Annotated in this window: 41 protein-coding genes, 1 tRNA gene and 7 pseudogenes (2 of these 49 cut by a window edge); 35 read left to right on the top strand and 14 right to left on the bottom strand. The window is 68.3% G+C overall.

Features of this window, described 5'->3' with window-relative positions; genetic code table 11:
* Both GXW83_RS24890 and GXW83_RS24885 read right to left on the bottom strand, forming a co-directional pair.
* A protein-coding gene (locus GXW83_RS24890; protein ID WP_182445291.1) for a hypothetical protein crosses the window boundary here: on the bottom strand, positions 1-195 show its beginning. 1,128 nt of this gene lie to the left of the window's left edge; only the first 195 of its 1,323 coding nucleotides appear in the window; its start codon is at positions 193-195; its stop codon lies beyond the left edge, outside the window.
* Positions 171-1,271: a hypothetical protein gene (locus tag GXW83_RS24885; RefSeq protein ID WP_182445289.1), complete on the bottom strand. Its 1,101-nt coding sequence runs from the start codon at positions 1,269-1,271 to the stop codon at positions 171-173. The genes GXW83_RS24890 and GXW83_RS24885 overlap by 25 nt, the downstream gene beginning before the upstream one ends.
* Before the next feature lie 302 nt (positions 1,272-1,573).
* Here GXW83_RS24885 and GXW83_RS24880 point away from each other — a divergent pair, with 302 nt between their 5' ends.
* The 3 genes from GXW83_RS24880 (at position 1,574) to GXW83_RS24870 (ending at position 4,222) form a co-directional block, all read left to right on the top strand.
* A complete protein-coding gene (locus tag GXW83_RS24880) occupies positions 1,574-2,434 on the top strand; it encodes an acyl-CoA thioesterase II (protein WP_182445287.1) in 861 nt (286 codons plus the stop codon).
* A 290-nt stretch (positions 2,435-2,724) separates the two neighbouring features.
* Complete coding sequence (locus GXW83_RS24875; RefSeq protein WP_182447537.1) at positions 2,725-4,023, top strand: MFS transporter; 1,299 nt, start codon at positions 2,725-2,727, stop codon at positions 4,021-4,023.
* Positions 4,024-4,148: 125 nt separating this feature from the next.
* Positions 4,149-4,222, top strand: a tRNA-Pro gene (locus tag GXW83_RS24870).
* Between the two features lie 433 nt (positions 4,223-4,655).
* Here the strand turns inward: GXW83_RS24870 and GXW83_RS24865 are convergent.
* On the bottom strand, positions 4,656-5,753 hold the full coding sequence (locus tag GXW83_RS24865) for an integrase core domain-containing protein (protein ID WP_034090758.1): 1,098 nt from the start codon (positions 5,751-5,753) through the stop codon (positions 4,656-4,658).
* 68 nt (positions 5,754-5,821) lie between these two features.
* Between GXW83_RS24865 and GXW83_RS24860 the strand changes: the two are divergent.
* The 4 genes and pseudogenes from GXW83_RS24860 to GXW83_RS24845 all read left to right on the top strand — a co-directional run.
* Positions 5,822-6,175, top strand: a pseudogene (locus GXW83_RS24860) (IS3 family transposase); the annotation flags it as partial.
* A gap of 75 nt (positions 6,176-6,250) precedes the next feature.
* Positions 6,251-7,309, top strand: a complete 1,059-nt coding sequence (locus GXW83_RS24855) for a site-specific integrase (RefSeq protein WP_182441214.1) — start codon at positions 6,251-6,253, stop codon at positions 7,307-7,309.
* The gene (locus GXW83_RS24850; protein ID WP_225446702.1) at positions 7,306-9,657 is read left to right on the top strand and encodes a site-specific integrase; all 2,352 of its coding nucleotides are present in this window, start codon (positions 7,306-7,308) and stop codon (positions 9,655-9,657) included. Before GXW83_RS24855 ends, GXW83_RS24850 begins: the two co-directional genes overlap by 4 nt.
* A pseudogene (locus GXW83_RS24845) lies at positions 9,611-10,126 on the top strand (IS3 family transposase); the annotation flags it as partial. The gene GXW83_RS24850 and the pseudogene GXW83_RS24845, both read left to right, overlap by 47 nt.
* 67 nt (positions 10,127-10,193) lie before the next feature.
* Here GXW83_RS24845 and GXW83_RS24840 read toward each other — a convergent pair.
* Together GXW83_RS24840 and GXW83_RS24835 are read right to left on the bottom strand one after the other, a co-directional pair.
* A pseudogene (locus GXW83_RS24840) lies at positions 10,194-10,394 on the bottom strand (transposase); the annotation flags it as partial.
* A gap of 76 nt (positions 10,395-10,470) precedes the next feature.
* Positions 10,471-10,947 carry a MarR family winged helix-turn-helix transcriptional regulator gene (locus tag GXW83_RS24835; RefSeq protein ID WP_033532175.1) on the bottom strand — a complete coding sequence of 159 codons (477 nt, stop codon included), beginning with the start codon at positions 10,945-10,947 and terminating at the stop codon, positions 10,471-10,473.
* A gap of 87 nt (positions 10,948-11,034) precedes the next feature.
* On the opposite strand from GXW83_RS24835, the gene GXW83_RS24830 reads away from it, so the two are divergent.
* The 3 genes and pseudogenes from GXW83_RS24830 (at position 11,035) to GXW83_RS24820 (ending at position 13,148) form a co-directional block, all read left to right on the top strand.
* Positions 11,035-11,925, top strand: coding sequence for an alpha/beta fold hydrolase (locus tag GXW83_RS24830; protein WP_182445283.1), 891 nt, complete (start codon positions 11,035-11,037; stop codon positions 11,923-11,925).
* A 92-nt stretch (positions 11,926-12,017) separates the two neighbouring features.
* A complete protein-coding gene (locus GXW83_RS24825; protein WP_182445281.1) occupies positions 12,018-12,170 on the top strand; it encodes a hypothetical protein in 153 nt (50 codons plus the stop codon).
* A 136-nt stretch (positions 12,171-12,306) separates the two neighbouring features.
* Positions 12,307-13,148: pseudogene (locus GXW83_RS24820) on the top strand (IS5 family transposase).
* Between the two features lie 66 nt (positions 13,149-13,214).
* Here GXW83_RS24820 and GXW83_RS24815 read toward each other — a convergent pair.
* Positions 13,215-13,658, bottom strand: a complete 444-nt coding sequence (locus GXW83_RS24815; RefSeq protein WP_034090762.1) for a helix-turn-helix domain-containing protein — start codon at positions 13,656-13,658, stop codon at positions 13,215-13,217.
* 130 nt (positions 13,659-13,788) lie between these two features.
* Here GXW83_RS24815 and GXW83_RS24810 point away from each other — a divergent pair, with 130 nt between their 5' ends.
* Positions 13,789-14,661 carry an aldo/keto reductase family oxidoreductase gene (locus GXW83_RS24810; RefSeq protein WP_304940973.1) on the top strand — a complete coding sequence of 291 codons (873 nt, stop codon included), beginning with the start codon at positions 13,789-13,791 and terminating at the stop codon, positions 14,659-14,661.
* Here the strand turns inward: GXW83_RS24810 and GXW83_RS35445 are convergent.
* Positions 14,635-14,733: pseudogene (locus GXW83_RS35445) on the bottom strand (IS5/IS1182 family transposase); the annotation flags it as partial. The gene GXW83_RS24810 and the pseudogene GXW83_RS35445 overlap by 27 nt on opposite strands.
* 416 nt (positions 14,734-15,149) lie before the next feature.
* Positions 15,150-16,001 (bottom strand): helix-turn-helix domain-containing protein, encoded by an 852-nt coding sequence (locus GXW83_RS24805; RefSeq protein ID WP_081983420.1) that lies wholly within the window; start codon positions 15,999-16,001, stop codon positions 15,150-15,152.
* An 87-nt stretch (positions 16,002-16,088) separates the two neighbouring features.
* Between GXW83_RS24805 and GXW83_RS24800 the strand changes: the two genes are divergently transcribed.
* Entirely contained in the window at positions 16,089-17,033 is a 945-nt protein-coding gene (locus tag GXW83_RS24800; protein WP_331281452.1) for an SDR family NAD(P)-dependent oxidoreductase, read from the top strand.
* A gap of 43 nt (positions 17,034-17,076) precedes the next feature.
* Here GXW83_RS24800 and GXW83_RS24795 read toward each other — a convergent pair whose 3' ends face one another.
* Positions 17,077-17,856 (bottom strand): hypothetical protein, encoded by a 780-nt coding sequence (locus GXW83_RS24795; RefSeq protein WP_034090766.1) that lies wholly within the window; start codon positions 17,854-17,856, stop codon positions 17,077-17,079.
* Between GXW83_RS24795 and GXW83_RS24790 the strand changes: the two genes are divergently transcribed.
* The 4 genes and pseudogenes from GXW83_RS24790 to GXW83_RS35440 form a co-directional block, all read left to right on the top strand.
* Positions 17,845-18,801: a hypothetical protein gene (locus GXW83_RS24790; protein WP_152646345.1), complete on the top strand. Its 957-nt coding sequence runs from the start codon at positions 17,845-17,847 to the stop codon at positions 18,799-18,801. The genes GXW83_RS24795 and GXW83_RS24790 overlap by 12 nt on opposite strands.
* Positions 18,802-19,575: 774 nt before the next feature.
* Complete coding sequence (locus GXW83_RS24785) at positions 19,576-22,356, top strand: beta-galactosidase (RefSeq protein ID WP_052069911.1); 2,781 nt, start codon at positions 19,576-19,578, stop codon at positions 22,354-22,356.
* Positions 22,357-22,614: 258 nt separating this feature from the next.
* Complete coding sequence (locus tag GXW83_RS24780; protein ID WP_160312336.1) at positions 22,615-24,984, top strand: discoidin domain-containing protein; 2,370 nt, start codon at positions 22,615-22,617, stop codon at positions 24,982-24,984.
* Positions 24,985-25,273: 289 nt separating this feature from the next.
* Positions 25,274-25,407 (top strand): annotated as a pseudogene (locus tag GXW83_RS35440) (rhamnose isomerase); the annotation flags it as partial.
* Between the two features lie 31 nt (positions 25,408-25,438).
* On the opposite strand, the gene GXW83_RS24775 reads toward GXW83_RS35440, so the two are convergent.
* Positions 25,439-26,326: an AraC family transcriptional regulator gene (locus tag GXW83_RS24775; RefSeq protein WP_034090769.1), complete on the bottom strand. Its 888-nt coding sequence runs from the start codon at positions 26,324-26,326 to the stop codon at positions 25,439-25,441.
* 162 nt (positions 26,327-26,488) lie between these two features.
* Here GXW83_RS24775 and GXW83_RS24770 point away from each other — a divergent pair, with 162 nt between their 5' ends.
* The 7 genes and pseudogenes from GXW83_RS24770 (at position 26,489) to GXW83_RS24740 (ending at position 37,232) form a co-directional block, all read left to right on the top strand.
* Entirely contained in the window at positions 26,489-28,789 is a 2,301-nt protein-coding gene (locus GXW83_RS24770) for an alpha-L-rhamnosidase (protein ID WP_081982798.1), read from the top strand.
* A 133-nt stretch (positions 28,790-28,922) separates the two neighbouring features.
* On the top strand, positions 28,923-30,161 hold the full coding sequence (locus GXW83_RS24765; RefSeq protein ID WP_225447231.1) for an ABC transporter substrate-binding protein: 1,239 nt from the start codon (positions 28,923-28,925) through the stop codon (positions 30,159-30,161).
* Between the two features lie 104 nt (positions 30,162-30,265).
* Positions 30,266-31,192: a carbohydrate ABC transporter permease gene (locus tag GXW83_RS24760; RefSeq protein ID WP_081982801.1), complete on the top strand. Its 927-nt coding sequence runs from the start codon at positions 30,266-30,268 to the stop codon at positions 31,190-31,192.
* On the top strand, positions 31,189-32,010 hold the full coding sequence (locus tag GXW83_RS24755) for a carbohydrate ABC transporter permease (RefSeq protein WP_034090771.1): 822 nt from the start codon (positions 31,189-31,191) through the stop codon (positions 32,008-32,010). Before GXW83_RS24760 ends, GXW83_RS24755 begins: the two co-directional genes overlap by 4 nt.
* An 18-nt stretch (positions 32,011-32,028) precedes the next feature.
* A pseudogene (locus tag GXW83_RS24750) lies at positions 32,029-33,969 on the top strand (discoidin domain-containing protein); the annotation flags it as partial.
* Between the two features lie 79 nt (positions 33,970-34,048).
* Positions 34,049-34,456, top strand: a complete 408-nt coding sequence (locus GXW83_RS24745; protein ID WP_370466763.1) for a carbohydrate binding domain-containing protein — start codon at positions 34,049-34,051, stop codon at positions 34,454-34,456.
* Between the two features lie 592 nt (positions 34,457-35,048).
* Positions 35,049-37,232, top strand: a complete 2,184-nt coding sequence (locus GXW83_RS24740; protein ID WP_052069915.1) for an autotransporter-associated beta strand repeat-containing protein — start codon at positions 35,049-35,051, stop codon at positions 37,230-37,232.
* A gap of 233 nt (positions 37,233-37,465) precedes the next feature.
* On the opposite strand, the gene GXW83_RS24735 is transcribed toward GXW83_RS24740, so the two are convergent.
* From GXW83_RS24735 to GXW83_RS24725, 3 genes are all read right to left on the bottom strand, one after another.
* Positions 37,466-39,277, bottom strand: coding sequence for a cellulose binding domain-containing protein (locus GXW83_RS24735; RefSeq protein WP_182445275.1), 1,812 nt, complete (start codon positions 39,275-39,277; stop codon positions 37,466-37,468).
* Between the two features lie 138 nt (positions 39,278-39,415).
* Positions 39,416-40,327: a hypothetical protein gene (locus tag GXW83_RS24730; protein WP_034090773.1), complete on the bottom strand. Its 912-nt coding sequence runs from the start codon at positions 40,325-40,327 to the stop codon at positions 39,416-39,418.
* Positions 40,320-40,868 carry a SigE family RNA polymerase sigma factor gene (locus tag GXW83_RS24725; protein WP_182445273.1) on the bottom strand — a complete coding sequence of 183 codons (549 nt, stop codon included), beginning with the start codon at positions 40,866-40,868 and terminating at the stop codon, positions 40,320-40,322. Before GXW83_RS24725 ends, GXW83_RS24730 begins: the two co-directional genes overlap by 8 nt.
* Before the next feature lie 493 nt (positions 40,869-41,361).
* Here GXW83_RS24725 and GXW83_RS24720 point away from each other — a divergent pair, with 493 nt between their 5' ends.
* From GXW83_RS24720 to GXW83_RS24690, 7 genes are all read left to right on the top strand, one after another.
* On the top strand, positions 41,362-42,393 hold the full coding sequence (locus tag GXW83_RS24720) for a LacI family DNA-binding transcriptional regulator (RefSeq protein ID WP_034090774.1): 1,032 nt from the start codon (positions 41,362-41,364) through the stop codon (positions 42,391-42,393).
* Positions 42,394-42,563: 170 nt separating this feature from the next.
* Positions 42,564-43,799 (top strand): extracellular solute-binding protein, encoded by a 1,236-nt coding sequence (locus GXW83_RS24715; protein WP_042439974.1) that lies wholly within the window; start codon positions 42,564-42,566, stop codon positions 43,797-43,799.
* A gap of 56 nt (positions 43,800-43,855) precedes the next feature.
* Positions 43,856-44,821 carry a carbohydrate ABC transporter permease gene (locus GXW83_RS24710; RefSeq protein ID WP_034090775.1) on the top strand — a complete coding sequence of 322 codons (966 nt, stop codon included), beginning with the start codon at positions 43,856-43,858 and terminating at the stop codon, positions 44,819-44,821.
* A 9-nt stretch (positions 44,822-44,830) separates the two neighbouring features.
* On the top strand, positions 44,831-45,646 hold the full coding sequence (locus tag GXW83_RS24705) for a carbohydrate ABC transporter permease (RefSeq protein ID WP_034090776.1): 816 nt from the start codon (positions 44,831-44,833) through the stop codon (positions 45,644-45,646).
* Positions 45,643-45,999 (top strand): L-rhamnose mutarotase, encoded by a 357-nt coding sequence (locus GXW83_RS24700; protein WP_034090777.1) that lies wholly within the window; start codon positions 45,643-45,645, stop codon positions 45,997-45,999. Before GXW83_RS24705 ends, GXW83_RS24700 begins: the two co-directional genes overlap by 4 nt.
* Positions 45,996-48,734, top strand: coding sequence for a hypothetical protein (locus tag GXW83_RS24695; RefSeq protein ID WP_182445271.1), 2,739 nt, complete (start codon positions 45,996-45,998; stop codon positions 48,732-48,734). The genes GXW83_RS24700 and GXW83_RS24695 overlap by 4 nt, the downstream gene beginning before the upstream one ends.
* Positions 48,735-48,973: 239 nt before the next feature.
* Entirely contained in the window at positions 48,974-50,251 is a 1,278-nt protein-coding gene (locus tag GXW83_RS24690) for a trehalase family glycosidase (RefSeq protein WP_042439975.1), read from the top strand.
* Positions 50,252-50,282: 31 nt separating this feature from the next.
* Here the strand turns inward: GXW83_RS24690 and GXW83_RS24685 are convergent, their stop codons facing one another.
* Positions 50,283-51,344, bottom strand: coding sequence for a LacI family DNA-binding transcriptional regulator (locus tag GXW83_RS24685; protein ID WP_042439976.1), 1,062 nt, complete (start codon positions 51,342-51,344; stop codon positions 50,283-50,285).
* A 297-nt stretch (positions 51,345-51,641) separates the two neighbouring features.
* Here GXW83_RS24685 and rhaI point away from each other — a divergent pair, with 297 nt between their 5' ends.
* From rhaI to GXW83_RS24660, 5 genes are all read left to right on the top strand, one after another.
* Positions 51,642-52,808, top strand: coding sequence for an L-rhamnose isomerase (gene rhaI / locus GXW83_RS24680; RefSeq protein WP_034090779.1), 1,167 nt, complete (start codon positions 51,642-51,644; stop codon positions 52,806-52,808).
* An 89-nt stretch (positions 52,809-52,897) separates the two neighbouring features.
* The gene (locus tag GXW83_RS24675; protein WP_034090780.1) at positions 52,898-54,961 is read left to right on the top strand and encodes a bifunctional rhamnulose-1-phosphate aldolase/short-chain dehydrogenase; all 2,064 of its coding nucleotides are present in this window, start codon (positions 52,898-52,900) and stop codon (positions 54,959-54,961) included.
* 108 nt (positions 54,962-55,069) lie between these two features.
* Positions 55,070-56,554: a rhamnulokinase family protein gene (locus GXW83_RS24670; protein WP_034090781.1), complete on the top strand. Its 1,485-nt coding sequence runs from the start codon at positions 55,070-55,072 to the stop codon at positions 56,552-56,554.
* A gap of 40 nt (positions 56,555-56,594) precedes the next feature.
* A complete protein-coding gene (locus tag GXW83_RS24665; protein WP_034090782.1) occupies positions 56,595-57,350 on the top strand; it encodes a (Fe-S)-binding protein in 756 nt (251 codons plus the stop codon).
* Positions 57,347-57,671 carry the beginning of a lactate utilization protein B gene (locus tag GXW83_RS24660; protein WP_034090783.1) on the top strand. It continues 1,115 nt past the right edge of the window, so the window shows 325 of its 1,440 coding nt (coding positions 1-325); it begins with the start codon at positions 57,347-57,349; the stop codon falls past the right edge of the window. Before GXW83_RS24665 ends, GXW83_RS24660 begins: the two co-directional genes overlap by 4 nt.

Raw genomic sequence — 57,671 nt, 5'->3', positions numbered from 1 at the left:
CCCGAGCCGCCCGCCGCGTCCGGTGCGCTGCCAGTAGGCGACCACGACCAGCAGGAACGGCAGCTCCATGCAGCCCGGGTAGCCCATCTCCGCGTAGTTCGGCAGCCAGCCGAAGCCGTAGCAGACGATCACCGCGACCGGCCGCCAGGCGACCGGCAGCAGCAGGAACATCACCAGCGACGCCAGCAGCAGCATGGCCGTCGCGGCGATCCCGGCCGGGGGTGGCTCAGGTGCAGGCCCATCGGCAGGGCCGTGAAGATCGGGCCGAGCGGCGGATAGTCCAGGCCGGTGGCGGCGCCGCCGTTCATCAGCGGCGTGGTGCCGACATGGAACATCTCGAAGATCTGCGGCCACTGCGTGCCGTAGATGCGGCCGCCGTGCAGCAGCGTCCTGGCCGCCATGTGGATCAGCGAGCCCTCGTCCGTGCCGTAGTAGACGTGGGTCGAGTTCAGCGTGCTGGGCGGCTTGGCGGCGGTGACTGTGTAGAAGCGGTTGACGCACTCCAGCGCGGCGACCAGCAGGACCGACCCGTCCACTATCGTCATCGCCCGCCGGGTGCGCACCGACAGGGCCAGGACGCCGAGCACCACGATCGAGCCGAAGTACAGCATGACCACGATGGCGTGGTTGTGCTCGTTGATGACCGTGCGGTTCCACATGTCCTGCGCGCCGATGAGCATGCTGGAGCAGGCCAGTACGGTGAGCATCCGGTTCATCTGCGCGGGCGGACGCCGCAGGCTGCCCGGTGTGGTCTCACCGGCGCCGACCAGCCGCACGACGCTGCGCAGCCGGGCGGTGGTCAGCGAGCTCCGGAGCCGGCCGCCCCAGCGGGCGCTCCCGGGCGCGGCGGGCTCCGCGGTCCGCGCCGGGGCAGCACGGACGGAGCCCTCCGCAGCGTCGGCGGCGGTTTCGGCCCCGGTTTCGGCCCGGGCCTCGGCACGGGTGTCGGCCCCGGCCTCGGCTCTGGCGTCGGCGTCGGCGTCGGCCTTCGCCGGGGCGGCAGCGGCGGCGGTCCCGGCCTTCAGGGCCGCCGCGGCGTTCACCATGGCCGCGACGTCCACAGCGTTCGCGGTGTTCACCGCAGGCGCGGTGTTCAGCGTGTTCGCGGCGTCCGTCGCGCGGCGGAGGGGCTGTTTCGCGTGGTTGCCCGCAGGCGGCCGGTCGTCGTCGCTTTCAGCGGCGGGCGGCGCGGCAGCCGTGGCGGGTTCCACCGGTTCGGTAGCGGCCGTGTCGGCCGTGTCGGCCGAGTCGGCGGGAGAAACAGAGGGCACTGGCGCATTTTGACACGATCTGCCGCGCGATTCGGGAGCGGCGCAGTCTGTTCATACGTCGTTCTCAACCGGTTGACCAGGCCCGACCTGAGTAGAAACCTGTCGGACGGTCATCACCCGTACGAGCGGCTCACACCTGTGTACGGACCTGGCCGGGTGCGCCCGTCACGCCCTGTCAGGCGGGAACCGGCGGGGGAAGAGGAGAATGGCGGCAGCGGGGTTCGCACAGGGATGCGGAGTTCGCTGAGGAGTTCGCAGAGTTCGACGGGGGAGAACACGCAGATGGAAAGGGCGAGAATCGCATGGGCAATCCCGTGGACCACCTGGTCGACCTGCTGGATCTGGAGCGAATCGAGACCAATATCTTCCGTGGCCGCAGCCCGGAGGAGTCGCTGCAACGGGTCTTCGGCGGCCAGGTGGCGGGACAGGCCCTGATCGCGGCGGGCCGCACCGTCGACGACGGGCGGCCGGTCCACTCGCTGCACGCCTACTTCCTGCGCCCGGGCGTCCCCGGCGTGCCGATCGTCTACCAGGTGGACCGGATCCGGGACGGCCGGTCCTTCACCACCCGAAGAGTGCTCGGCGTCCAGCAGGGACGGACGATCTTCGCGCTGACGGCCGATTTCCACCTCCCGGAACCTTCGCCCTTCGAGCACCAGATCCCGGCGCCCCCGGTGCCCGGCCCCGAGGACCTGCCCAGCGCGCTGGACGAGGTCGGCTCGGTGCTGGGGGAGATCCCGCCGTTCATCAGCAGGCGTCAGCCGTTCGACCTCCGCTACGTCGAGCGGCTCCGCTGGACGCAGGAGGAGCTGGCCGGGGTCGAACCGAGCGTCGCCGTCTGGCTGCGCACCAACGGCGAGCTCGGCGACGACCCGCTGATCCATGCGTGCGCGGTGACCTACGCCAGCGATATGACGCTGCTGGACGCGGTCCGGGTGCCGGTGGAGCCGCTGTGGGGCAAGCGGCACTTCGACATGGCCTCGCTGGACCACGCCATGTGGTTCCACCGCCCGTTCCGCGCCGATGACTGGCTGCTCTACCAGCAGGAGTCCCCGGTGGCGGTCGGCGGACGGGGGCTGGCGCGCGGCCAGCTGTTCGACCGCAGCGGCCGGCTGGTGGTGTCGGTGATGCAGGAGGGCCTGTTCCGCCGCATCCCGGACTGATCCCCCGCGCCCGGTGCGGCCCCGGCCTCGGGGCTGCCCCGGCCCCCGGCCGACCCCTGAGTAGACGACCCCGGAGGAGGCGTCGGCGGGGCGGCGAGGGAGGATATTGCGTGCCCAGTGACCAGCTTTCGCCGCCCCCGCCTCCCCGTCGTCCCGATATATCCGGATCCGAGCGCCAAGCGAAGGCCGAGGTCGATGGCCCGGATATCCCGGATATCCGGCTCCCGCAGCAGACTGCTCGCGCCCAAAGATCCGAATCATCCCAACAGTACGACTCATCCCTTGTCTCGCTGACGCCCACGCTGCCGTCCCCGCCCCGAGGACTCCGCAGGCTGGCGGCCACGGCGCTGGCCGACGTCACCCCGCTCCGCAGCAGCGCCCACTTCCGTCGGCTCTGGTTCGGCCAGAGCGTCTCATCCATCGGCCAGCAGATGACGGCCCTGGCGATCTCCATCCAGGTCTACGCGCTCACCCGCTCCACCTTCGCCACCGGCCTGGTCGGGCTCTGCTCGCTGGTGCCCCTGGTGATCTTCGGCCTGTACGGCGGCGCGATCGCCGACACCATGGACCGGCGGCGGCTCGGCCTCTTCGGCGCGACCGGCCTCGCCATCCTGTCCGCCGGGCTGGCGACGCAGGCGTTCCTCGGCGTCCGGCAGGTCGGCGTCCTGTACGCGGTGGTCGCCCTGCAGGCGGTCTGCTTCGCGCTCAACGCCCCGGCCCGGGCGTCCATGGTCCCGCGCCTGGTCCCGGCCGAGCAGCTGCCCGCCGCCAACGCCCTGTCCACGATCAGCATGAACCTCGGCCTGACCGTCGGCCCTATGCTCGGTGGCCTGCTCATCGAGATCTGGAGCTACCAGGCCGCCTACCTGGTCGACGCGATCGCCTTCAGCGCCTCGCTGTACGCGATGTGGCGGCTGCCGTCGATGCGCCCCGAGCCGGCCGACCCGTCCGACCCCACCGCGCCTGCCCGGCGGCCGCGCGCATCCGTCCTGGACGGCCTGCGCTTCCTGCGCGACCGCCCCAACCTGCGGATGAGCTTCCTGGCCGACCTCGCGGCCATGGTCTTCGGCATGCCCAGGGCGCTGTTCCCGGCCCTCGCCGTGGTGCTCTACCACAGCAACACCGGCACCGTCGGCCTGCTCGCCGCCGCCCCGGCGGTCGGCGCGCTGCTCGGTGCCCTGTTCTCCGGCTGGGTCGGCCGCGTGCACCGGCACGGCGTCGCCGTCATCCTCGCGGTCATGGTCTGGGGCCTGTCCATCGCCGGCTTCGGGCTCTCCCGCCACCTCTGGCTCGGCCTGCTGCTGCTGGCCGCCGCCGGCGCGGCCGACACCGTCAGCATGATCTTCCGCAACACGATCATGCAGGCCGCCGCCCCGGACGACATGCGCGGCCGCCTCCAGGGCGTCTTCACCGTGGTCGTCGCCGGTGGCCCCCGCCTGGGCGACTTCGAGTCCGGCACCGTGGCCCAGCTCACCACCCCGACCTTCTCGGCCGTCAGCGGCGGCGTCGCCTGCGTCGCCGCCATGCTGCTCCTGCTCGTCCGCTACCCCGGCTTCGCCCGCTACGACTCCCGCCACCCCACCCCCTGACCAGCCCCTCTGTCCCCACCCCCACCCCCTCGACCTGTGCGCGAGCACCGCCCCATGTGCTGTATTGTTCTTCCTGTGCCCGGGAGACCGGGGACAGGCCGCAAAGCCGCAAGGCACCGCAGCCTCGGGACGTGGCGCAGCTTGGTAGCGCACCTGACTGGGGGTCAGGGGGTCGCAGGTTCAAATCCTGTCGTCCCGACAGAGTACGAAAGCCCTTCGACTGGACGAAAGTCCTGGTCGGAGGGCTTTTGCGTGACTGGGCGTCAGATTTGGACAGTGCGCGCCGGGGGTCCGGTCAGGGGGGTTGGGGACCATCTGGGGACCACGGCGGTCACACGAGGCACGCGGAGACTCACGCTCTGCACGCAAAATGCAGACGGATGTGCGAATTCGGGTGCCATCACGGGCGGATTTCCGGGGCGCGGCGCAAGAATTCGGCAGGACGTGGCTGAAACGATTCCGTTCGCTTCTGGGCGGTCGTCGTCAGGCTGACGAAGCCGTCTGGGCGTGCCCAGATCGCTGCTACGGACAGTGAGATGGGGATCGTCGGCCGGGCGATGGCCATGAGCGGTGCCCGGGCGGCATGCGCGTTCGTCCGACGGTGCGCCTGCCGACAACCCCATCCGTGCAGTTCAGGCGGCATGTTGGTACTCGTGGATCACGCCGCCGAGTCGGTCGTGTCGGCGTATGTCGAGTCGGGCGATGCGATCGGGATCGGTGATCGGTTCGGGTGCTGTGCGGAGCGGGCTTGCTTGGGCGAGGGCTTGATGGGCCCGGTGGGTGTTGTGGTGGGTTTCGAACTCGTGTAGGGCGTGGCGCAGGTGGTGCTCGTTCCAGATGAGGGTGCGGTCCAGGAGTTCGTGGCGGCAGGTCTGCACCCAGCGTTCCATGATGGAGTTCATCCGGGGAACGCGCACGCCGCTGAGGACGGTGGTGATGCCGGCGTCGGCGAGGACCTGGTCGAACAGGGCGGGGAACTTCGCGTCGTGGTCCCGGATCAGGTATTTGACCTTCGCGCCGGCGTCCTCCAGATCCATTGCGAGGTTCCTGGCTGCCTGGGTGACCCAGGCGGCGGTGGGATGGGCGGTCGTGCCGAGGATGCGTACACGCCGGGTGCCGTGTGCGATGACTGCGAGGATGTACTGGCGCTGGCCGGTGAGGGTGACGGTCTCGATGAAGTCGCAGGCGAGCAGGGCGTCGGCCTGGGAACGCAGGAAGTCGGCCCAGGTGGTCGAGGACCTGTCCGGAGCGGGGTCGATGCCCTCGGCCTTGAGGATCTCCCAGACGGTGGAGGCAGCGATTTTGATGCCGAGCGTGGTGAGTTCGCCGTGGATCCTGCGGTAGCCCCACGAAGGGTTTTCGCGGACGAGCCGGAGGACGAGGGCACGGATGGAGCGTACGGTGCGCGGTCGGCCCGGGCGTTTGGGCCGTGAGGCGTTCGCGTGCCGTCGCCTGAGCAGGTCGCGGTGCCAGCGCAGCAGGGTGTCGGGTCGGACCACGAGGCGGAGCCGGCGCAGGAGGCTGCGGGGGAGTGGCGTGAGGAGTGCGGCGAGGAAGGCCCTGTCCTCGGGAGCAAACCTGACCTTCGCTGCGCCGAGTTGCCGTTCGAGGATGGTGATCTGGTGGCGCAGGGCCAGGATCTCGGCGTCCTTGGCCTTGTCGCTCATGGGCAGCAGCCGCAGAGCGGCGAAGGCGTTGACCGCGGTCAGGTAGGCGAAGCGGAGTAGCACGGACGACCATCATGCCGCGCCGTCATAGAGCGACTGCAATGGGGGTTGACCTGCGCGGATGGCATTCTCGGCAGGCGCAACGTCGCAGACGACCAGGCCACCCCCACTCAAGAACACCCCCGACGTGTGCACCCAAGCGCCCCGGCCGGCCGCGTACCCTGCGCTCGATCCGGGCCCTGGTCCTGCGGCTGGCGCGGGAGAACAGCTCGTGGGGCTACCGCAGAATCCACGGCGAACTCGCTGCCCTGGGCGTCAAGGTAGCCGCCTCCACGGTCTGGGAGATCTTGAGGGAGCACGGCATCGACCCCGCGCCGCAGCGGGAGCGCACCACCTGGGCGGCGTTCCTGCGCTCCCAGGCTGATGCGCTGCTGGCCTGCGACTTCCTGGAGACCCGCACCCTGACCGGTACCCGGATGTACGTATAAGTTACGTGGAATCACGCTGACGGATGGATCTGCCGTCTGGGGCGGCACGGCGGGCCTGCTGTCGCGTTGAGCATGTTCGTGACGGTGTTGTCGGAGAAGTGGCCGGTCTTGGACCGGCATGCGCGGGCGGCCGAGTGGCTGCAGATCTGGTCGGACCTGGGCCGGGCGCCCCGGACGATCGATGCGTACGCCCGTGGTCTGGGCGAGTTCCTGCTGGCGTGCGAGCGGGACGGGAACGATCCGGAGAGAGTCAATCGGAGCCATATCGCTGCTTTTGTACGGGAGTTGAGGACCAGGCCAAGTCGCGGCGGATCGAATGTCCTGGCCCTGGACTCGGGGGCGGGTCTGTCCAATGCCACTTTGCAGCAGCGGCTGGTGCCGGTGAGGCTGTTCTTCGACTTCCTGGTCGAGGAAGGGGTGCGCGAGTCGAATCCGGTGGGCCGTGGCCGCTACACACCGGGGCGGGCAGGCGGCACCGGGGTCGCGCGGGGGCTGGTGCCGCGCATGGTCAAGCTGCCGTGGATCCCGGCCGAGGCCGAGTGGCTGCAGGTCCTGGACGTCTTCCGGGCCGAGCCGATCCGCAACCGGCTGATGCTGGCGGTGGCCTACGATGCGGCGCTTCGGCGGGAGGAGCTGTGCTCGCTGCGGACGGACGACATCGATCCGGCCCACCGCATGCTGCGGGTGCGGGCGGAGACCACCAAGACCCGCCAGGAGCGGATGGTGCCCTATTCGGCGTCCACCGGGGTGTTGCTGGGCGAGTACCTGCGCCACCGTGCCACGCTGTCGCGGGCCCGGGGACCGCTGTTCCTCTCGGAGTCGCGCCGCAATGCGGCACAGCCGCTGACCTTGTGGACCTGGTCGAAGGTCGTGCGCCGGATCGCGCTGGACGCCGAGGTGCCGCGCTTTTCCACCCACACCACCCGGCATCTGTGCCTGACGGACCTGGCCCGGATGGGCTGGGAACTGCACGCGATCGCGACCTTCGCCGGACACCGCAGCCCCGAGTCGACCCTGCGCTACATCCATCTGTCCGGCCGTGAACTGTCGGCTCGGCTGAACGCCTCGATGTCGCATCTGCACGCCTGGCGAATCGAGATGCTCACCGGCACGGAGAGGAACGCGAGGTGACCCTGCCGAAGATCGGCCCGCTTGCCGCCGGCCCGGTCGCCGCAGACGGCCGGCCGCAGTTGTTCGCCCTGGACCGTTTCGACCAGCGCCCGGGGCTGCTGGACCAGGAGGCTGCCGCCCTGGCAGCGCTGGACCTGCGGGCCCTGCGTCGTCAGCGGGCCCACGGCGGCATCCCGCGACGGACCGCTGTGCACTGGAGAGCACTGACCCGCCTGGTCGACCCCCTCGACCAGGCCCTTCACGCCCTGCACCACGACGATGAGGTCAATCTTCGCCGGGCCGGGGCACAGGCTGCGGCCGTCGTCTTGGCCAACTGCCGTGCAATGAACCGCTCGTGGTGGGGCTGGACACCCTGGGACTGGGCACGGTTGTGCTCCACCGGCAGCACCGCGTTCCGCACAGCACAGGAACTCCCGACAGACACTGCGACCCGCCCGTTCCTGATCTCCCTGGGCTATCTCCTCGGCGGCTTCACCGATTTCCAGCACCTGGGCCACTTCAACCGGCTCCACCTGGCCCAGCTCCTCTTCGGCCCCGAAGCCATCGAGGCGGCGATGGGCGAGGTCGCCGTGGTCGCGGACCGCTGGGGATACCGCAGCCACAATCGTGACGACGGCCGCTACCGGCTGCCCGGGGTCCTGGCCCAGGCCCTGCTGATCAACCGCAGCCCTCGCCTGGAGGACCTGACCACCGAGGTGTTCGCCCGCCTGCAGGCGCACCCGGCCACCGGCACCCGGTATGCGTCCGGGTTCTTTGCCCTGCAGAAGATCCTGGCCGACCTGGGGCACTGCCATGCCCCCGTCCGCCCCGGCTTCAACCACGCCCCGACCCTGGCCGGGGTCCCCGAGCCGTGGTCGGGCTATCTGCAGCGTTGGTACGACACCTCCGTCCTGACCGCGAACGTCCGCAACAACATCCGCACGAACATGGCCAAGGCCGGCCGCTGGCTGGCCGCCGAGCATCCCGAGGCCGTCGATCCGGCCCACTGGACCCGGGCGACCTGCGCGGACTGGGTCGCCGCGGTCGACAGGATGGCCGTCGGCGACTACGTCCAGCGCAGTGACCACCTCCACGACCGCCTCGGCGATCCGATCGCCCCGCGCACCAAGGCCCACATCCTCATGGGCACCCGCACATTCCTGCGTGACCTGCAGGAATGGGAATGGATGCCCCGCCGGTTCGACACCGCCCGGGCACTGGCGGTGCCCCGCACCATCGCCGCGCTGATCGCCACCGATCCCCGCGTCATCGCCGACGAGATCTGGGCCAAGCTGTTGTGGGCCGGGCTCAACCTCCAGGCCCCGGACCTGCCGGGCACCTCCGCCGGCAGCTACTACCCCCTCGAATTGATCCGCTCGCTCGCACTGACCTGGCTGTTCTCCGGTCTGAGGAGCGATGAGATCTCCCGGTTGCGGGTCGGCTGCGTCCGCTGGCAGCACGAGGGACAGCCCATCGACGGTGCCTCCCGCGAGGTCCTGGCCGACCAGGCCGTCTGCCTGCTCGACGTCCCGGTCAACAAGACCAACACCGCTTTCACCAAGCCCGTCGACCCGATCGTCGGCCAGGCCATCGAAGCCTGGCAGGCCCTGCGGCCCGCCCAGCCGAAGCGCCTCGATGCCAAGACCAGCGAACACGTCGACCTGCTCTTCTCCATCCGAGCCCACCCGGTCGCGAAGAACTACATCAACCGCACCCTGATCCCCTCGCTCTGCGAGAAGGCCGGAGTGCCCACCGCCGACGTCCGCGGCAACATCACCAGCCACCGGGCCCGATCCACCATCGCCAGCCAGCTCTACAACGCCAAGGAGCCGATGACCCTCTTCGAGCTGCAGGCATGGCTCGGCCACCGCAGCCCGGTCAGCACCCAGCACTACGCGAAGATCACCCCGAACACGCTGACCAGGGCCTACACCGAAGCCGGGTACTTCTCCCGCAACCTGCGGACCATCGAGGTCCTGGTCGACCGCGACGCCGTCGCCTCCGGCGCCGCCGCGGGCGGGGTGCCCTGGCAGCACTACGACCTCGGCCACGGCTACTGCACCTACAGCTTCTTCGAGCAGTGCCAGCACCGCATGGCCTGCGCACGCTGTGACTTCTACACCCCCAAGGACTCCACCCAGGCCCAACTCCTGGAAGCCAAGGCCAACCTGCAGCGGATGCTCGTCTCTATCCCGCTGACCGACGACGAACGCGCCGCCGTCGACGACGGACAGGCCGCTCTGGACGCACTCCTCGACCGCCTCGCCGAGACCCCTACCCCCGCCGGCCCCAGCCCTCTCGAGCTGAACCGACCGACCGCCTCCCGACTGCTACCCATCATCGAAGTCCGACAAGGCACCCAACGATGAAACCACAGGTCACAGATTCCACAGAATGGCCACCGTGCTGGACTGCTTCAGCCGCAAGGTCGTGGGCTGGTCGATCGCGGACCACATGCGCACCGACCTGGTCGCCGACGCGCTGCGGATGGCGGCCCGGGGCCGCGGCGGTCTGGACGGCGCGGTGTTCCACAGCGACCACGGGGCGCAGTACGGCTCCCGGGCCTTCGCCGAGCTGTGCTCCGACCTGGGCGTCACCCGGTCGATGGGCGCGGTGGGCACCAGCGCGGACAACGCCGCCTGCGAGAGCTTCCACGCCTCCCTCAAACGCGAGACGCTCCAGGGCGCCCACGACTACGGCACCCCCACGACCTGCAGGAACACCGTCTTCGCCTGGCTGACCCGCTACAACACCCGCAGACGCCACTCCACCAACGGCCAGGTCAGCCCCGTCGCCTACGAGCAGCAGCGGTCAGCTACCCTGGCACTCGCCGCATAACCACACAAACCCGTGTCTACCACCCGGGGTGAAGCCCCGTCCGATCCGGGGCACTCGTATCGCGTTGCAGCATCTGGTCGAAGGTTCCGTCTCCGGCCCAGCGCCGGAACCGCGTGTGCAGCGTCCTCCAGGAGCCGTACCGCGCGGGCACGTCCCGCCAGGGCACCCCGGTCCGGAACTTCCACACAATCCCGTTCAGCACCGTCCGGTCATCCAGCCGAGGACGCCCCCTCGTCGGCCTTGGCAGCAGGGGCTCCGCAGATCCCATGCGGCGTCGGTGAGTTCATGACGGCGTATCACTCTGCCATGATCCACCGTATCCAAGATCACTTTGACGACACCGCCTAGCGCAGTTCCTGTCCCGCCGCCCAGCCCGGAGCGTCGAGGTTGATGGGCGAGTCGCCGACGAATTGGGCGAGCTGCGTTTCCAGCTCGGCGAGTTCGGCGGCGCCCAGACGCACTTCCCAGCGGGCCCGCACCTCGTCGAAGATCGCCGTGCTCTCGGTGATCAGCCCGATCCCGTGATCGGTGATCCGGATGTTCTTGCGGCGGATGTCGGCGGGGTCGGTCTCGGTGGTGACGTAACCGCGTTCGACGAGCGCGGCGATCGTCTTCGCCGCGGCCTGCTTGGTGATGGCGAGTCTGCGGGCCAAGTCCGAGGCGCTGTCGGCGCCGGCTCGGATGGCCCGGATCGCGTACTCGTGCGACGGCCGGGCGTCGGGGTATCCCCGGGTCGCCAGCTCCCGGACCACTTCGTCCACCAGATTGCGATAGCTGCCCAGGAGCAGCAGGGCGAGATCGGCGCCGGATCGTGAGGACATGACCACAGTCTAGATCTTCCCTTGACCTGGACAACCAGGTTGACCAACACTGGAGTCAACCTGATTGTCTATCTTGGGAGTCATCGCATGACCAGCTCTTTCGTGACCGCCTCGCCCGCCGTGGCGGGCATCACGCACCACACCGCCGAGGTCAACGGCACCACGTTGCACTACGTCTCGGCGGGCGACACCGGCTCCCCGATCCTGCTGGTGCACGGGTGGCCGGAGTCCTGGTGGGCCTTCCGCGACGTCATCCCGCTACTCGCCGCCACCCACCGGGTGTTCGCCGTCGACCTGCGCGGCTTCGGCGACTCCGGCATCGCCGACGGCGACCACGACTTGGCGACCTTGGCGGAGGACCTGCACCGGCTGGTCGCCCACCTCGGCGTCGGGCCCGTGCACGTGACCTGCCAGGACATCAGCGGCGGGCCGGTCTTCGCGTTCGCGGCCACGCACCCCGGCGACGTCCTCAGCTTCACCGGCGTCGAGACCACCCTTCCGGGGTACGGCTGGGAGATGCTGGCCGACGTGAGGAACGGCGGCTCCTGGCACGTGGGATTCCTGGCCGCCCCGGGAATTGCGGAGCTGTTCCTGGCCGGCCGCGAGCGAGTGATGCTCGATTGGGCCGTCTCGGTGATGACGGTGGTGCCGGGCGGGGTCACCGAGGCCGACCTTGACGAGTTCGCCCGCACCTACGCGCGGCCGGGCGGCTGGCGCGGCACCGAGGGGCTCTACCGTTCCTCCCTGACCGGCGGCGACCGGATGCGGGCACTGGCCGAGTCGCGGCCGCTGACCGTTCCCGTGCTCGCCGTCGACGGCATCAACGCCCCCTTCACCGAGCAGACGATGCGCCAGGTCGCCGGCGACGTCACCGCGGTCACGATCCCGGACGTCGGGCATTTCGTCGCGCAGGAGGCGCCCGCCGCCTTCGCCACCGCGGTCGGCGACTTCGTCGACCGCGTCGACCGGAGCCGCTGAACGGCCGAGTCCCTGCATCGCCACCCCACGTGCCCTCTCCAGCCTGCCGCTGACGCGGCCTCGCGCCGCGGCGGGCCCGCTCGCAACCCCATGTGAATAGCTACGTGATGCGGTGGTCGCGCAACAAGTACAAACGCCTGCGGGGCCGCAGGAAGGCCCATGCCCAGTGGGAGATGGTCGTCAAGCTGAGACCGAGGTTCTTCGAGCACTGGGCCTGGGTGAACTGGGTCCCCATCGTCTGGTGACCAGGACGACAAGAGCCGTGTAAATCGAAAGATTTAGAGCCTGCGCAGATAGGCGGGTGCGGCACCCAGGTAGTGAGGCGAGCACAGGTCTCCGTGATTATTGAGTTGCGACGCTCTGTGATCACTGGGGAGACCTGTGCCCGTTCTTCCAGCATGGCTGACCGACCCGTTGTGGGGCCAATTCGCGGCGCTGCTGCCCGAGCGTCCCGCGGTCGATCCGGCCCACCCGCTGGGCTGCCATCGTCCCCGCATCGGCGACCGGATCGTGTTCGACAAGCTGCTGCAACTGCTGCGGTTCGGCTGCTCCTACCAGGCGATCGCCGACACCACCTGCTCGGCGACCACCATCCGCAACCGCCGCGACGAGTGGATCTCCCTCGGCGTCTTCATGCGGCTCAAGCAGATTGCGCTGGAGTCCTACGACCGGATCGTCGGGCTGGAGCTTGACCGGATCGCCGTCGACGGCTCGATCACCAAGGCCCCCGGCGGCGGCGAGGTCGCTGGACGCTCAGCGGTCGACCGCGGCAAGCAAGGGCTCAAACGCTCGGGCATGACAGATGGTTACGGATCCCGCTCGGCAGGGTCCTCGCCGGAGCGAACCGCCACGACTCCCCGCTGCTCGCCGCGACTCTGGACCTGCTGGAGGATCTGGGACCGATGCCCGACGACATCACCGTGCACCTGGATGCCGGCTACGACTCGGACAGGACCCGCACCGAACTGACCGCCCGCAACCTGCACGGCCGCATCGCGCACAAGGGCGAGAGGGCGCCGATCCAGGCCAGCGAGCGGTGGCACGTCGAGCGCACGCACGCCTGGCAGAACGCCTTCCACCGAATTGCCCGCTGCTACGAGCGCCGTGCGACTGTCGCCAACGCCTTCTTCGACCTCGCGGACACGATCATCACCGTTCGTAGCCTGATCCGCCGGGCCTGCACCACCCACCGCTGGGACGAGCGCCCGAAGGGACGTCCTTGAGCCCCGCCCATCTGCCCGGCCTCTTACGCGCAGACTGTTCCCGCTGGTCAGCAACCCTGTTGTGGTTCAGGCGACGCGGGTCTCGTAAGTCTGGCGGTTGGCGAGCACATCGTCCATGTGCACCTCGGCCCAGGCCTTGAGGCCCCGCATCATCTCGTACAGCGACAGGCCGAGATCCGTCAGCTCGTAGGAGACCGTGACCGGCACGGTCGGCACTACGGAGCGGGACACCAGGCCGTCGCGCTCCAGGGAGCGCAGCGTCTGGGTGAGCATCTTCTGGCTGACGCCGGCCAGCAGGCGCTGCAACTCCGAGTAGCGCATCACCCGGGGCTCGCCGGCGCAGTCGGCGCCGGGCTCATGCGCGCTGTCGCTGCCGAGCCCGGCCAGGATCAGCGTGACCCACTTGTCGGAGATCCGGTCGAGCAGCTTGCGGCTGGGACAGGCCGCCACGAAGGCGTCGTACTCCACCTTGGCCTGTGCCCTTTGCTGGGCCGCCGTCATCGTCGCCATGGACCGTTCCTCTCACCTGCAGGTGCCCTACGAACTCGGAAGTGCCTACTTCCCGATTAGAAGCTACGTACCAATAGTGGTGCAAGGAGCCGTCAGGCACCATCCCCTGGCTCGACACGAAAGGCACACCATGAGCACCCCCTCCGCCTCGCTGCCCGGCGGCACCTGGAACCTGGGCGACCTGACCGTCACCCGGTTCGGCTACGGCGCCATGCAGCTCGCCGGCCCCTGGGTCATGGGGCCGCCCGCCGACCGCAACGGCGCACTCGCCGTCCTGAGCGAGGCCGTCGGCCTTGGCATCACCCACATCGACACCGCCGACGCCTACGGGCCGCACATCACCAACCAGCTGATCCGCGAAGCCCTGCACCCGTACCCCGACGCGCTGCACATCGTGACCAAGGTCGGCGCGACCCGGGACCAGGAGGGCGGCTGGCCCCCGGCGCGCAAGCCCGAAGAGCTGCGCAGGGCCGTCACCGAGAACCTGGAGAACCTCGGCCTCGACACGCTGGACGTGGTCAACCTCCGGCTCGGCGACGCCCAGGGCCCCGTGCCCGGTTCGCTCGCTGAGGCGTTCGAAACACTCGTCGAACTCCAGCAGCAGGGAATGATTCGACACCTCGGCGTGAGCAACGCGACGACGGCACAGGTCGCAGAGGCACGCTCGATCGCGCCGATCGTGTGCGTCCAGAACATGTACAACCTCGCCCACCGCCAAGACGACGAGCTGATCGACGAACTCGCCGAACAGGACATCGCCTACGTGCCCTTCTTCCCCCTCGGCGGCTTCAGCCCGCTGCAATCCTCCGCGCTCACGGCCGTGGCCACCCGGCTGGACGCGGCGCCGATGTCGGTTGCCCTGACCTGGTTGTTGCAGCGGTCGCCGAACATCCTGCTGATCCCCGGCACCTCGTCGGTGGCACACCTGCGAGAGAACGTCGCAGGCGCGGAACTCCAGCTCTCCGACGACGATCTCGCCGAGCTGGACAAGATCGGCCGCTAACCCCACGGCGGGCAGCAGCGCCGCGAATTGGTCCCACAATGGGTCGGTCAGCCATGCTGGAAGAACGGGCACGGGTCTCCCCAGTGATCACAGAGCGTCGCAACTCCTTGATCACGGAGACCTGTGCTCACCTCACTGCCCGAGTGCCCCACCCGCCTATCTGCGCGGGCTCTTACGCACGGTTCTGTGGGAGCCACGGAGGTGCCCGGGGCTACCCGACCCTTTGGAGGGACGGGCCGGGCTGGGACGTCGGTGTCTGGCGCATCGCCCGTGGCCCATGCGGCGGCCCCTCGTTGGAGCGCCGCGGGGTAGGCGTGCCGGCCAGGCCGAAGATCGGCCGAGCGGTCCTCGGTGATCAGCGGCGGGACGACCGGAACCGCCGGAAGGATCACACCTCACATGTGAACTCGCGGCTCGGTGCCGGTGAGGTCGTACCTTGAGAGGAGCTACACCCGAAGGCGCTCGGCTCCGAGAGTGCCGCACGTGCGTCAGGAGCCTGCGAATGTGTCGGCGCCGAGCACGGTCAGCAGGGCAAGCTTGTCGTGGCTCTCCGTACCAGGTGTGGCGGTGAAGATGAGTAGGGACTGCCCCTGGTCGGGGTCGAGCAGTGTCTGGCAGTACAGGTCGATGCGTCCGACCTCGGGGTGGACGAAGCGTTTGGCGTTGCTCCACCGCAGTCCCACTTCGTGGCGGTTCCACAGCTCGGCGAATTCCTCGTTGTGTTGCAGGTCGGCCACGAGCGAGGCGGCCGGCGATCCGGGCCCCTGCGCGGTGGCACTGGCGCGCAGGATGGCGACGTAGACGCGGCTGTGCAGGTGGTGGTCGTCGGGCAGGTACCGGTGGCGGGCGGTGGGGTCGGTGAACCACCGGTAGAGGGCGCTGCGCGCCGGGCCGGTGTGACGCGTCTCGTCGCCGAGCAGCGCCACGGCGGGCGGCGTTTGCTGCAGCGTTTCACCGACCGTGCCCACGATCTGCGCCGGTGTGTCCTGAAGCCGGTCCATGACCCGCAGCAGCCCGGGACTGATGTGCGCTTCGCGTAGTCGCCGTGTCTGGAGGCGGTGCCCGCACAGCAGGAACAGGTGGTCACGTTCGTCGGGGGTCAGGCGCAGGCCCCGGGCGATGGCCGCTGCCATCTGCTGCGACGGCTGGGAACCACTACCGCGTTCCAGCCGGGCCAAATAGTCGGCCGACATGTCGCACAGCTCGGCGACCTCCTCCCGGCGCAGCCCGGTCGTGCGCCGTCGTGCGCCGCGGCGCAACCCGACGTCCTCGGGTTGCAAGGACTCCCGCCGTCCGCGCAGGAAATCAGCCAGACCATCGCCATCCAGTGCCGTGTCCACCATCGGGCTCCCCACGTCGAATGTCGTATACCTCCAGCTCATTGTCCGGCAGGTCAACACGGGGAGCCACGCCCTGCCATTCAGTGGTTGAGCAAGTCCTTCATCCGTCGGCACGGGTCCTCTTCACTGGACGACGTCAGGAATCAGGGAAAAAAGCCTCTGGAGGATTTCACCATGGCCAAATGGACCGCGGACCGGCTGCCGAGCATGACCGGCGTGACGGTGGTGATCACCGGTGCTGGCGGGGGGATCGGGCTGGTGACCGCTCGCGAACTCGCACGGGTCGGCGCCCACGTGGTGCTGGCCGTGCGCAACGTCGACAAGGCGCGCCAGGCAGTGGCCGGTATGCGTGGAGATTTCGATGTCCGGCAACTCGATGTCGCCGACCTGGACTCGGTACGTGCGTTTGCGACGTCGTACACCGGCGACATCGATGTTCTGATCAACAACGCAGGAGTGATGGACATCCCGGCGGCGCGCACCGCGCAGGGCCTGGACGTACAGACCGCGACGAACTATTTCGGGCCGTTCGTGCTCACCAACCTACTGCTGCCCCGGCTGACCGACCGCGTGGTGACGGTCTCCAGCCAACTGCACCGATTCGGCAAGCTGGACCTCGACGACCTCGACTGGCGCACCCGCAAGTACAACGGGCTGGCCGTCTACGAGTCGTCCAAGCTCGCCGGTGTGCTGTTCTCGCTGGAATTGCAGCGCCGCTTGACCGCCTCGGGCAGCCATGTCCGCTCGGTCATCGCTCACCCTGGCGTCGCGCGGACCGGACTGGTCACGCACTCGCCGCTGGGATTCGTCAACCGGCTCCCGTTCCTGGTCCAGGACGTCGAACACGGAGCTCTGCCGCTCATGTACGCAGCCACGCAAGACGTCCCCGCCAACGCCTACGTCGGTCCGGACGGGTTGTTCAGCTTCACGGGCTACCCACTGATCCGCAAGCCCAGCCGGGCCGGCCTGGACCCGGCCGTCGCCAAGAGGCTCTGGCAGGCAACCGCCACTCTCACCGGAACCGGCGTCTGAAACCAGGCACGCTTCCCAGGTCCGACTCCGGGTGTAGCTCCTCTCAAGGTACGACCTCCTGGGCCTGAACACCACCACCTTCACCCCCGAAACCGCGGCGACCACGCCGTTCGCGCTGCGTACCGTCGCAGCCTCCGGCACCACGCCCGCAGGTCACCCCTATGTCTCCGCCGCTGACCTGGACCGGTACGCCGCTGCCGCCTCCGAACGGGCCGGAATCACCGCAGCGACCGTCACCGGGCACCGCGACTGGCCGCAGCTCGCCGCCGTCCTGGTCGCTGCCCACCAGGCCGGCCACGACACCGACCTGCTGCTCGACACTGCCCACGCCCGCACCACCCGCAGCGACAACCTCCTGCACGACCTCGCCACCCAGACCAGCGAACTCGCCGTCCAGCGCGGCATCCCTGCATCCGAGCACCGCGTCCCGGCCGCCCTGCGCCACCAGGCCGCCGCCCACCACGCCCTGGCCGACCACCTCGCCGAACAAGTCCGCGCCGAAGCCGCCTGGCCCGCCCTCACGGCGGCACTGCGCCGTGCCGAGACCGTCGGCCACCGGCCCGACCAACTGCTGCGCCAGGCCGTCGAAGCCCGCCCGATCGACGGCGCGGACAGCGTCAGCCTGCTCCTTGCCTGGCGCCTCAACCGCTACCTCGCCACCGCCCCCACCCCCGGCACCGATCAGCGGACGACCGACCGCCAGGCCGAGCAGTGGCGCACCCTGGCCTGGACCCTCAAGGCCGCCGAGATCAGCGGCAGCGACCTCACCGACGCCTTCGTCAGCTCCAGCGGCACGGGCCAGCTGGACCGGGTGCTCCAGCACGCTCGCGCCCTCCAGGAGGCCAGCGCTGCTGTGCGCCAGGACCTGCCCGGCTGGGTGGCCGCGCCGCAGCACAATGCCGCTATGGACCCGGCCCACCGCACCTACCTGGACGACCGTGCCCAGCTGATCGCCGACCGGATGACCGCCCTGGCCGAGCGCGTCACCACCACCCGCCCTGACTGGAGCCAGAGCCTGGGCGACGCCCCCGCCGACCCGGCCGTCCGCGCCACCTGGACCCGGCATCTGGCCACCATCGCCGCCTACCGCGACCAGTATCAGGTCACCGACAACGACCCCGCCCAGCCCGCCGGTCCCTACGTCGAACAAGGCCGCGCCGGACACACCGCCTACTGGGCAGCCGCTGCCTCCGCCCTCGCCGCCCGCCAACTCACCAGCACCAGCACCGCGCCCACCAGCACAACGCCGACCCCGGACGACACCGCCCGAGGCCAGCTCGCGGCGGACGTCTTCCAGGCCCTCACACCCCAGCAGCAGCAGACCATCATCAACGACATCGCCACCCGCACCGGCGCCACCTGGCTCCAGCACACCCCGGTCACCGACAACGCCGCCCTGCGCTTCGTCACCGTCGTGGACCCGCTGACCACCGTAATGACCGAACGCGGCCACCTCACCCCCGAAAGCCGCATTCCGACCACCACAGCGACCGCGGCCCCGGAAACCACCGAAGCCTCCGCGGCGGGGGCGGAGCCGAGCCTTGCTGAGCGGCGCCGCGCGGGCCGCGCCGCCGAGCGCGCTGCTCACCGTGAACAGGTCCAGGCCCGCAACGGCCGAACTGCCCGGAACTCGACCCCGGTCCGCCGCGCCGACCAGCCGCAGCAGACGGTCTCGCGCCCCGACCGCCGACCCGAGCAGCTGCAGCAGCCCCAGGTCCAGCAGCCTCCGCGCCAGCGTCCGGACCAGCAAGGACCGCGCATCCGGTAGTGCGGAAGCACCGTCGCTGCTGCGACCGTCTGTGCTAGAACAACAGCCACATCCGGGTCGAGTACCTGGATGCACACCGGGGTTCCGGCGTATTCCGGGCCGGTGGCCACCGTCGCTGGGCGGCCAACGGCGAGGGGGCACAGCTGGACAGTCGGCGGCTTGAGCGGCCCCCCGACGCCGGCTGTGTCCCGCGCCTGAAGACGCTTGGGATAGTCAGGCATGTGTGATGGTGCGACTACTCCGACCACTCGGTGTCATCGACGTTTACGACGACTACCCCGGCAATGAATCGCCGGTATTCCCATAGACCGCCCGGGCCGCCCGGGTGCGCGGGCCGGAGCGCTGCCGTCCAGGTCCCCGCCGCGGCCGCTTCGGCGCCCGGTAGCTCGGCATCGCATTGGTCCGGCCAGGTATGTAGGTGTGCTTCGTGCTAACGAGAGGTGAGCCAAAGGCTAAGTGACCTGCAGACACTGGTCGTACATTCGCCCGTACCACCCGTACGAAACCTCAGCGACACACGCCTGAAGTGCCTAGCCGCGCTTGGCGCTCATCGTCCTGTAGCCGCTCCCTGGCGGCTCAGGCATGCCGTTGTGTCTGAAAGGGACCAGAATCATGGCACTTGGGCTATCACGCAGATCCTTCCTGGCGGCGTCCGCGGCAGCGGTCGTCGCCCGAGCGGTGGCAGTGCCGCTCCCCGCCCGGGCAGCAACGGGCACCGTGGTGACAGTCGACGCGAGTGCGCCGGTCGCGGCTCCGGCGACGGGTTCCCTGCAAATGGGAACCAGCGCTGCGGTCACCTCGCCGTCCGGCCAGACGCTGACCGTCAACAGCCAGTACCTGTCATTGAACGGCACGCCCTGGCTGCCGGTCTCAGGCGAGTTCCACTACTCGCGGGTGCCGTCCTCGCAGTGGGAGACCGAGCTGCGGAAGATGAAGGCGGCCGGAGTTCAGATCATCACCAGCTATGTCATCTGGATCCACCACGAGGAAGTCCAGGGCCAGTACCTGTTCACGGGCGACTGCGACGTCCAGCAGTTCGTCACCCTGTGCGGGCAGCTGGGCCTGCGCGTCCTGCTTCGCATCGGACCGTGGGTGCACGCCGAGGTCCGCAACGGAGGCCTCCCCGACTGGGTGCTCACGCAGAGCACACCGCGCAGCAACAACACCGCCTACCTGGGATTCGTCACCTCGTTCTGGACGCAACTGGCCAACCGCGTCAGCAGCCTGGTCTGGAAGGCCGGAGGACCGGTCATCGGGGTGCAGCTGGAGAACGAGTACAGCGGCAGTGCCTCCCACATCGCGACCCTGAAGTCGATGGCCGGCTCGCTGGGACTGGACGTACCCCTCTACACGGTCACTGCCTGGAACGGTGCCAACTACCCCGCGCTCCAGGTGCTGCCGATGTTCGGCGGCTACCAGGACGCTCCGTGGGACACCATCGTGACAGCCTCCGCGCCGAACGAGACCTACTCCTTCCGGTTCTTCAGCCGCGAGAACGGCCAGGACGGCTATCCCGACAAGGCAGACGGCGGGGCCGTCCCGAATCCCCAGTCCCAGTTGAGCTCCTCCTACCCGTTCCTGACCGCGGAGTACGGGTGCGGCACGGCAGCGATGTACCGCCGCCGCATCGCGCTGAACCTGCCCGATGACATCGCTGCGACCATCCCGGTGCAGCTCGGGTCCGGTGTGAACCTCTACGGCCACTACATGTTCCACGGCGGACGCAATCCGCTGGGCAGCACCGAGACGTTGCAGGAGTCGACGGCGAGCAACGGCTTCAACGACCTGCCGATCATCAACTACGACTACCAGTCCGCGCTGGGCCAGTTCGGCGAACAGCGGCCCACCCTGGGCCGGATCAAGCTCTACCACTACTTCCTCAACGCCTTCGGCTCCGACCTGGCCCCCATGAGCTACCGGCAGCCGTCCGCGATCGCAGGCGGCTCCGCCGACTTGAGCAGTCTGCGCTGGTCGGCACGGTCCGACGGCAGCAGCGGCTTCGTCTTCGTGAACAACTATGTACGCCAGTACGCCATGGCCAGCCATCCCGGGATTCAGTTCCAGGTGCAGTTCGCCGACGAGACGGTCACGTTTCCGAGCAGCGGGGTGACCATCGACGACGGGGCGTACTTCATCTGGCCGGTCAACTTCGCCCTCGCCGACGCCCGCCTGTCCTACGCCAGCGCCCAGCCCGTCACCTCGCTGACCGCGTTCGGCCGCCAGGTGTACGTGTTCGTCGCCCAGAACGGGATCACCCCCGAGTTCGCGTTCACGGGCAGCACCGTGAGCCGTGTCCAGGCGAGTACCGGCCAGGTGGGCACCGACAGCGCAGGGCGTACCGTGGTCACGGGCCTGACCCCGGGAACCGACATCGCCATGCAGGTCACCACCGCGTCCGGTACCAAGGTTGACGTGCTCGTACTGACCCAGGCACAGGCCGACCAGCTGTGGCGCCTGACCGTCAACGGCACCGACGTGCTCCTGCTGACGTCCCACCAGTTCAACGCCACGGCATCCGGGTTCACCTTCACCTCCCCGGGCATGCCGCAGTTCGAGTTCGGCACCTACCCCGACCTCACCGTCACCGCCCCAGGCGCCAGCACGTTCGCACCGGCGGGCACCGATGGCGTCTTCACCCGATACACCGGCACGGTCGCGGCCCAGCAGATCATAGTGTCCTCCACCCAGACCCGCACGCCGGGGCTCGCCCCGGCCGTGCTGAAGGGGGGTCAGGCCAAGGGCGCCTTGGAACCGACCGAGGCCGTGATCAGCGCCACGCAGGGCGAGTGGAGCCTGGCGGTGCCCTGGTCCCAGGTGACCGGTGCCACGGACGCCTACCTGACCGTCACCTACGCGGGCGACCTGGCCCGGATCTACTCCGGAGACCTCCTGCTCGACGACCACTTCTACAATGGGCAGCCCTGGTCCGTCAGCCTTAGTCAACTGGCCCAGCAGGCGGACCTGACCGCGCCACTGACCTTGGCCATCATGCCGCTGCGCTCGGACGCGCCCATCTACCTGCAGTCAGGCGCGGCCCCCGCGTACGACAGCAACGGGCAGGCATGCGCCTTGAACGGCCTGGCGGCGGCGCCTCTGTACGAGCTGGACGTGACGGCCGCGGTGCCGACGTTCCCAGTCAACGGCGTGTACGAGCTGATCTGCGGCGCCGGCGGCGAGGTCCTGGACAACGGCAGCTCCACGGCCAAAGGCGCCCCCGTCATGCAGTGGGCCGCGAACGGCGGCAAACAGCAGCACTGGACGCTCACCAACATCGAGGCCGGCTACTACTCCCTGGTCTGCGCGTACAGCGGCATGGCCCTGGACAACAACAACTCGACGACCAGCGGTAGCGCGGTGGTGCAGCACACCAACAACGGACTGCCCGCGCAGCACTGGACCATCGTCGACCTCGGCAACGGCTCCAGTCAGCTGATCAGCCGCGTCAGCGGTATGGCCCTGGACAACGGCGGCACCTCCGGGAACGGGGCCGCGATAGTGCAGAAGCTACCCGCAGCCGTGGCGGCGCAGCAGTGGAAACTCGTGAAGGTCGGCTGACTTTCCCGCCGAACACAGGAAGCTCCGGAGATTACAGCCCGCTGAACTTCCCGACCCTCATCAGATCGCGTTCTTCTTTTGTGCTAGCCAAGGAGCGTTCAGGGCTAATCCTCTCCTGTATCGCCGCAGTAGTTTCTGCCGCTGAAAGCGCAGCAGCAACGGCACCGCAGCACGGGTCCGCCTGTTCATCATCTTGCCCACCGCAAACATCCCGGAAAGGTATGTCAAAGCATGACTCGGAGAAGCATCGCCTCCCTGGTGAGCCGACTGCTCGCCCTCGTAATAGCCGCGTCCGGATTGGTCGTCGGCACGTCCGTCGCAGCCCACGCCGATTCAACGACCTACACGATTGCCACCCAGGCCGACTTCACCGCGGCCAGCGCGCGTACCTATCAGCCGGGCGACCAGATCCTGCTCGAACGAGGAGTCTCGTTCAGCGGCAGCCTCGTCCTCCAGGGATCCGGCACCACAGCCGCACCCATCACGATCGACGCGACCGGCACCGGGGCCGCGCCGGCCATCACCGCTGTCGGCGCTACCTCGGCGATCCAGCTCATCGGCGTCTCGAACTACGTCGTACAGAATCTTGACATCAGTGCCCCGTCCGGCGCGGGGATCGAAGTCCAATTGGCCGCGAGTCCGACTTCCGGTGTGTCCGGGATAACGATCCGCCACAACGTGTTCCACAACATCCAGAACACCGTGGACAACACTCGCCAGCTCTCGCCTGAATACAATGCGGTGGAGAACAAGGCGGCCGTCATGATCGGCACCTGGCACAACATATACGCCGACATGACGAACTACGCCATCTCCGACGTGACCGTGGACAGCAACGAGTTCTACGGCGTGCACAACGGGGTCTACGTCGGCGGCAATGAATCCCAAGCCTACGGAAGCTACTCCGACAAGCCACGCAACAGCAATATCACGACCGAGAACAACTACTTCCACGACATCATCGGTGAAGGCACCGTCTATCTGGGCACGGTCAACAGCCTCATCACTGACAACTCGTACATCAATGTCTCGCACGACCCAGGGACGCACGTCGCGCCGGTGTGGATGGTGGGCAGCTCGTACATCACCATCCAGCGCAACAAGATCGTCGATGCGGTCCCGAGCGACGGCATGGCCGTGGACTTCGACTGGCGAACGGACAACTCGGTCTACCAGTACAACTACTCCGAGCGAAACGGCGAGTTCGCCTATCCCTGCAGCGTGTACGACAACTACAACAACGTCATCCGCTACAACATCTCCTATGACGATGTCACCCCCAGTGAAAACTGCTACGACTCCAACGGAGGTGAGATCAACCTCCAGGTCTACAACAACACACTGGTGAACTTCGCCGGATGGAACCTGCACGCCGTCAACGCGACCTTCACGAACAACATCATCGATTACGCCAGCACCAGCGACACCATTGCGGTCACCGGAAGCGCGACGTTCAGTCACAACCTGTACGTCAACCACACGGGCACCGAGACAGGCGCGGTGAACGTCACTGACCCGCTGTTCGTTCACCCCGGAGTCGACCCGCAGGGTTTCAAGCTGCAGAGCACCTCGCCGGCCATCGGCGCCGGAGCCGTGGTAGCCGATAACGGCTCGGTCGACTACTTCGGTGACGCGGTGCCCTCCACCTCGGCTCCGGACATCGGCGCGTCCCAGTACTCCGCGGCCGACGCGCCCGCGAGCTCGGAGTGGAACCTGGCCGAAGGTGCGACCATCACCGCGTCGAGCGCGGTCACCGGCAGCAGTTGGACCACCGATGCCCTGAACAACGGCCAGACGCACAGCTACGCCCCCTACGGGCCCAACCACCTCGGCTACGCGTCCTCCAGCAGCCTGACGACCAACCACACCGAGTGGGTCACCGTCGACTTCGGCTCCCAGCGCACCTTCAACAAGGTGGTGCTCTACCCACGCACCGACAACGGGACCACCGGCACCGACTTCCCCAGCGCCTTCCAGATCCAGGTCTGGAACGGGGCGAGCTGGGTCACCCGGGTCAGCAAGACCGGCTACCTCCTGGACGATCTGGGTGGCCAGGAGTTCACCTGGGGCCGCGACGACTACACGAACAAGATCCGGATCAACGCCACCACCCTGACCAACGGCGCCGGCGACTACCGGCTGGAACTCGCCGGCCTCCAGGTCTTCGACGACAGCAACCTCGCCGCGGGCACCTCGGGAGCGACCGTCCAAACCTCCAGCTCCGCCTACGGCAGCGGCTGGCTCCCGGCCGACCTCGTGGACGGATTCACCGCTTCGGTCGGCGGAGAACTGGGCTGGTCCTCGGCGACCGGTATCACCACTCAGCACAGCGAGTGGGCGGAAATCGACCTCCCCGGCATCCAGACGTTCAGCCAGGTGATCATCTATCCCCGAAACGACGCGGGAGAGGTCGGCGCGGGCTTCCCGACCAGCTTCGAGATCCAGGTGTGGGACGGGACTTACTGGGAAACGCGCGTGACCGAGACGGATTATCCGACACCAACCACTGCGCAGACCTTCACTTGGGGACACAGCGACACCACCGACAAGATCCGCATCGTCGGCACCGCGCTTTCACAGGTGGGCACCGACTATGTCATGCAGCTCGCTGAGGTCCAAGTCTCCTAAACGAATCGCCGCGACCGCCGGTATTTCCGGCGGTCGCGGGTCGTGGATCCATCCGCTCTACGCCACGCGAGAACTGGAGCAGCAAGCTCTCGAAGCGGTCCAACCACGTGTTCAGGGACGCTCGAACCGCCGGGCTCAGGTGCCAGCGCGACACCGATCACGCTCGACTCCTACGCGACCACTGCCAACCACGACCGTCCGATCGTCAACGGTGGCTCCGGCGTCGGCGCCTTCGTGCTGTCGAACCAGCAGGACTGGACGGTGCAGAACCTGGAGTCGCCGTCGGCGATCGGGTACGCGTTTCAAGGTGCTCGCCCATCAGGCCGTGGTGCGAGATCCCTTCGAAAAGCTGGACGACACCGCGCAGGTGCACGCGGCGACGGTATCGCGCCGAGGCTGTCGCTGCGCACTCCGCAGGACAAAGAGGCCGCAGTCCCTGGGGGCCTGCTACGCCTCAGTCCCGGATGCCGCGGAGCCGGTAGGTGCTGGGGCTGAGGCCGTAGTGTGCTTTGAAGCGCCGGGCGAAGTAGTTCTGGTCGGCGCAGCCGACAGCCTCGCTGACCTGCGCCACCGACTGGTCGGTGCGTCCCAGCAGGACGGCGGCTGTCTCCATGCGGTAGTGCGCCAGGTAGGCCATGGGCGGCAGTCCTGTGGCGGACTTGAAGACCCGTCCGAGATAGTTCGGGGCGAGGTGCAACTGCTCCGCGAGCTCGGCCAGCGACCAGTCGTGCGCGATTCGCGATTCGAACAGCCGGATGGCCCGCACCACGGCCGGATGGGTGGGCTCCTGCGCAGTGGACAGGCTGTCGCCGTCCTGGCCGACGCCGCGCGCCAGGTGCCCTAGAACGAGGGCCAGCCGGCCGACGATGTCGGCGCGGTGCGAGCCGGACGGCACGGCTCGCAGGTCCTCCAGGGCGTCCAGATGCACCACGCAGCTCGCGAGGTCGGTGTGGTCCAGGCGCAACTGCAGCACGCCGCCCTGTCCGGGGGCGTAGGGGCCGTCCCAGAGCAACTGGCTGAGCAGGGAGTCCTCACGTGTCCAGGCCAGCTCCCGGTGGAGCAGCTCGACGCCGAAGCAGCAGTTCACCACCTGGAGGTCGGAGCACTCCTCAAGGGCGTGCCATGCGCCTGGGCGCAGGACCATGATGTCGCCGATGGCCAGCTCATGACGGCCGAGCTGTGACAGGTGGACGCCCTCGCCGCCGATCACGAACATGACCTCGATGAAGCTATGGGTGTGCACCGGGTGAAGCCGGGCGTGCACATGGTGGCCCGCGCCGGCCAGCACGTCGTCGGTGAAATAGATCAGCCCGTTCTCAAGTGCCACGGGCAGTTCAGTCATGCGGGAGACGGTAGCCCGCAGGGCGGCCGTTGCAAAGAGTGCGGGCGAACCTATGGCCCGTTGCACCTCAGAGCCTCGTTCCGGATCGCAGGGTGTATTTCGTGCTAGCGGTGGTTGGACACGGGCTAACCCCTGCTGCTGTCCGACGCGCATCATCGCTGCGTGCCAGAGAATGAAACACCACGGAAACGAACAGCGGCCAGTACGCGAAACTGGGCCGCCCACTGGATCGGTAACCCAGCCTGGGAGCAGGCGGTTGCGGCCGGAGGGCCGGGCGCAGCCGCACTGCCGGTATTCGCTGCGGACTTCGGGCTCGACTTCCCGCTGCGCAGCGCGAAGCTGAGGTTGACCGCGCTGGGCGTGTACGACGCCACCGTGAACGGGCTGCCGGTCGGCGCAGCTGTCCTGGAGCCGCCGCACACCGACTACCGGACCCGGCTCGTGTACGCGACGTACGACATCACCGGTCTGCTCCACCAAGGGGAGAACACGCTGTCCGTCGAAGTCGGCCCGGGTATGGCGCATGTGCCGCCAACGCCTGGCCGGTACCAGAAACTGGTGCGCTCCGACGGGCCGCCGCGGCTGCTCGCGGAACTGGAGATCAGCCACACGGACGGCACCGCGAGCACGATCGCGACCGGCGCGTCCTGGCGCACGGCGCTCGGGCGCACCACGTTCTCCGGCTGGTACGGCGGCGAGGACCACGACGCAGGCCGCAGCCTGGAGGACTGGCTGCCAGTGGCGGACCTGGGCTCGGCCGACGACGGCCCCGTACTCACTCCGCGCCGCTCGCCGACGGTAGAACCGGTGGACACCTTGGCTGTTCAGGCGGTCACCGAGCCGCGGCCCGGCACGTACGTTTTCGACTTCGGCGTGAACTTCGCGGGCTGGCAACAGCTTTCCGTGTCGGGACCGGCGGGGGCCGTCGTCACCATGCGACCCGGTGAACTGCTCGCGGCTGACGGGACGGTCGTCCAGGACCTGAATGGCACCGGCGGCCCGATCTGGGACACCTACACGCTCGCCGGAGGCGGCCTGGAGACCTGGCATCCGCGCTTCCGCTACCACGGTCTGCGATACCTGCAGGTGGAGGGGCTTCCTGGTAAGCCGACCCACGACACGGTCACCGGCATCGTGCTGCGCACGGCGAATGAGAAGACCGGCTCGTTCAGCTGCTCCAGCGCTCTGCTCACCGGCCTGCACACGATCATCGACCGCGCGATCCAGTCCAACATGTACTCGGTACCGACCGACTGTCCGCACCGGGAGAAGCTCGGGTGGCTGGAGCAGGCCCACCTGGTGTTCGGCCCGCTCGCGTTCGGCTACGACGTGGCCGACTACCTCCGCGACTTCGTCCAGGTCATCGCCGAGGCACAGACCCCGGACGGCCTGGTGCCGAGCATCGTGCCGGAGTACACCGCCTTCGAGGGCGGATTCCGGGACGACCCGAACTGGGGAAGCGCCCTCGTCCTGGTCCCGTGGGCCCTCTACCAGGAGTACGGGGACACAGAGACGGCGCGGGAGCACTACCCGGCGATGGTGCGCTACCTCGACTACCTGGCCGGGACGGCCCAGGGGAACCTGCTCGACCACGGCCTGGGGGACTGGGCCGCGGTCGACGAGAGCACCCCGACCGGAATCACTGCGAGCTTCGGCTACCACCGCGCCGCCGCGGCGATGGCCAGGATCGCCGCCCTGATCGACCGCCCCGACGACGCCACGCACTGGGCCGAACTCACCGACAAGATCGCTGCCGCCTTCAACGCCGCTTACTTCCGGCAGGAGGAGGGCACCTACGGCACCGGAAGCCAGGCCTGCGACGCCCTCGCCCTGGACCTCGGCGTGGTCCCCGAACTCGACCGCCAGCGGGTTCTCGACCATCTGGTCGCCGATATCCGGACGCACGGGAACCACCTGACGGTCGGTGAGATCCCGCTGCCCTCAGTACTGCGAGTCCTCTCGGCCGCCGGGCGCCATGACGTGATCTGGGATGTCGTCACCGGGTCCGACTACCCCGGCTACGGCCATCTGGTCGGCTCGGGAGCCGCCTCACTGCCGGAGTACTGGGACGGTCCCGAAGGGCACGGATCGCAGAACCACTTCATGCTCGGGGCGGTCGACGACTGGCTCACCGGCTGCCTGGCCGGCCTCGGCCAGAGCGCCCAGTCTGTGGCCTACGGCAACCTGGTGATACGCCCGGTCCTGGCCGGCGACCTGGCCGAGGTCACCGCGCAGACCCGCACCGCTCGCGGCATCGTACGCAGCCACTGGCGCTCCACCGATGGCGCCTTCAATATGGACGTCACCATTCCGCCGGGGCCCGACGCAACGGTCTTCGTTCCGTTGCGCCCCGCGCATGCCCAAGTCGTGGCACCCGCAGGAGCCCAGCTGGTCGGGACCGCCGACGGCTATGCCGGCTACCGGGTGGGACCGGGCGACTGGACCTTCCACAGCTTCTGCTGAGCACCTTCTGCTCTGCTTCCTCACGAACCCACACAGAAATGAAGAGATCATGAGATTCACGAAGAGAACCGCGGCATCCGTCGCCGTGTCTGTCCTGGCCGCAGGCGCACTCGCCGCATGCGGCAGCCCGACAGTGCCCTCCAGCTCCGGGTCGAGCGCCTCCGCGCTGCCCGCCCACTCGGCGAGCATGGACCTCAAGGGCGTTACCCTGACCGTCTGGGAGTCCAACTCGGTCACGGCCGGCTACAAGGCGCTGTTCACCGCCTTCGAGAAGGCCACCGGTGCGAAAATCGACCAGGTGGTCTTCCCCGACCCGTTCGAGTCGAACCTGCTCACCAAGTGGGCCACCGGGACCCGACCCGACCTGATGGTCTTTCAGTCCGCGACGGACTACCTCCAGCAGCTGAACCCGGCCAAGAACCTGATCGACCTGACCGGCCAGCCGTACGTCGCCAAGGAACTCTTCCACCAGAACAAGTACGCCTCGGTGAGCGGCGGCAAGGACTACGGCCTGAGCCTGGAGACCCCGAGCGTCTTCGGTCTGTGGTTCAACAAGCAGATCGTCGCCAAGGACGGGCTGAGCGCGCCGACCGACTTCAACCAGCTGGTCTCGGCGTGCCAGACCATCAAGAAGGACAACCCCGGGGTCAGCCCGCTCTACGACGCCGGCGGCGACCAGTGGACCACCCAGGTCCTGCCCTTCATGCTGTGGACCGACGCGATGAAGGCGGGCCTGCAGAACGAGCTGAACACCAATAAGGCGAAGTGGACGAACCAGGCGATCGTCCAGTCCCTGGCCGACTACCAGACGCTGATCAAGGACGGCTGCTTCAACAGCAACCTGAAGACCGGCACCTACGCACAGCAGGAGTCCGAATTCGAGTCCGGCAAGGTCGCGATGATCCCCCAGGGCTCCTGGGTCAGCCCGGACCTGGTCAAGGCCATGGGCGTGACCAAGATGAACCAGGAGATCGGCTGGCAGGCGATGTCCACCAGCACCGCGACCGCCGCCTACTCGACCACCTTCTCCCTCCAGGTCCCCAAGACCGCGGACACCAAGGGGGAGTCGGCCGCCCTGTCGTTCCTGGACTTCGCCTCCGGACCCGCGTACCAGACGTTCGTCGACACCAACGACCAGGCACCCGCGCTGTCCGGCTTCAAGACGCCCGCCAATGTGCCCGACGCGCTGCTGGCGAACTACACGGCGCTCGCTGGATCGGGCTACCCACAGCTGTTCGTCGCCTCCTACGGTCCTTTCACCACCTACATGAGCGAGATGATCGACGGCTCGGCCACCCCGGAGCGGGTCGCGAACGATCTGCAACAGCAGTGGGAGCAGAGCGCCACAGCGCTCAGCCTGCCCGGGTTCTAGCCGGGGCCGGTGCCGGGGCGGGCCCGCACGCCCGCCCCGCGCCCAAGAACCTTCCCCGCCGACGTCGGGGCCGTGTTCCATGGCCGCGCGAAAGGAGGACATCGATGTCCGTACACACCACCCCGAGACCGACTGCGGTCTCCCGGTCCCGATCGACGACCAGTCCGCCGCGGTCTCACGCCTGGCGGCAGCGTCTGGGCACCAGCGGCTTCCTGCTGCCGGCCCTGGCCGTCATCACCGTCTTCTACATCGTGCCCAACCTGCTCGATTTCGCCCTGGCCTTCACCAACTGGTCGACCTACAGCGATGCGATCAGGTTCACCGGCCTGACTAACTTCCGCGAACTGCTGCAGCAGGGGGCGCTGACCAATGACCTGCGCGTGACCGTGGAGTACGCGGCAGTGGTCATGGTGGCCCAGAACCTCGCCGGGCTGGCGCTCGCCCTGGCTCTGGAGAAGACCTCCAGGGCCAACGGCTTCTTCCGCTCGGTCTTCTTCCTGCCCGTGCTGATCTCGCCACTGGCGGCCGGGTACGTGTTCAAGGCGATCCTGGCCGACAACGGTCCGCTCAACAGCCTGCTCGGCATCCACTTCTCCTGGCTGGGCAGCCCCACCTGGACGATCATCGTGGTCGCGCTGGTGAACGCCTGGAAGTTCATGGGAATCAACATGCTGGTCTACATCGCCGGCCTGAACGCGATCCCCGGAGAACTGATAGAGGCGGCGTATGTGGAAGGCGCCACCTGGGGCCAGATGGTCCGGCGGGTCAAGCTCCCGCTCCTCGCCCCGGCCGTGACCTTCAACGTCGTCGCCACCTTGATCGGGGCCTTCAACACCTTCGACATCGTCTTCGCCATGACGCAGGGCGGTCCCGGCATCTCCACACAGGTCCTGAACGCCTTCATCCAGCAGGAGTACGCGCAGGGCTTCTACGGCCTCTCGATCGCGATGGGCCTGCTGCTGCTGGTGCTGGTCTGCGTGGTGGCCTTCCCGGCCCTGATCGTGCTGCGGCGCCGCGAGGAGAACCTGTGATCGCCAGAACAGTCAAATACACGCTGGTGTCCGCTGCCGCGGCCGTGCTCATCGGCCTGCCGATGTGGATGATCCTGGTCAACGCGGCCAAGCCCTTCGAGGAGGCGCAGAATCCCGGCTTCGGCCTGCCGCACCATTGGGCCCTGATCGCGAACTTCCGCACCGTGCTCACCCAGGGCGCGGCCGGCACCGGCCTGCTCAACAGCATCGCGGTCACCGGCTCCGCCGTGGCGCTGGTGCTGGTCGTCGGCTCCATGGCGGCATGGATCTTCGCCCGCAGCGAATCCCGGACCGTGCGCGCGCTGTTCTACGTCAGCATCGTCGGCATCCTGATCCCCGCGCCCGTGATCACCTCGGTGTACCTCGACGCGCAGCTGGGCATCCAGGGGTCGCGGATGTCGCTGGTCGGACTGTACTCCGGCGTCTACCTGTCGCTGGCCGTCTTCCTGATCACCGGATTCGTGCGCACCATCCCGCGCGAGCTCGAAGAGGCCGCCGAGATCGACGGGGCGTCCCGGTTGCGGATCTTCTGGCAGATCATCTTCCCGCTGCTGAGACCGGTGCTGTTCGCCGCCGGGGTCGTGCTGTGGGTGTACGTGTGGAACGACTTCTTCTACGCGTTCTTCCTGCTCAACGGTGCCTCCAAGCAGACCCTGCCACTCGGCCTGTTCTCGGTCGTCAGCTCCAACTCCCACTCGACGAACTGGAACTACGTGTTCGCCGACGTCGTCGTGGTGAGCCTGCCGCTGGTCCTGGTCTTCGTGATCGGACAGCGCCGCATCCTCGCCGGCGTCATGGCCGGCGGAGTCAAAGGTTAGTCAGACCCATCAAGGGAGATGGTTCCGTTGGAAATGCCCCTGCGAGTCCCACCCGGCTCGCGCTCCCCCCGCGTACTCGCGGCTGTCCTGGCCCTCATAGCCGCGATGGCGGTCGCACTCACCCCAGCCCCCGCCCGGGCGGCCGGGAGCACGGCCTCGTTCAGCGCCGACTACGCCACCACCACAGGCACCACCATCAGCTCCTCCCTGCTGCTCAACGGCTCCGAGGGCGGCTACCTGACCATGCAGAACCTGCACTGGTTCCCGCAGGAGACCGGCCAGCTCTCCAGCATCGGCCTGCAGTCCGTCCGCGTCGACCACATCTTCGACGACACGTTCTACCACCTGGTCAACAAGGACTCGTCAGGCAACATCACCTACGACTTCACCGACCTCGACAAGCAGATCCTGCCGATGGTGAAGAGCGGCATCACCCCGTTCATGTCGCTGTCCTTCATGCCCGCGGCCCTCGGCTCGGACAACAGCGGGCCGCCGACCTCGGACACAGCCTGGGGCGCGGCGGTATCGGCCCTGGTATCGCACTATGCCGCTCTCGGCTACACCGGCTGGGACTGGGAGATCTGGAACGAGCCGGACAACTCGTTCAGCGGCACACAGGCCCAGTACGATGCCATGTACGCGGCCGCGGCCTCGGCGGTCAAGGCGGCTGACCCGACGGCGGAGGTGGGCGGCCCTGCGGTATACAACCTGTCCGACTCCTGGACCACTGCCTTCCTGTCCTACCTGCAGGCGAACCCCTCGGTCCCGCTCGACTTCTTCTCCTACCACAGCTACTTCGCCACCAATTTCTCCAGCGCGGCCACGGCCCAGGCCGATCTGACCGGTATCGGCCGCAGCGGCATCCCCGTCTACGTCACCGAGTGGAACGACCCCACGTCGATGACGGCGGGCGCAGGCTCGGGCAGTGACACCAACTCCAGCGACGGCGGAGCGTCGTACGCCGCTGCCCGGCTCTACACCGCGCTCGGTTCCGACGCGAGCAAGGTCTTCTGGTTCTCGCCGGTCGACGGGTACACCCCCGCCGACACCTTCAACGGCGACCTGGGCATGGTCACCGAGAACGGCCATCGCAAGGCAGTCGGCAACGTGTTCTGGATGTACTCCCAACTCGCGCCGAGCGAGCTGTCGTCCACGGTTTCCGGGACCAACGCCGGGGAGACGGACGTCTACGGCGTGGCATCCAAGAACACGAGTAGCGATGAGACCACGGTGCTGCTGTGGAACAACACCGCCACCGACACCTCCACCTCGGTCTCGCTGACAGATCTGCCGTACACCAGCAGCAACTTCAGCGTCACCCAGACCCTGGTGGACTCGACCGACGGGAACTACTACAACGACTACACGGATGGGGCGAACGCCGACACGCCGTCACCCAACGAGAACGCGCCGGTAGTCTCCGACACGGTTCAGTCGGCCGCCTCGTCGTACTCGGGCACCATCGACCTGCCGGCCAACTCGGTCTCGGAGCTGATCCTCAAGCCGACCACCTCCTCAACGGGTGTGGTGACCACCACCGCCGCACCGCTGTACGACGATCTGGCCTACGGCGCACCCGTGACGTACAGCTCGACCTACACCGGCACGGGGTGGGCGGCGGCCAACCTGACCGACGGGCAGGACCACTCCTTCGAGTCGGCCAACAACGGCTCCCCGGTCGAGGGTTGGACCTCGGCGGCCCATTCGACGACTGCCGCCACCGAGTGGGCGCAGGTGGACCTGGGATCGGCGAAGACCATCGATACCGTGGTGCTGTGGCCACGGGATGCGCAGGACTCGAACGGTGGCGGCTTCCCGACGGCGTTCACGATCGCCGGCTCCACGGATGACAGCACTTGGACGACGCTGTACTCGGCATCCGACTACAACGGTGGCGCCACTGTCGACGGCCCGCAGTCCTTTGCGGTGTCCCCGGCCTCCTACCGGTACATCAAGGTGACCGCGACGACACTGGGTGGCGCCATCGAGGAGAGCGGCTCGACCGTCTACCGGTTCCAACTCCAGCAGCTCGCGGCCTATGACATGGGACTGCCGAACGCCGGCTTCGAGAGCGGCAGCACCAGCCCGTGGACGGTCGAGGGCAACCTCGGTCGAGTCCAGCGTGGTCCACAGCGGCACCGACGCTGTGACGGTCACCGGCGCCGGCAACGGCGTGCAGTACACGGCAACCGGGCTCTCGCCCGACACCACGTACACCTTCGGCGGCTATCTGAGGTCGGGCGCGACCGGTGACCCGGTCTACCTGGGCGTCAAGGGCTATGGCGGCACCGAGACCGCGGTGCCGGTCAGCTCCACCCAGTGGACTCCCGTGTGGATCACCTTCACGACCGGTGCGAGCAGTACCAGCGCGACGGTCTACATGTACAAGAACAGCGGCACGGCCCAGGCGTGGGGCGACGACTTCACGCTGCAACCCGGCAGCTGAACCGCCGTGGGCCTTCCCGACCCGGTCGGGAAGGCCCATCGTCAGTGGGCGAGGAGGATGCGCTTGCTCGGACCCTGCTCGCCCGCTGACCCGTATGCCGAGAACTAACGCTGACCCTCCGTCAACCCTGCACCGAGAGTGAGGCCGCGCGTCCAGCTCACTCCGGTGCGACGCGCGCTACGGCCCCCGATTCATCTGTTCACTCACCGGTATCAAGCTCAGCGCTCGAATTTCCCGAACGCACTTCATTCGCCACTGTGAGCGGTGAGGAAGGCCCCACACATGGAGAAGCGGTTCCTTGGCCGTACCGGGCCTCCAGGACCGCGTGACCACTGTCCGGTACCGATTGTGCTGAAGCAGTCTCGGGGGCACATCGCTTTGCGGCCATGAAACATCCTGCTGCTTGAATGTGTTTCCTCGTCTTCGAGCGCCCGCAGATGGCCGCAGGCGCCGAGCTGTCACCGACCAATCGGGGCGACCGTCGGCGGCAGGTGGCAACGGCAGGCGTGTTGAATCACCAGGAAAGGGCGCAATCGTGTTCTGTGGGAAGGTACTGGGCCGATTGGCTGCGGTCGTGATGTTTGCGGGAGCCTTGGTCCTGCCGACTGCTTCGGCGCAGGCGGACGGTGCCGGCGACATCACCAGCCAGGTGCTGGCCGGGCAGAACATCGCGCTGACCGGTGACTCGATCGTCAACCTGCCGTCAGGGACGACGACGTACAACGGAGTGTTCTCGGGCCAGGGCACGGTGACGGTCGCCGGATCGGGCACGCTGGTGCTGACCGGGAACAGCGACTTCACGCTGCCCGCCGGGCGCCGGCACCAGAGCGTGTCCACGAGCGGCGGCAACTGGCCCTACCCGATCGTCGCCGATCCGGACGCGCCAACGGTGATCGTCGAGCGCGGCGCGACGCTCCAGTACGGCAACGGTGGTGCCACCGGGATCATCGGGCACTACCCCTATTCCTGGCCGAACATCAACCTCACCCTCAACCAGGACAACATTCGGGTCGACGGCACCCTGGTGCTCGACCTCAACGGCCCCGGCCTCAACCTGGGCACGATCTCGGGCTCAGGACTGATCTGGCAGCCGCGCACCGCATGGGACACGCTGGATCTGGCGGGCACCCAGCCGTTCAGCGGGGTCATCGGCCTCGGCACCGGAACGGACTTCGGCGACGCCTCGTACCGGGTGGCGCTGCCCAATGCCCGCGCCATTCTCAACGACGGCTCCGCCATCTTCTATGCCCGCAACTACACGCTCACCATCCCGCAGGACATCTACGAGCAGAACTACGGCACTGACGTCGACTACCACACCTGGCAGGCCGGAAAGATCGTGATGACCGGCGTCTACAGCTATTCCGACAGCGGGCCGAACTCCGCTCCGACGCTCAGCGACCCCGGCCTGAACACCCGCCAGGTCCCGCACACGATCAACTTCCGGGGCATCAATATCGAGGGCGCCAACGTCCAGTGGGGCGACGGGACCACGGGTCGGTTCTTCCTGCCCGCGGTCCCGGCCGACTCGTACATCAACATCCACAACAACGGTTCCCTGGCGTTCGACTACGACGGCCCGGTCACGCTCGACACTCCAATATCAGGGGGTGTGTACCACGCCTCGCTGAGCACGCCCGCCTACGCCGACGTCACGCTGAATCCGACACGGGGAAACGCGGTCACCTTCGCCACGCCGCAGAACTACCACGGCACCACCACGATCGGCTCCGGAGCGAGACTGCTGTTGGGCACGGGATCCGTAGGCGGGGACAGTACTCTGCTGACCGGGGCCTCGTCGGACGCGGTCGTGGACGATGGCGGGTTGGTCGCCCGCAACACGGCGGCGGCGCTGGCACTGTCGAACATCACCGGCTCCGGATCGCTCGAACAGGCGGGCACCGCGACCACGACCCTGACCGGTAGGACGAGCTACACGGGGGCGACGACGGTCACCTCCGGCACGCTGGCGCTCGGCGCGGGATCCGCCGGGATCGACTCCAGCAGCGGCCTGACACTGACCGGCGGCACCTTCGACATAGCCGCCGCAGACCAAGCCATCAGGGCCCTTACCGGCAGCGCCGGAACCGTCGCCCTCGGCACGCATACGCTCACCGTCGGGACGGCCGCCTCCACCACCTACCACGGGACTTTCACCGGCGCCGGCGCACTGGTCAAGTCCGGGAACGGCACACTGACCCTCACCGGAATAGGCACGACGGGCGGCCCGTGGCGGATCTCCCGGGGCACCCTGGCCCTGGACGGCGGTGCGATGACCACCGGGGGATTGACCGAGGCAGCGGGCAGCACTCTGATGCTCACACTGCGCGCCGGCGCTGCTGCGCTCACGGTGAACGGCCCGCTGAACCTGGCGGGGAGCCTCGCGGTCAAGACCGCCGGGCAGGTGACCGCCGGTCGGCAGCTCACACTCATCCACCAGACCGGTTCCAGTGCGAGCACCCGTGGCACGTTCTCCGGACTCGCCCAGGGGGCGAAGGTGACCGTCGGCGGAGCTGTCTTCCAGATCAGCTACAAGGGAGGCACCGGCCACGACGTCGTGCTGACCACCGTCACCGGCACGTCGTCCACGAAGGCGGCACCGCACGGCGACGACCCGACATCTACGGTTGCTGCTGCGGCGCGATCAAGCAAGGGTTCGGGCATCTGGCCGCCCCTGCTGGCAATCGCCGCAGCCATCGCAGCGCTGCTCGCCGGATTCTGGTACCTCCGCGCTCGCCGGCGCCCCGCCGCAGTGGGCAGCCACCGTCGCAGGTGATCGCATCCGTAGCGCGCACTCAACACTCGGACCCAGGTCATGGCCTCCGTGCCCAGGGAGCTACCCCGGCTCTCGGCCCGCGCCGCCCACAGAGCCGGATGTCCGGACCTTGCGCTACCGGCGACATCGAACTCGACCGCGTCGAGAGCCTCCAGGGCCCCGGTACCCTCGACGCGGTCATCTCGTCAGCTGCGCAGACGTCCGCGCCTGCCTCAACTGCGAGCATGGTCGGCTCAGCCGCAGTGGACGCCGTTGAGGGTGTACCAGGTGGGCGCGGTGTCAGTGCCCGTGTATGAGGCGGTGTATCCGATGGTCACGGATGTGCCTGCGGTAATGGTGCCGTCATAGCTCACGGGGTGGGCGATGACCGCTTTGCCGCTCTGGTGGTACGTGGCGCTCCAGCCGTAGGTGATCTTCTCGTTGCCGGGAACCGCGAAGGCGAGCTTCCAGGCGCTGACGGCAGCGCTGCCCGTGTTCCTGATCGTCACGTTCTCCGTGTAGCCGTTGCCCCAGTCGTACGTCTTGGTCGTGGTGACTTTGCAGGAGGCGGTGGAAGGGGACGGGGACGCCGAGGCGCTGGGGGAGCCGGAAGCAGGGGTGGAGCCGGACAACTTGAGGACGGTGATGGAGTATGCGGGGAGTGTCAGGGCGCGGGTGTTGGTGCCGGTCACGCTGGTCAGCTTTTTCGTGCTCGGGCTGAACTGCTCGGCCGAGGTGACACCGGAGGGCGAGAATCCGTTGTAGGCCAGGCTTACGGGTTCGCTGGTCGTGGCGCTGTGGTTGACCAGCATCACGTTCAGGCCGCCGTCCGTGCGCCTGGTGGCGTACGCGGTCACGGCGCTGTTCGAGCTTGTGGTCGCGATCATGTCGGCGCCGGCCGGTGCGAAGTCGCCGACTGCTTGGATGCCGTAGTACATCGGGAAGGCCGTGTCCTTCGCCGGTTCGCAGGTCGATCCCGTGCAGTTGCCGCTGGAGAGTATGGCCGAGTCGCCGTAGTCGGTCGTGCCGTCGGCGTCGGTGCTGATCGTCCCGGCGCCGTTGTGCAGGTCCCACCAGTCGATGTTGGCGACGCCGTTCTGAAGGAACGTCATGTAGGTGTCCGCAGCGTAGAGGGCGGCGGGGACCGAGTCGACCTCGTATCCCGAGTTCGTCTCGGTGACCATGATCTTGATGTTCGCGGCGTTGCTGCCCGCGTACTCGTCGATCTCCGATCGTGTCTTCTTGATGATCGTCGCGATGTTCTGGTACTGCGCGAGCATCCCGGCCTCGGTCGTCGAATCGGGGTAGTCGTGCAGGATCACGAAGTCAAGCTTGCTGCCGTCGGTCTTCAGGACCGTCTCGTTCCAGTCGGCCGTGTCGCCGTAGGAGCCGGCCACGAGCCCGTCCGGCCAGTCGCCGTCCGTGGTCAGCACCGCGCCGACCTTGATCGAGGAGTCCGCCGCCTTCATCCGGGTGATGTAGTCCTCGATGTTGTCCGCGTAGGCCGTCGCACCCTTGGACTTGGTGTTGTACTCCCAGCTGGAGCCGTAGGTGCCGTCGCCGTACACCTCGTTGCCCAGCTCCCAGTACTTCACGCCGTAGTTCTTGGTGACGTCCGCGTACTTGACCCAGGCGGCAGCCTCCGCGGCGGTGCCGGAGCCGTAGTTCACGGTGATGACCGGACTCGCGCCGACCTTGTCGGCGATGCCCATGAAGTCGTCGAAGTCGTTGCTCGGATTCGCGTAGCCCTGGCCGGAGACCACGGAGTTCGTCTGCCAGTTGTAGGCATCCGAGGTGGAACCGCCGGGGTAGCGCAGCGCGTCGACTCCCGCGCTCTTGAGTGCCGAGGTGGTCGCGCTGTCGTTCAGTTGGCCGTCGAAGACCCCCGTGTTGATGCCGTTCGCGGTGCTCGGGACCGTGCCGAGGCTGCTGGCCGCGTTTACTTCGACCGCGATGGTACTGCTCGCCTTCGCGCCCTGGGCGAGGAGAAATCCGCCGACGGTCAATGCCAGAACAGCGGGTGCGGTGGTGGCCACGAGGAAGCGGCGCCGGGATCTGCGGTGCATGAGTGCTGAGCCATCCGTCCGACAGTGAGTCAGTTGGGCTGCGTAGTGCGACGGAAGGGGAAAGGGGGAGTCGTCGCACTGCGCATCTTCACTGTCGGTCGGGGCGGCGAAAAGGTTGCCGGCTGCTTTCCTGGTCGGTCAGTAGGCGCCGTGGGCAGAGCCGGCACTGGTGGACGTCGCGGTACGGGCGGAGGCGTAGTAGGTGTCGTCCGCCGGGATCCAGCCGGTGCTCGCGTGGTTGAACTGGACGGCGAACGTCAGGGTGCCGGGGGAGACCACGTGCCCTGGGTTGAGCTGGAACTCGTAGGTGATCGAGCCGTCCGAGCCCGTGGTCGTGATCTCGGTGAATTGGCCGGTCGCGCCCGAATCCCAGGAACCCGTCCCGGCCAGGCCGGTGCAGTTCGAGACCTTGACCGTGACGTCGAGCGAGGTGAGCGGCTGCTTGACGGCCACGTTGAGGTCCAGCTGCGCCCAGTTCGCATTGCTGCCGGAGTCGATCGAGGCGGCGGCGTCGACGAGGGCGGACGTCGCGGGATCCGATGCCTGTGGAGACGAGGGGGCGGAGGCACTGCTGCTGCTCGAGGCGGCCGGATGCGTAGAGCTGCCGGTGGCTGCGGGCAGGGAGCCGTGGGCGCCAGTGGCTGCGGGCGTGGTGCTCGGGGCGCTGGTAACGGCCTGCCCCGGTGCGGAGCCGCCGGGGGTAGCGCCCGGCGCGGAGACGGTCACTGGCCGGTGGCCGTCATGCCGGGTGGTGACAGCGATCGTGGCAGTCGCACCGACAGCGAGTGCGGCGGCGGTGGTGCCGATCGTCGCCAGGGCCACGCCCGCCGGGAGGCCGGCCAGGCCGAGGCGGCCCAGCAGACCGAGCCTGCCCAGACGACGGGCCCTGCGGCGCGAGCGGCGCGCGGACGCCGTGGCGGGCTGCTTCTCGTCCCGCTGTTCGGCGATCCGGGCCGCCGTCAGTGCCCGGATCCGCTCAGTGTCAGGCGTGTACTCGGTGGCCGCAGCGTCCAGCAACTCGCTCAACCAGGGCTGTCGTTCGTCACCCACGGCTACCTCGCCTCCTCTTCCCTTCCGTTCCCGTGTCCAGCAGCGCGGCGAGTTCGGCCACCCCCCGCGAGGTCTGGCTCTTGACCGTGCCGACCGATATTCCCAGGGTCTGCGCCGTATCCTGCTCGCTCAACCCGTAGTAGTGACGCAGGACCACGCAGGCGCGTTTCCTGGCCGGCAGTTTCATCAGGGCCGCGCGCACGCCCGTCACGGCGGCCACGTCCGGACCGTTCGACCGGTCCGACCAGGCGGCCCCGAGCAGGCGCCGGCTGTTCCGTTCCCGCGTCAGGCCCCGTATCCGGTTCGCGGCGAGGTTCACCACGATCCGACGGACATAGGCAACCGGCGAATCCGCCTGTGTCACCTGCTTCCAGCAACGCCAGGCTTCGGCGAAGGCTTCTGCCGTGATGTCCTCGGCCGCATCCTGGTCCCCGGACAGCAGGTAGGCCAGCCGGCCGAGACCGCGGTGGTGGGCGCTGAAGAACGCGCCGAACGCCTGGCGTGCAGCTTCGTCCTTCGCGCCGAGCGTAGTCACTGCCATGGGCATGGGACCTTAGCAAGCCGATCCTTCATGCCGTCCCGGCGGACCGCTGCCTGCGTCGGCTCCGCGGCACGTTCCAAGCCGTTTCCAAGTGGTTCCAAGTCGCCTACCAGTGGTGTGCGCACACTGGCCGGCATGTCGATCCACGCACAGCCGCCCCCTGCCCCGGGCGAGCTGCTCGGTCATCCGGTCGACTGGTACCACTCGGCCCCGGGCCGCGATCAGCATCGCCAGGACGGCGCGCTGCCGCGGGGGCCGAGGTCGATCGGCGATCCGCTGATCTCGGCACCCAGCGAACCCAGGACTCGAAGGCGCAGCATGGCACCGGAATCTACCCGACCGGCACAGAGAGCCCGATCGCATGATCAAACCAGCTGAACGGCATTGCGCGAGAGGTCTTGTGGTTTGCGCCACGCGGCAGTACGGTTTCGCCAATGTTTCCGGGATACGTATCGACGATGCGTATCGACAGCATGCGAGAGGAGGGTCGGCGATGGCGGCATACACGAGCAAGGACGTTGCCCGGCTCGCCGGCGTTTCCCAGAGCACTGTCTCGTATGTTCTGACCGGCAACCGTCCGATCTCGGAGGAGACGAGGCGGCGGGTTCTCGACGCGATCGAGGAGCTGACCTACCAGCCGAATGCGGGCGCACGGGCGCTGGCCAGCCAGCGCACGCGGGTGATCGCTCTGGATCTGCCATTCGAAGCCGTGGTGGACACTGCGGCGCTGGTGCCGTTCATCGAGACGATCTCCAGCATCGCGCGCTCCCGTGACTACGACGTGCTGCTGCTGGCGGGGAACGAAGGTTCGGCCGGGCTCCAGCGAGTGGCCGGCCGGTCTTTGTGCGACGCGATCCTCGTGATGAACGTGCAGACCCGCGACGAGCGCGTGCCGGTGGCGGCGGCGCTGCCGGTGCCGGTGGTGATGCTCGGGGTGCCGGAGGATCCGCAGGGGTTGCACTGCGTGGACCTCGACTTCGCGGCCGCCGGCCGCATGGCGGTCGAGGAGCTTGCGGCGACGGGTCACCAGCGCATCGCCATCATCGAGCACCCCGCTGAGATGCTCGATCGCAGGCTGAGCTTCATCGACCGGTTTCTGGACGCAGCGCTGGAGGCCGCCCACCAGCGGTCGCTGCCGGTCGAGGTCTCGACGCCGGCCGAGCGGGGCCGGGTGGCCCTTGCCTCGGTGATCGACCGGCTGATCGGGCTGCCGGGACCGGGCCCGCTCGGTCTCATCGTCCCGAACATGCAGGCGCAGCAGTCGATTCTGCGGCTGCTCGCGGCCCGCGGAGTGGTGGCGGGGCGCGACATCTCCCTGATCGGCCTCTGCACCGATGCGGACGCCACGGAGTCGGACCCGCAGATCACGAATCTGGCGTTCGAACCGCTCGACCTCTCACAGCGGGCGATGCAGACCCTGCTCGCGCTACTGGAGCCCACGGGGATACCGGCTCCGCCGGTCATGGACCTGATTCCGCCTCGGCTGACTCGGCGCCAGACAGTGGTGAACGTCCCAATCGGCTGACCGGCGTCGGCACCATCCATCCGCCGACGAAGCCGCCCCCAACAACCTGCGACCAGCACCGCAGCAGAACAGACCCATCAATCGATGCGTATCGACGATGCGTATCGACACATACGTCGTGCCTACAATCGGCGCCCATCATGCGAGCGGCGCTCAATGAAAGGAAAGCCATGAATCGACAGAGAGTACGGTCCACGCAGGTAGGCGTCGCGGCAGCGGCGTGCACGGCGCTCGCGCTGACGCTGGCCGGCTGCGGTAGCAGCAGCGGTCACACGAGTTCGGCGTCGACGGGTCTGCACCTGACCGTCGAGGACTACTACACCCAGCCGGCTGCGGCCGAGTACGACAGCATCTACAACGCGTGCGCCAAGCAGCTCGGCGACACGGTGACGATCTCCCACATCGCGGGTGCTGCCCTGATACCGAAGGTGCTGCAGCAGGCGTCGTCCAGGACGATGCCGGACGTGCTGATGCTGGACAACCCGGACGTCGCTCAGATCGCGGCTACCGGGGCGCTGTCGCCGCTGTCGGACTACGGGATCACCGGTGCCGGGTACGTCCCGGGGATCATCGCGGCCGGCAGCTACCAGGGCAAGCTGTACGGACTGGCGCCGGCGGTCAACTCCCTGGCGCTGTTCTACAACACCGACATGTTCAAGGCCGCCGGCCTGACGCCGCCGACGACCTGGGCCGAGTTGCAGAGCGACGCCAAGGCGTTGACGAAGTCGGGCCGGTACGGTTTCGCGTTCAGCGGCGTGAACACCTACGAGGGCACCTGGCAGTTCATGCCGTGGATGTGGACCAGCGGCGGCGACGAGAAGAACATCGACACCCCGCAGACCGCCGCTGCCCTGCAACTCCTCACCAGCCTGGTCAAGGACGGCTCGGCGTCCAAGAGCGTCGACCTGTGGACCCAGAACGACGTGGAGAGCCAGTTCGCGGCCGGCAAGGCGGCGATGATGGAGAACGGGCCCTGGAACATCGCGCAGCTGCAGCAGGTCAAGGGTCTGCACTGGGCGAGCGTGCCGCTGCCCACGCCGACGGCCGGGCAGAAAGTCGTCTCGCCGCTGGGCGGCGAGACCTACACCGTCCCGCAGACCGGTGACTCGGCGAAGATGGCGGCCGCGGGCAAGATCGTCGCCTGCATCAACAGCGATGCCAACCAGGTGACCATCGCCAAGACCGTCGCCTACGTGCCCGCGAAGACCTCGGTCGCCGAGCAGTTCGCCAAGGACAACCCGCTGATGGCGCCGTACGTCACGGTCGCGCAGACCGCCCGGTCGCGCACCGGTGAACTGGGCACCGGCTGGGACAAGGCGGCGACCGCCATCTACACCGCCGAGCAGCAGGCGTTGACCGGCGAGGCCTCGCCGGCAGCCGCGCTCAAGCAGGCACAGGGCCAGTAACCCGATACGGCGAGGGGTACCACGAGCATGATTTCCGACAGTTGGCGGGCGCTGGCATGAAGACCTTGGACCGCCATTCACCGCCCTCCGGTGCGCAGGCCGCCGTGCCGGGCACCCCTCCCCGCACCCGCGGTCGCGGCCCGCGGCAGGACCGGGCCGTCACCTGGCTGTTCCTGCTGCCGGCCCTGGTCTACATCGCGCTGTTCTTCGGCTATCCGATCGTGAAGAACGTGCTGATGGGGTCGCAGGACTACACCACGGCCACGTTCTTCACCGGCAGCTCGCCGTGGGTGGGCTGGGCGAACTACCGCACGTTCTTCACCGGCCCGCTGGCGGGCACGACCTTCCTGAACACCGCCGTGTTCACGGTGGGTTCCATCGTGGGCCAGTTCAGCATCGGCCTGGCCGTGGCGCTGTTCTTCCGCCGCCGGTTCCCTTTGAGCGGGCTGATGCGCTCGCTGCTGCTGCTGCCGTGGCTGCTCCCGTTGATCGCGGGCACGGCGGTGTGGCGGTGGATCCTGGACCAGGACAGCGGGGTGCTCAACAGTGTGCTGATGCACCTGCATCTGGTGCACTCGTCGGTGCCGTGGCTGAGCAGCCCGAGTTTCGCTCTGTACTCGGTGATCATCGTGAACGTCTGGATCGGCATCCCCTTCAACGTCGCGCTGTTCTACAGCGGCCTGCAGGGCATCCCGGCGGAGCAGTACGAGGCCGCGGCGATCGACGGCGCTGTCGGTTGGAAGGCGTTCCGGCACATCACCTGGCCGGCCCTGCGCCCGGTGGTGACCGTCGTCCTGGTGCTGGGCGTGATCTACACGCTCAAGGTCGTCGACATCATCCTCGGGCTGACCGGCGGCGGTCCGGCCAACTCGACCCAGACGCTGGCGACGACCGCGTACCAGGACTCGTTCGTGCAGTTCTCGTTCGGCCAGGGCGCCGCGGTGAGCAACGTCCTGATGGTCGTCTCGCTGCTGTTCGCCTGCCTGTACCTCCGCGTCAACCGGCGCGCCTCGGATGAATAGGACGTTGTGATGGGACTGACGAAGAGGCGCCAGGCTGCGTTCACGGTGATCGGCCTGTGCCTGCTGGCGGTCATGCTGTTCCCGGTCTACTGGATGCTCAACGCATCGCTGCAGTCCGGGAGTTCCGGAGCCGGTAGCACACTGCTGCCGCTGCATCCGACGCTCGCCGCCTACCGGCTGGCGCTGAGCCAGCAGGGCGGCAACATCCTCACCAGCCTGGTCATCTCCTGCGGCACGGTGGTGCTGTCGTTGGTGATCGCGGCACCGGCGGCCTACGTGCTGGCGAAGACCGCGATCCGGGGCCGCAGCGTCATCCTGTTCGCGCTGGTGGTCACCCAGATGATCCCGGGCATCGTGATCGCGAACTCGCTGTACCCGGTGTTCAACCAGGTCGGCCTGCTCGACACCCGGGTCGGTCTGGTACTGGCCGACACGTCGACCGCGCTGCCCTTCGCGATCCTGATCATGCGGGCCTTCATGGCCTCGCTACCCGGGGAGATCATCGAGGCGGCCCGGGTGGACGGCGCCGGCTTCGTGCGGACATTCGTGTCGATCGTGCTCCCGATCAGCCGCAACGCGGTCATCACCGCCGCCCTGTTCAGCTTCCTGTTCAGCTGGAGCGACTTCCTGTTCGCGCTGACGCTGACGACCGGCAGCAGCCTGCGCCCGGTCACCCTCGGCATCTACGACTACCTCGGCGACAACGTCCAGGCATGGGGGCCGGTCATGGCCACCGGCGTGCTGTCCGCGCTGCCGGCCATCGTGCTGCTCGCTTTCGCGCAGCGGTTCATCGCGGTCGGACAGCTCGACGGCGCCGTCAAGTGAACCGCTACTGCTTCCTGGCGCGGGTCAGACCCGAACTGCTCGACGAGTACCGGGCGTGGCACCGGCAGGTGTGGCCGGAGATGCTCGCCGCGCTGGCCGCCAGCGGCTGGCACAACTACTCGCTCTTCGCCAACGCCGACGGGCTGCTGGTCGGCTACGTCGAAGCCCACGACCTGGCCGCCGCCCAGGCGGCCATGGCCGGAACCGAGGTGAACGCCCGCTGGCAGGCCGAGATGGGCCGCTACTTCGAGGGACTCGACGGACGCCGCCCCGACGAAGGCTTCCACCTGCTGGACGAGATCTTCAACCTCGACACACAACTACTGGCACTTGAAGAAAGAAGGGGTCCATGAGAACAACGACGTTCGTCAAGCGGGCAGCCGCGGGGCTCACCGCGTTCCTCGCGGCGGCCGCCGTCTCGCTGGTGGCGGCCGCTCCCGCCCAGGCGGAGGGAACCACCTACTACGTCAACAACGCGACGGGCTCCGGCTGCAGTGACTCCGGGCCGGGGACCATCACGGTTCCCTGGTGCACCTTCACCCCGGCGAACGCCCTCACCTTCGGGCCGGGCGACGAGCTGCTCCTGGCGAGCGGTGACACCTGGGACCAGCAGCTCACCCTGCACGGTGCGGGATCCGCCGCGGACCACGCGGTGCTCTCCTCCTACGGAACTGGCGCCCGGCCGAAGATCCTGCGCGACGGCAGCGCCTCGGAGATGGCGATCGACGCCGAGGACCCCTCCTACTTCGACTACAGCAATCTCGAACTGGGCGACGCGGGCATCGGCCTGCGGGTCTACCTGACGACGCTCGGGCACGCCGGACTGAACTTCAGCAACATCTCCGTCCACGACAACACCGGGTGGGCCTTCTCCAAAGCCAATTCCCAGTGCCTGTCGACGAACCGCATGTTCGTTCCCACCGGCATCGGCATCACCGGTGACCTTCCCGCGTTCTCCTCCAGCGACTACGCGCTGGACGGCGTCAACTTCACTGACATCACCGGCACGAGGAACGTCGACTCGGTCTCCCTGGAGATGTGCAACGGCATCGCCTCCACCGCCAACGGGCTCAGCTGGACGTACAACGGCACCGCCCTGACGTCCGACGGCCAGGACGACTTCACGCTCATCCGCAACGTGGTCATGCGGGGACTGAACCTCTCCGGCGACGACGGCCCCGGCTCGGGCTCGTGCCCCGACTCACTGCGGATCAACGACAGCGAGAACGTGCTGATCATCGATTCCTCCCTGAACAACGAAGCCTCCTGCGCCACCTCCACCGGCACCGCCGCCGTCATCCTGCAGCGCACCCACAACGTGCGCTTCGTCAACGACACGCTGACCAACACCCCGGCCACGGGCAGCACCGACCAGACCGCCATCGACTTCGAGAAGCACAACACCGACGACAAGATCGACCACGACTACATCGCGGGGAACGCCGGGCCCGGGATCGAGCTGCTGGCGATCCACGGCGCGGACGACCAGGACAACGGCCAGGTGATCCAGTCCAACCTCTTCGCGGACAACGGGACTGCGACCGCCAACTACACCGGCTCGGTGGACATCAACGGCAGCGGCTTCACGCAGACCGCCACGGTGCAGGGGAACCTCTTCGACGAGCCCAGCGGCGGCCTGCTCGCGACCGGCGGCAGCGCCTCCGGCTCGGGGGTCACCGCCACCCAGAACCAGGACGTGAACAGCGAGACCAACGCGGCGGCCTCGTTCTCCTCCACCCAGGGATCGGGCAACTGGTCCTACGAGTACAGTGCGGACAGCGGCTCCACCTGGTCGCCGCTCAGCTGGGACGCCACCCTGGACCAGTGGGACACCGGGGCCGCCTCCCCGGCCGTCTCCCAGTTCGACCAGTTGCCCGCGGCCTGCGCCACCTGCCTCGTGGCCCGCACCTGGACGGCGCCGGCCACCGGGACCGTCTCGATCCGGGCGGACGCCCTGGCCGTGCAGGCCGGTGGGGACGGCACCACCGTTGGCGTGCAGCTGAACCAGAACCCGCTGGTAGCGGCGTCCACCGTGACGACCTCGGCGGAGTCCCCGGTCTCCCTGGACGCCGTGAGCGTCGCGGCCGGCGACAAGATCCGGTTCGAGGTGGGTGCAGGCGCCGCGGCGAACAACACTGATGACCTGACGAGCTTCGACCCCTCGATCGCCTACACTCAGGCGAGCGCCCTGGGCGACACCTCGTTCGAGCTGCCGACGCTGCACCACTCCAGCTACAACTACTCCGCCACCGGCTCACCGTGGACCTTCGGCAACCAGACCGGGATCAGCTCCGCCGGCAGCGCCTTCGGCAACATGGCTCCTGACGGCACGCAGGTCGCCTTCGTCCAGGGCGCGGTCGCCGGCTCCTGCATGACGCAGAGCGTGTCCGGCCTCACCGTCGGAAGCAGCTACTCATTCACTGTGAGTGCGGCGCAGAGATCCGGTACCGAGGGCGGCCAGTCGATCGCGGCCACCCTGGGGGGCGCTTCCCTCGGTAGCATCACCCCGTCGTCGACGACCTTCGCCGACGTGGCCACCGGGTCCGCGACCGCGACGGCCAGCACCGAGACACTGTCATTCTGCGGAACCGTGCTGGGCGACCACACCGCGTTCATCGACAATGTCCGTCAGAACACCCCGATCATCGCCGACCCGGGGTTCGAGTCGCCGTCGCTGACCACCTACTCGTACGGGCCGGTCATCAGTGGATCGGCCTGGACATTCGGTGGCAACGCGGGCATCGAGCACAACGGCAGTGCGTTCGGGGCCGCGAACGCTCCGCAAGGCACGCAAGCGGCATTCCTGCAGAACACCGGAGGATGCATCCAACGCGCGGTGAGCGGATGGACCGCCGGCGCCCACAGCGTCACGATGCAGGTCGCTGCCAGGGCAGGCAGCCTCGGCGGCCAGACCCTGCAGGTGTTCCTCGACTCCGTATCCCTCGGCACCGTGACCCCCTCATCCACGAGCTGGACGTCATACACCTCGGGCACCGCCTCGCTCACCGCCGGAACGCATCTGATAAAGATCTGCGGCACCGTTTCCGGCGATCACACAGCCTTCGTCGACACAGTTCAGCCCAACTGACCGACGGCGGACGGATGATCGGGGTCGAGGCGATCGCGCCCGCGGCGGGCGCGCTCGCCTCGATCCCACCACCGGCGCGAGCAGTACCAGCGCGACGGTCCACATGTACAAGAACAGCGGCACAGCCCGGGCGTTGGACGACGACGTCACGCCGCGGGCGACCAGTTGACCGATCGTTGGCCCTGCCGACCCCGTCCGCAGGGCCAACGATCCGTCAGTCTGCCTATCGAAGGAAAACGATGATCGACCGCTACGCCTCGCTTCTGAACGACCACATAGTCGCCAGCAGCGAGCAGATGACCCGCGAACCCGAGGGCATCCTCAAGCATCCGTACCTGGTCCCCAGCAGCCCCGACTCGCCCTACTACAGCGATCATCTCTGGGACTGGGACTCCTGGTGGGTCAGCGGTTTCCTGGGGCAGGTCGAGGCGCAGAGCGGTGAGCCGGGGCGGTTCGCGCGGTACGAGGAGGGATGCATCCTCAACTTCCTCGACCACACGACCGCCGACGGGGTCATGCCGATCCAGATCACCCCCGAGGGGCCTCTGCGGCACGGCGACTTCGCGGACGGCGACGACGATGCGTATGCGCGCCACCAGAACACCCACAAGCCGGTGATCGCGCAGCACGCGGCCATCCTGGCGCGGCGGCGCGGGGACGCCGAATGGCTCCGGCCCCACCTGCCCAAGCTGGAGGCGTTCCTCACCGGTTACCTGACCCGCCACCTTCACCAGGGGACCGGGCTCGCCTACTGGCAGACGGACTTCGCGATCGGTGTCGACAACGACCCGTCGGTGTACTACCGGCCGGCGAAGAGCACGGCCGCGATCTACCTCAACAGCCTGCTCTACCGCGAACTGCTGGCGTACGGGTACCTGTTGGAGGAACTGGGCGAGTTGGCGGACTCGGTTCGCTGGCGGCGTCGGGCAGAGGATCTCGCGGACGCGGTCAACCGGCACTGCTGGGACGAGCGCGACGGCACCTTCTACAGCGCCGACCTCGCGCTGGGCCCGATCGACGGCGACGACTGGCTGCACAGCGGGGCTCCGCGGGCCTGGTCGTCGTTGCTGCTGCGGGTCGACAGCTGGTCGAGTTTCCTGCCGATGTGGGCCGGGCTCGCGTCGCAGGAGCAGGCGGAGCGGATGGTCGAGCGGCTGCGCGATCGGCGCACCTTCGCCGCGAACTACGGGGTCCGCACCCTGTCCAGGCTGGAGAAGATGTACGACCTGCGGGCCTCGAACAACCCCTCCAACTGGCTCGGCCCGATCTGGGGGATCAGCAACTACATGGTCTTCCGCGGCCTGCTCAGGTACGGCTTCGTGGACGACGCCCGGGAGCTGGCGGAGAAGACGGTCCTGCTGTTCGGGCGCGACCTGGAGGCCAACGGCTGCCTCCACGAGTTCTACCACCCGGACAACGGGGAGCCGATCATGACCAGGAACTTCCAGAACTGGAACTTCCTGGTCCTCAACATGATCGCCTTCCTGGACGGCCGAGGCATGGTGGCCGAGTTCTGAGGCCCGGAGCCGGTCAAGCCCGCTCGGGCGGTCAGGTGGCCGAACGGGTCGTGGGGCGGAGTCGGGGCGGGCCGGTACCGGGGGTCAAGGTGGAGGCCCGGACCACGAGTTCGGGCTGGTAGACAACCTGCCGGTGCTGGTGCTGTCCCTCCTCGGCGAAGGACTCCGCGATCAGCAGCTCGGCCGAGGTGAGGCCGATCTGGAAGGCGGGCTGGCGCACCGAGGTGATCGGTACGGCGGCGGCGCCGGCGAATTCGATGTCGTCGTAGCCGATGAGGGCCACGTCCTCCGGGATTCGGATTCCGGCCGCGAACAGGGACTGAAGCATGCCGATTGCCAGCAGGTCGTTGGCGCAGAACACGGCCGTCGGCCGCGGGGAGAGCCCGAGCAGTCGTTGCCCGGCGTCGCGGCCTGCGGCGATGTCCGGTCGGCCGGTCTCGATCACGGTCAGGGCCTCCGGGGGCAGGCCGGCTTCGGCGAGCGCCTGTCGTGCCCCGCTGAGCCGGCTGCGTACCTGGTGCAGCGCCTTCGGTCCGCCGACGAACACCAGCTCGGTGTGTCCGGTCTCGATGAGGTGGCGTGCGGCCAGGGCACCGCCCAGTACGTCGTCCACGGACACCGAGCAGGCGTTCTCGGCCCCGGCGCCGCGGTCCACCAGGACGACCGGAATGCCGCTGCGCCGCAGCATGCCGACGTCGGATTCGGCGCCGCCGACCGGGGACAGCAGCACCCCGAGTACCTGCTGCTGGGCGAAGTGCGACAGGTACGCGGCCTCCTCCGCCGCATCCTGGCCGCTGTTGCACATCATGACGATCAACCCGGCCTCGCGCGCCGCTTTCTCCGCGCCGCGGGCGACATCCACGAAGAAGGGGTTGCCCATGTCCAGGACGAGAAGCGCCATCACCCGGCTGCGCCCGGCCCGAAGCTGCCGGGCCGATTCGCTGCGGACGTAGCCCAGTCGCGCGATGACGGCCTGGATCCGCGCGCGGGTGTCGGCCGAGACCAGATCCGGGTGGTTGATCACGTTGGAGACGGTGCCGACGGACACCCCTGCCTGCCGGGCGACCTCCTTGATGCCCACCGTGCGTCCCACGTCGTTTCCTCTCAGGCAAGGAGGGGCGCTCAGCCGAGCTGGATGACCTCCGGATACTCGAGGAAGTCTGCCATGCCGAGCAGTCGACGCGAGCCGGGGCTCAGGGCGCCAATCGTGGGTGAATCGTTTTTCCATGGAGCACGGAGGTCTTCCCGACCCTCGGTCGACGGGGCATCGGATGGAAGGTTGGCAACCACTTGACGGGTCGCAGTCCTCGACTTAGTGTCGCAGTGCCCGTGATTGAATCGTTCCAATTCAGCCGCACCCGGATGGTGCCCCAGATGCGAGGACTCTGCCATGACTGACCTGCCTGCGGTGAAGGCCGGGCTGAAGGCCCAGGAGATCGAGACCCCCTCCTGGGGCTACGGGAACTCGGGTACGCGCTTCAAGGTGTTCGCCCAGCAGGGCGTGCCGCGCAATCCGTTCGAGAAGCTGGACGACGCGGCACAGGTGCACGCGGCAACGGGTGTCGCGCCGCGGGTGTCGCTGCACATCCCGTGGGACAAGGTCGAGGACTACGCCGCCCTCGCACAGCACGCCAAGGAGCGGGGCCTGGTACTCGGGGCGATCAACTCCAACACCTTCCAGGACGACGACTACAAGCTCGGCTCCGTCGCCCACCCGGACCCGAAGATCCGCCGCAAGGCCCTGGACCACCTGCTGGAGTGCGTCGACATCATGGACGCCACCGGCTCGCGTGATCTGAAGCTGTGGTTCGCCGACGGCACCAACTACCCGGGCCAGGACGACATCACCGCCCGCCAGGACCGGCTGTCCGAGGCGCTCGCCGAGGTCTACGCACGGCTCGGCGACGAGCAGCGGCTGATCCTGGAGTACAAGCTGTTCGAGCCCGCCTTCTACACCACCGACGTCCCGGACTGGGGCACCTCCTATGCCCACTGCCTCAAGCTCGGCCCGAAGGCGAAGGTCGTGGTCGACACCGGCCACCACGCACCCGGCACCAACATCGAGTTCATCGTCGCGTTCCTGCTGCGCGAGCAGAAGCTGGGCGCGTTCGATTTCAACTCCCGCTTCTACGCCGACGACGACCTGATGGTCGGCTCCGCCGACCCGTTCCAGCTGTTCCGGATCCTGCACGAGGTCGCCAAGAACGGCGGCTTCGATCCGGACAACGGGGTCGTGTTCATGCTCGACCAGTGCCACAACATCGAGGCAAAGATCCCTGCCGTGATCCGCTCGGTGATGAACGTCCAGGAGGCCACCGCCAAGGCGCTGCTCGTCGACCTGGACGCACTGTCCTCCGCCCAGCAGTCCGGCGACGTGCTGGGCGCCAACGCCGTGCTGATGGACGCCTACAACACCGATGTCCGGCCGCTGCTGCGCGAGGTCCGTGAGGAGCAGGGCTTGGACCCGGACCCGCTCGCCGCCTACTGGGCCTCCGGCTGGCAGGAACGCATTGCCACCGAGCGAGTCGGTGGCACCCAGGCGGGCTGGGGCGCGTAGCTCCCAGCCCACTGACCGCGGGTCGCGCCGCTTGAGGGTGCGGTGCGACCCGCACCACCTTGTCTCCGGACCCTGAAGGAAACGCTCCCATGACTGCCACTCCCCATCATTCCGAGGTCGCCGGGCTGCTCGCTCGCTCGAACCGACTGGGCTCCGACCCGCGCAATACCAACTACGCCGGCGGCAACACCTCCGCCAAGGGCACCGCTGTCGATCCCGCGACCGGCCAGGACATCGAACTGCTGTGGGTCAAGGGCTCCGGCGGCGACCTGGGTACGCTCACCGAGGCCGGGCTGGCCGTGCTGCGGCTGGACCGGATGCGCGCGCTGGCGCAGGTCTATCCGGGGGTGGAGCGCGAGGACGAGATGGTCGCCGCGTTCGACTACTGCCTGCACGGGCGCGGGGGAGCGGCGCCGTCCATCGACACCGCCATGCACGGCCTGGTCGACGCCGCGCACGTTGACCACCTGCATCCGGACTCGGGCATCGCGCTGGCCACGGCGGCGGACGGCGAGAAGCTGACCGCGCAGTGCTTCGGCGACTCCGTTGCCTGGGTGCCGTGGCGCAGGCCCGGCTTCCAGCTGGGCCTGGACATCGCCGCGATCAAGGCCGCGAACCCGCAGGCGATCGGCTGCATCCTGGGCGGGCACGGCATCACCGCCTGGGGCGCGACCAGCGAGGAGGTCGAGGCCAACTCCCTGCACATCATCCGCGCGGCGGAACAGTTCTTGAAAGAACAGAGCCTCGCCGAACACGGCAAGCCGGATCCCTTCGGGCCTGTGCTGCCCGGGTACGAGGCGCTGCCCGAGGCGGAACGCCGTGAGCGCGCGGCCGCGCTCGCCCCGCTGATCCGCGGGCTGGCATCCACCGACCACCCCCAGGTCGGTCACTTCACCGACGCCGCACCTGTATTGGAGTTCCTCTCCCGGACCCAGCACCCGCGCCTGGCCGCGCTGGGCACCTCCTGCCCGGACCACTTCCTGCGCACCAAGATCCGCCCACTCGTGCTGGACCTGCCCGCCGACGCACCGCTGGACGAGCTGGGCGAGCGCCTTCGACAGCTCCACGCCGCGTACCGGGCCGAGTACCAGGCCTACTACGACCGCCACGCCACCCCCGACTCACCCGCGATCCGCGGCGCGGACCCGGCCATCGTGCTGGTGCCGGGCGTGGGCATGTTCTCCTTCGGCAAGGACAAGCAGACCGCCCGGGTGGCCGGGGAGTTCTACCTCAACGCGATCAACGTGATGCGCGGCGCGGAGTCCGTCTCCTCCTACGCGCCGATCGAGGAGTCGGAGAAGTTCCGCATCGAGTACTGGGCCCTTGAGGAGGCCAAGCTCGCCCGGATGCCCAAGCCGAAGCCGCTGGCCACACGGGTGGCACTGGTCACCGGCGCCGGTTCCGGAATCGGGAAGGCGATCGCGCAGCGACTGGTCGCCGAGGGCGCCTGCGTCGTCGTCGCCGACCTCAACGGCGACAACGCCACCGCCGTGGCGGAGGAGCTGGGTGGGGCGGACAAGGCGGTGGCCGTCACCGTCGACGTGACCAGCGAGGAGCAGATCGCCGAGGCATTCAAAGCTGCCGCGCTCGCGTTCGGCGGCGTGGACCTGGTGGTGAACAACGCCGGGATCTCCATCTCCAAGCCGCTGCTGGAGACCACGGCGAAAGACTGGGACCTGCAGCACGACATCATGGCCCGCGGCTCCTTCCTGGTCTCCCGCGAGGCCGCCCGGATCATGATCGAGCAGCAACTCGGCGGCGACATCGTCTACATCGCATCTAAGAACGCCGTCTTCGCCGGCCCCAACAACATCGCCTACTCCGCAACCAAGGCCGACCAGGCCCACCAGGTCCGGCTGCTGGCCGCCGAACTCGGCGAGCACGGAATCCGCGTCAACGGCATCAACCCCGACGGCGTGGTCCGCGGATCCGGGATCTTCGCGGGCGGCTGGGGCGCCAAGCGCGCCGCGGTCTACGGCGTCGAGGAGGAGAACCTCGGCGCCTACTACGCCCAGCGGACCCTGCTCAAGCGCGAGGTCCTGCCCGAGCACGTCGCGAACGCGGTCTTCGCCCTGACCGGCGGCGAGTTGACGCACACCACCGGCCTACATGTTCCCGTCGACGCCGGCGTCGCCGCAGCCTTCCTGCGCTGACCCGCCCACCGACCGGACCGGTGGCGTGCGCCGTATCCGCTCACCAGATGTGCGCGCCACCGGTTCCTTTTCCTCCCGCATCCCATCCGTACGACAAGGGCAGACACCGTGACCCCCGCAGCCTCCTCCGCCTTCCCGACGGCCTTCGCCGCCGCCGACCTCGGCGCGACCAGCGGCCGGGTCATCGTCGGCCGCGTCGGACGAAACAACCTCGACCTGACCGAGGTCCACCGCTTCCCCAACACCCCGGTCCAGCTGCCCACCGGACTGCACTGGGACATCCTCCGCCTCTACCAGGGCGTTCTCGACGGGCTTCGCGAGGCAGCCCGCACCGCGGAGATCGCCTCGATCGGCATCGACAGCTGGGCCGTGGACTACGGCCTGCTCGACGCCCACGGTGCCCTGCTGGCCAACCCGTACCACTACCGTGACCCGCGGACCCGCGCGGCGGTTGAGGATGTCTGGGCGCGGATCCCGGCCGCGGACCTGTATCGGATCACCGGACTGCAGCACCTGGACTTCAACACCGTCTACCAACTCGCGGCCGCCTCCGAAACATCGCAGCTGGCAGCGGCCCGCACGCTCCTGCTGATCCCGGACCTGCTCGCCCACTGGCTGACCGGCAGCATCGGCGCGGAGATCACCAACGCCTCCACCACCGGCCTGTACGACTCACGCACCGGCACCTGGTCCAAACCGGTCCTCGCAGCCCTCGGCCTGGACCCAGGCCTGCTCCCACCGCTGCGCCGGCCCGGGGATCGCATCGGAACACTGCTGCCCCACCCGGCCGACCACACAGGTCTGCCCGAGGCGACACCGATCACCGCCGTCGCCTCACACGACACCGCATCCGCTGTCGCAGCCGTCCCCGCCACCGGCGACGACTTCGCCTACATCTCCTGCGGCACCTGGTCACTGGCCGGCCTGGAACTCGACGCCCCCGTCCTGACCGACGCCTCCCGGACAGCGAACTTCACCAACGAACTCGGCATCGACAACACCGTCCGCTACCTGCGCAACATCATGGGGCTGTGGCTGCTGAGCGAGAGCCAGCGCGCCTGGGAGACCAAGGGTCTGCCCACACAGCTTCCGGTACTGCTCGCACAGGCCGCCCAAGCGAAGCCCTTCGCCGCCGTCGTCGACCCCGACGCACCCGAGTTCCTCGCCCCCGGCGACATGCCGGCCCGCCTCGCCGCCTACTGCGCCCGCACCGGGCAGAACCTGCCCGACAGCCAGGGCGCAGTCGTCCGATGCATCCTGGAGAGCCTGGCCCTGGCCCACAGGCACACCCTGCGCCAGGCCGCCGACCTGGCCGGACGCGACATCAAGGTCGTCCACCTGGTCGGCGGCGGCAGCCGCAACGACCTGCTGTGCCAACTCACCGCCGACGCCACCGGCCTGCCAGTACTGGCGGGCCCCACGGAAGCCACCGCGCTCGGCAACGTGCTGGTGCAAGCACGCGCCCACGGACTGGTCCGCGACCGCACGGACATGCGTCGCCTTGTGGCCCAGACCCAGCACGTGCGGCACTACACCCCCCGCGGTGGGCAGCAGGCATGGGCCGCGGCGGCGAGCCGGGTCGGCCTGTCGTGATCTCCCAGAACAAGACGAACCGCACGAGGAAGGAGTATTGATGCGCGTCGCACTGTTCGCCACCTGCGTCAACGACGCGGTCTATCCCACTACGGCCATCGCCACCGTCACACTGCTGGAACGCCTGGGCATCGAGGTCGACTTCCCCGCCGAGCAGACCTGTTGCGGCCAGCCGCAGTACAACACCGGCTACCGCCGCGAGACCGAGCCGCTGGTGCGCCGGATGGGACGCGCGTTCGCGGGCTACGACTACGTCGTCTCGCCGTCCGGCTCCTGCGTGGCGATGGTCCGCGACAACTACCTGCGGATCGGCACGAAAGCACGCACGGAGGGCCGGGGGAGCGAACTCACCGAGGTCGCCGAATCACTCACACCGCGGACCGTCGAGCTGACCGAGTTCCTGGTGGACGTACTCGGGGTGACCGACGTGGGCGCCTACTACCCGCACACCGTCACCTACCACCCGTCCTGCCACGGCCTGCGCACGCTCGGCCTGGGGGACCGCCCGCGCCGCTTGCTGGAGGCAGTCAAGGGCCTGGAACTGGTCGAACTGCCCGGAGCGGACGAGTGCTGCGGCTTCGGCGGCACCTTCGCCGTCAAGAACCCCGACGTGTCCGCCGCCATGGGCACCGACAAGATCCGCAACGCCGTCTCCACCGGAGCCGAGGTGCTGTGCGGAGCGGACAACTCCTGCCTGATGCACCTGGGAGGAATGCTCCGACGCCAGGACTCGCCGATCCGCCCCCTGCACATCGCCGAGATCCTGGCCACGACCCAAGCGGAGGCCCACACATGAGCGGCACCTACCTGGGCATGCCCGCCTTCCCCACGGCCGTCCGAGCCTCCACCAAAGACACGCAGCTACGCGCCAACCTCACCCACGCCACCCACACCATCCGCGACAAACGCGCCAAGGCCGTCGCCGAACTGGACGACTGGGCACAACTGCGCGAGGCCGGCAAGGACATCAAGGACCAGACGCTGCACCACCTGGACCGCTACCTGCTCCAACTGGAGACCCAGGTGACCGCCGCCGGGGGAGTGGTCCACTGGGCCACCGACGCCGCCGAGGCGAACCGCATCGTCGCCGACCTGGTCAAGGCCAAGGGCGAGACCG

The organism is Streptacidiphilus sp. PB12-B1b (genome assembly GCF_014084125.1).
GTDB lineage: Bacteria > Actinomycetota > Actinomycetes > Streptomycetales > Streptomycetaceae > Streptacidiphilus.
The sequence above is the reverse complement of the archived record's forward strand: the minus strand, read 5'-3'. Positions and strand labels throughout refer to the sequence as shown.

Excerpts from the sequence above, each read along its gene's own strand:
- GXW83_RS24880 (WP_182445287.1), top strand. The coding sequence starts at position 1,574 with ATGGGCAATCCCGTGGACCACCTGGTCGACCTGCTGGATCTGGAGCGA.
- GXW83_RS24855 (WP_182441214.1), top strand. The coding sequence starts at position 6,251 with ATGTTCGTGACGGTGTTGTCGGAGAAGTGGCCGGTCTTGGACCGGCAT.
- GXW83_RS24835 (WP_033532175.1), bottom strand. The coding sequence starts at position 10,947 with ATGTCCTCACGATCCGGCGCCGATCTCGCCCTGCTGCTCCTGGGCAGC.
- GXW83_RS24830 (WP_182445283.1), top strand. The coding sequence starts at position 11,035 with ATGACCAGCTCTTTCGTGACCGCCTCGCCCGCCGTGGCGGGCATCACG.
- GXW83_RS24815 (WP_034090762.1), bottom strand. The coding sequence starts at position 13,658 with ATGGCGACGATGACGGCGGCCCAGCAAAGGGCACAGGCCAAGGTGGAG.
- GXW83_RS24810 (WP_304940973.1), top strand. The coding sequence starts at position 13,789 with ATGAGCACCCCCTCCGCCTCGCTGCCCGGCGGCACCTGGAACCTGGGC.
- GXW83_RS24785 (WP_052069911.1), top strand. The coding sequence starts at position 19,576 with ATGGGAACCAGCGCTGCGGTCACCTCGCCGTCCGGCCAGACGCTGACC.
- GXW83_RS24775 (WP_034090769.1), bottom strand. The coding sequence starts at position 26,326 with ATGACTGAACTGCCCGTGGCACTTGAGAACGGGCTGATCTATTTCACC.
- GXW83_RS24760 (WP_081982801.1), top strand. The coding sequence starts at position 30,266 with ATGTCCGTACACACCACCCCGAGACCGACTGCGGTCTCCCGGTCCCGA.
- GXW83_RS24745 (WP_370466763.1), top strand. The coding sequence starts at position 34,049 with ATGACATGGGACTGCCGAACGCCGGCTTCGAGAGCGGCAGCACCAGCC.
- GXW83_RS24735 (WP_182445275.1), bottom strand. The coding sequence starts at position 39,277 with ATGCACCGCAGATCCCGGCGCCGCTTCCTCGTGGCCACCACCGCACCC.
- GXW83_RS24725 (WP_182445273.1), bottom strand. The coding sequence starts at position 40,868 with ATGGCAGTGACTACGCTCGGCGCGAAGGACGAAGCTGCACGCCAGGCG.
- GXW83_RS24720 (WP_034090774.1), top strand. The coding sequence starts at position 41,362 with ATGGCGGCATACACGAGCAAGGACGTTGCCCGGCTCGCCGGCGTTTCC.
- GXW83_RS24715 (WP_042439974.1), top strand. The coding sequence starts at position 42,564 with ATGAATCGACAGAGAGTACGGTCCACGCAGGTAGGCGTCGCGGCAGCG.
- GXW83_RS24710 (WP_034090775.1), top strand. The coding sequence starts at position 43,856 with ATGAAGACCTTGGACCGCCATTCACCGCCCTCCGGTGCGCAGGCCGCC.
- GXW83_RS24705 (WP_034090776.1), top strand. The coding sequence starts at position 44,831 with ATGGGACTGACGAAGAGGCGCCAGGCTGCGTTCACGGTGATCGGCCTG.
- GXW83_RS24695 (WP_182445271.1), top strand. The coding sequence starts at position 45,996 with ATGAGAACAACGACGTTCGTCAAGCGGGCAGCCGCGGGGCTCACCGCG.
- GXW83_RS24690 (WP_042439975.1), top strand. The coding sequence starts at position 48,974 with ATGATCGACCGCTACGCCTCGCTTCTGAACGACCACATAGTCGCCAGC.
- rhaI (WP_034090779.1), top strand. The coding sequence starts at position 51,642 with ATGACTGACCTGCCTGCGGTGAAGGCCGGGCTGAAGGCCCAGGAGATC.
- GXW83_RS24675 (WP_034090780.1), top strand. The coding sequence starts at position 52,898 with ATGACTGCCACTCCCCATCATTCCGAGGTCGCCGGGCTGCTCGCTCGC.
- GXW83_RS24665 (WP_034090782.1), top strand. The coding sequence starts at position 56,595 with ATGCGCGTCGCACTGTTCGCCACCTGCGTCAACGACGCGGTCTATCCC.